The sequence below is a fragment of the Flavobacterium sp. genome, from assembly GCF_049318185.1.
Lineage (GTDB): Bacteria > Bacteroidota > Bacteroidia > Flavobacteriales > Flavobacteriaceae > Flavobacterium.
The window spans coordinates 1-43,782 of sequence record NZ_JBMOGV010000008.1 but is presented as its reverse complement, the minus strand read 5'-3'; the positions used below and the strand labels follow the sequence as shown (position 1 = coordinate 43,782).

Sequence of the window (43,782 nt, the reverse complement as noted above, 5' to 3'; positions counted from 1 at the left end):
CAAAAAAGACCTCACAGGTAAGTGAGGTCTTTCTATTATTTTGGTCCCACCTGGGAAGATTATGGCATTGAACTTTATAAAATTAAAAAAAATCTGCATTAAAATTTGATTTTGGATTTGCCTACTTCAAATTTTCATAAAACTACACAAATGCTTATATTTGCCAAATGAAAAAAAGCATTTGGTTTTTATTTTTATTAATAACTATAGGTTGTTCTCAAAAACCCAAAAGATTACCTTTTTTAGGCAATCCGATTATTAAGGGTAATGATACCTTATACTCTAAAATTAAAGACTTTTCATTCATAGATCAAGACAGCTCTGTTATAACCAATAATACTTTTGAAAATAAAATCTACGTTGCCGATTTTATTTTTCTTTCTTGCCCTACAATTTGTCCAAAAATGAATTTTGAACTTAATAAAGTTTATGAAATTTATAAAAATAATCCGAAAGTCAATTATTTATCACACACTATTGACCCTGAAAGAGACAGTATAAAAAAATTGAAACTGTATAAATCTTCATTAAAATTAAATGAAAACTGGTATTTTGTAACAGGCAACAAAGACAGTATTTTTAGTATTGCAACAAAAAGTTATTTTACAACAGCTTATCCAGATGTAAAAGAACCAGGTGGTTTAGTTCATGGTGGTGGACTTTTATTGGTTGACGAAAACAGATACATTCGAGGAGTTTATGATGGAACAAATCCTGACGAAACAAAACGTTTGATTAATGATATAAAATTATTATTAAAAGAATAGATGAAATGAAAAAAGTAATTGTCATTTTTTTTCTTTTTATTTTTACCGTCCAAACGACAAAAAGTTTATGGATAATAACTTCATTTCAAATAAACAGAGAATATATTGCATCCAATTTATGTATCAATAGATTTGATAAAATACCAACGTGTAAAGGGCAATGTTTCCTTACTAAAGAATTGAATAAAGAACAAAATGAGAATAAGAAAAATATAACTACAATAGAAAAAGACAGTATTTTCATTGCTCCACATTTTGTTGTAATCCAAACACCAAAATATTCTGAAAGCATTTTAAAAAATAAATTTAGTTATCATAAAACAACTAAATACACTTCCTTCCTTTTCAGTTTTGAAAATCCACCCGAGTTAGTTTAATAATTCAAAGTAATTATTAATTTAAAACTAACCAATTATGCAATCAAGTTTAATCTCGATTTGCAATTTGGGGGATTTTAGCAACAGTAATTATGATATTTTTTATGATTCCCTAAAAGGATTTAATACTAAATTTCCATTCGTTGAAGAATCACACAAACAAGATTTTTATTCAATTTTGTTTTTAGATTCTTGCCATGGTGAAATTGAAATTGATAATCATAAAATTTATTTTAATTGCCCTAAAGTTGTTATTATTCAACCTAATTGTATTTTCAAAATAAATTTACATCCCGATACATCAGGCAAAATTATTTCGTTTACCGAGACGTTTTTTTCATTGCGTTACAACAATAACTCTTTAAATGATTTTTCGTTTTTTGAGAATGGTTGTAAACCTTATATGTCTTTAAATTCGTTTCAAAAAGAACATTTACAAACATTTTTTGAATTATTTGAGTATGAATATAGTGCGATACTCAAAGACAAGACAAAAGTACTTCGTTCCTATCTGAACATTTTATTAGTTCAACTGGAACGCATTTACAATCCACAAATAATTACGAAAACACATAATAGCAAAAACGAAAAAGTAAAAGAATTTGAAAAATTAGTAGAACAACATTTTAGAGAAAATAAAATGCCTTCATTCTATGCCGAAAAGTTACACGTAACACCCAATTATCTTAACAAAATTTGCAAAAGCGAAGCAAGTAAAACAGCAGGTGATATTGTTAGAAAAAGAATAACGATAGAAGCACAACGACTTTTACATTACACCAATCTATCAATAAATGAAATAGCGCACGATTTAGGTTTCGAAAATGTATCCTATTTTATAACCTTCTTCAAAAAGCAAACATGTACAACACCAGAACAATTCAGAAAAAATGCAAGTCATTAAACAACAATTAACATTTAAAACAATGAAAAAAAATCAAATTTTATCCGTTCTCTTATTAATCTGTGTTTCAGTATCAGCGCAGTTTACACAAAAGCCATTGCCATATAATTACAATGCTTTAGAACCATTTATTGATGCACAAACAATGGAGATCCATTACAGCAAACATCATGCATCTTATGTGAAAAACTTAAATACTGCTGTCATTGGAACAGATGCTGAAAAAATGACCATTACAGAAGTTTTTGCCAATGTTTCTAAATTAAGTCCTACAATACGAAACAATGCTGGAGGGCATTTTAACCACGAATTCTTTTGGTCAATTCTTACCCCAGAAAAAAACACCAAGCCATCTGCCGATTTAGAAAAGGCAATTAATGAAACTTTTGGAAGTTTAGAAGCCTTAAAAGAAAAAGTGAATGCAGCTGCCACTTCTCGTTTTGGTTCAGGTTGGGTTTGGTTATACGTAGGTCAAGAAGGAAAACTTGCCATTTGCACAACGGCTAATCAAGATAACCCATTAATGGATGTAGCCGAAAATAAAGGAATGCCTATTTTAGGAATTGATGTTTGGGAACACGCCTATTATTTAAAATATCAAAACAAACGAGCAGATTATTTAACTGCAATTTGGAATGTGATTAATTGGAACGAGGTAAGTAACTACTACAAAACAGCTACTCCTAAAAAGAAAGGGAAATTTGATGATTGGCAAGCTTTAAAAGATTTTCATCAAGTAATGTCACAAACCTTTCATCCTAGTGAAGAAGGCAACTTGCAACCAATTAAAGAACGTAGCGGAGAAATGGTTCAAAAAGCCGAGTTATTAGCAAAATCGATTATTCCTGCAGAGTTTAATTCAAAAGAAGTTGTGGCTGCGGTTAAGAAACTAGAAATCGATAGCAAGAAACTAGACAAATTAGTGAAAAACAAAAAATCCGACAAAGAAATTACTGAAGCATTATCAAAATTACATGATGTTTTTCATGAGATCATCGGATTATGTAGTAACGAAGACCATCATTAATAAAAAAGTATAAAATGAAAAAACTTATCTATCTGTTGTTAATTGTAATAGCTTACAGTTGCAACAAAAAAGAAGCCAACGTAGTGAAAGAAACTACTAGCGTTATTGAACCAAAGAATCCACTAAACAAATTAAAATACGATAACAAAATCGATTTTTATTGTAAAATGGATATTACTAAATACGGAGTTAGCGATACCACACATTACAAAGGAAAACTTTATGGTTTCTGTGCTAAAATGTGTAAAGATGAGTTTTTGAAAAATCCTGAAATGTACTTGGCTAAAAAGTAAAACTTTAGAATTGAAAATCTAAATTAACAAGTGTAAATTTCAACAAACAAGGCACTTTTATCAAAGTAAGCAGTAACGTTTTTCGAAACTTCCTGCTTTTTTGTTTTTAGTTTTTAACGCACAACTAAATGAAATTTGTACCATTAAATTTTTTTTTGTTATGGATTTTCCAATGTTTCATTTAGACTGGCTCAATAATAGAATGCTTATCGCAATCATCGCCATTCTACACGTTATTATCAACCACGGTTTAGCTGTGGGTTTTATGCCTTTTGTTACTTGGTTAGAACAACGAGGTGTCTCTCGTAGTGGTCAAGACAAAATCACCGATTTAGAATGGGATAACATGGTATACAAAATAATGAAAGTAGCTTTTATTATCACAACTACTATCGGTGCCATGACTGGAGTTGGAATTTGGTTTTCGGTTGCATTAGTTAGTCCAGCTTCAATTGGAAGTTTAATTCGAGTTTTTTATTGGGCTTGGTTCATAGAATGGCTTGTTTTTGTTACCGAAGTAGTATTAATTATGATTTACTTTCTTACTTGGAAAAATAGTAATTCATCTTTAAAAGCAAAAATCAGGCATATTAATTTTGGTTGGTATTTGAGTATTTTCTCTTGGATAACCATGGCAATTATCGTTTCCATTCTCGGATTTATGATGGATCCTGGCAATTGGGAAACCAACAAAAGTTTACTAAACGGATTTACAAATCCAATTTATTTGCCACAATTACTTTTTAGAACACCAACTGCAATGCTTGTGGCAGGAATATTTGGTATGCTATTAATTACACTATTCACAAAAGCAGGAAGTAATTTGCGCTTGAATGCTGTAAAATATGCTTCAAAATGGTTATTACTTTGGGCACCAATATCATTAATTGGAGCTTATATCTACTATAATGCTATCCCCGAAGCTATGACTGCTAACATGAGTACTGCAGTGGGAACAATTGCATTTTCTCAATACTACGATTTACTAAAATATTTTGTGGCAGGCGGAGTTGGTTTTACTTTATTTGTTGGAATTATTGGAGTGTATAAAACGAAAGTATTAAAACCTTACATGGTTATTATTCCTGTAATTACAGCCATCGCCTACTTAGGTTTCTTTGAAAGAGTAAGAGAATTTATCAGAAAACCTTATGTAATCGGACAATATATGTATTCTAATTTATTATTAGAAGATGATTATGTAGTTTATAAACAAGATGGTATTTTAAAGCACGCTACGTACACTTCAGTAAACGAAGTAACAGAAGATAACAAAATTGAAGCTGGTAAAAATGTATTTACTATAGCTTGTAGTCGATGTCATACAGCACAAGGTGTAAATAGCATTCTTGATGTTTTTGATAGAATGTACGGCAGCACTGGTAAACCATTAGATGTGGCTTCAATGGCAGCTTACATGCCTAATATGCACACTGCAAGGAATTTCATGCCCGAATTTCCAGGTAATGAAAAAGAAGCAGAAGCATTAGCCACCTACATAAAATATTTACAACAAACAGGCGATGTTTTAGAAGGAGCACAAGAAGAAGGTATTTCTGTAAATCCAAATAATTCGGCATCAGCCCTAATCAATAAATCCAAATAGAATGTTTCATAGTTTATTTATAGCATTACAAAGCGTTACACCAGTACCTAAAGATTTACCGTTACCATTACCATTGCCAGAATGGTTGTTAGTTGTCATACTTGTAATTTCTTTTTTGGTACATATTTTATTTGTAAACTTAATGGTTGGTGGTTCATTGCTAACGCTTTGGTCACAAATAAAAGGATTAAAAAACAAAGAATACGATATTTTAGCGCATGAAATAGCCACTACAATTACAGTGAATAAAAGTATTGCTGTAGTAATGGGTATAGCCCCTTTGTTAAGTATTAATGTACTTTATACGGTTTATTTTTATTCGGCAAATGCATTGACAGGTTTAATGTGGATAGCGGTTATTCCTTTGGTAACCGTTGCATTTTTACTAACTTATTTACACAAATACACTTGGAAATTATTAGAAAATAATAAACCAGTACATATCTCAATTTTAGCTGTTGCAGTAATCATTTTTTTGTTTATTCCGTTCATATTTCTAACCAACATTAATTTGATGCTGTTTCCAGAAAAATGGGCATTAGTCAAAGGTTTTTTTAGTGCAATGACATTACCGAATGTTTTTCCAAGATACTTTCATTTCATTTTTGCCTCTTTATCAATTACAGGTTTATTTTTGCATTGGTATATGGGAAGAAAGAACTATCCGTTTGATACTATTTTTCCAACTTTTTCTCGCTACGAATTAAAGAAAAAAGGTTATTCATTAACATTAGTAGCTTCGGTTATTCAATTTTTAATTGGTCCATTAGTATTATTAACATTACCTTCTAAAGGATTAGGTTGGAATTTAGTTTTGGTAATTTTTACAGGTGCAGCAATTGCCATTCCTGCAATGTGGATGATGTGGAAAGGAATTCAGGGAGACGAAAGAACCATTGATAAAGATTTTAAAAAAGTATTGATTTTAATGACAATTACTGTTGTCTTTATGGGTTCTGGTCGTCAAATATACAGATCGAACGCTTTAGAAAAACACCGTGAATTAGTTCGTTTAAAAACAGATGAATTCCAACAAATTAAAAAAGACGCCATTGCAAAAAGTAAAGAAGCGAAAGCACAAGAAAGTACAGCAAATTTAACGGATGCACAAAAAGGAGAAAACGTATTCAAACAAAACTGTACGGCTTGTCACAAACCCGATGTAAAATTAGTAGGTCCGCCAGTTATTGAAATGGCTTCCATATACAAAGGAAATAAAGCAGGGTTACAAAGTTGGATCAAAAAACCAGGCAAAAAAAGAGCAGACGCACCACAAATGCCAGGTTTTCCACAATTAAAACAAGAAGAATTAGACCAAGTTTCAGAATATATTTTAACTATTAAATAAATTAGCATGTCAAAATTATTTTATGTCTTTCCAATAGCAGTAGCGATAGTATTCACATCAATAATAATATTCAATCAATATTAATTAATTAAAACTTATAGAAATGACACAAGTATTGGCACTCATGATTATCGTTTTTGTATTTCTTTCAATATATTTTATGATTAAAATAAAGAATGTTGCTGTAAGACTCACAAAAACAAAAGAATTAAACAACGAAGAAAATAAGTTTGAAAAGAAATACCAATTTATAAAAGGGTTGTTTTAGTTAAAAAGTAGCGTTCTCATTCCCTTTTGGTATTACTGATTTGTGAAATCAGGATTATGTCCCCAGAGTGATCGCTGGGGACTTTTTTATGTTCTTAATTTTGAAAAATAGAATAACTTGGATTAGATGAAGAAAGCAGATTTTTATTAGAAAACACTTCACATTATAGAAAACAACTAACTAAATTATAACATTATGAAAGTAGAAAATAATAGTTGAGCATTCGGTTTTGCTCAACTTTTTGCTCAACTTTTTAATAAGAAACCCTTGTAAATACTGATACTTACAAGGGTTTTGTTGTGGTCCCACCTGGGCTCGAACCAGGGACCACCTGATTATGAGTCAGGTGCTCTAACCAACTGAGCTATAGGACCTCTATTGGAGGTGCAATATTACCATTATTTTTTAATCGATGCAACTATTTTTATTGGATTTCTTGACAAAGCTCAATCAAAACACCGTTTGTTCCTTTAGGATGTAAAAAAGCTACTAACTTGTTATCGGCTCCTTTTTTTGGGATTTCATTTAAAACAATAAATCCTTCTTTTTGCAAACGAGCTATTTCAGCAATTATATCTTCTACCTCAAACGCAATATGATGAATGCCTTCTCCCTTTTTTTCAATAAATTTGGCAATAGGACTTTCCGCGTTGGTGGCTTCCAATAGTTCAATTTTGTTGGGGCCATTCCAAAAAAAAGAAGTTTTTACTCCCTCGCTCGTAACTTCTTCTTGTTTATAGGGTGGATTTCCGAATAGTTTTTCAAAAAGTAAATTGGAGGTTTCTAAATTGTTGACTGCAATACCAATATGTTCTATTTTGCGCATTTTTGATTTTGTTTTTGCATAACAAAGGTAACAAAAATTTAAAATTGTATTTTTGCCGCATGGAAACAAACAGACAGAAAAAAATTGGCAACGTATTACAAAAAGATTTGGTAGATATCCTTCAGGGAGAAATACGTAAAAACGGAATTACCAATTTAGTGATTTCTGTTTCTAAAGTAACCGTTACTACTGACTTATCCATTGCGAAAGTCTATTTAAGTGTGTTTCCTCAAGACAAGGCAAAAGATTTGCTAGAAGCAATCAAGACTAACGCGCCATTAATCAAACACGATTTGTCACAACGTGTAAAATTGCAACTCCGAAAAGTGCCCAATCTTGCTTTTTATATTGATGATTCTTTAGATTATATTGAAAAAATAGACAATGCTCTGGCAGGGAAAGAAAATCCAATTGAGAACCGTGAACTTTTAGAAAAACGCAAGAAATTCTAAGTGAACTTCCCACTTTACATAGCCAAAAGATATCTTTTTAGTAAAAGCAATAACAATGCTATTAATATAATTACGGGTATTGCTTCGCTAGGAATTATTGTGGGCGCCATGGCGTTATTCGTAGTGCTTTCTGTTTTCAGTGGGTTAAGGGATTTTAGCTTGTCGTTTTCCAATGATTTTGATCCTGATTTAAAAGTCAATACTATTCTTGGAAAAACGTTCTTCATTTCTCCAAATCAAGAAAATCAACTCAAGCAAATTGACGGTATAGCCTCCTATAGTAAAGTGGTCGAAGAGCGAGTGCTTTTCTTTTTTAATGGGAAAGAAGTAGTTACTTATTTGAAAGGGGTTGATGCTAATTTTACTAAAACAAACATACTTTCTCAAAAAAACATTTTCAATGGGCAATGGTTAAAACCCAATACCTTTCAAGTGGTGGTTGGCTACGGAATTTCACAAAAACTATCTCTTGGTCTTTTTGATTTTAATAATCCATTTGAAGTATATGTGCCACGAAAAGGCAAAGGCGTAATTGAAAGTGAGGAAGAAGCCTTTTATAAATCAAATTTGATTCCCGTAGGGATTTATGCTATTAGCGAAGATTTAGACAGTAAGTTTGTTTTTTGTGATTTGCCTTTAGCACAAGATTTATTAGAACTAAAACCCAATGAGGTTTCGGGAATAGAAATTAAGACTAAAAATAATGCTGACGAATCCGCAATTATAGAAAAACTAAATCTTATTTTTCAAAATAAAGTAGCCATTAAAAACAGAGCGCAACAAAATGCAACGCTCTATAAAATGCTAAACACCGAAAACATTGCGGTATATCTTATTTTTACTTTAGTCATTATTATTGCTTTGTTTAATCTTATTGGAGCATTAATCATGATGATATTAGATAAAAAAAGCAATTTAAAAACACTATTCAATTTAGGGTCAGAAATCAAAGATTTGAAAAAAATATTTCTACTTCAAGGTTCCTTGTTGAGTGTCTTGGGAGGAATTATAGGATTAGTCCTTGGAATAGGAATAGTATTACTACAGCAACAATTTAAATTAGTGATGATTACGGAATCGTTAGCTTATCCAGTGGTTTTTTCTTTTCAAAATGTGGTATTAGTTTTTGCAACGATTGTTGCTCTAGGGGTTGTTTCTAGTTGGATAGCAAGTAGTAGAGTTACTAAAAAATTAGTAGATTAAGCAAACTGATACTCCGAATATATTTCCTGAATTTCATCTATAGCTTTATACAAAGCTTCCGCAGTTTCTAAGGTAACTAATTTCAAACGGTGTTCTTTGAAGTTGGAAACACCTTTGAAATAATTCGTATAATGACGACGCATTTCAACAATTCCAACACGTTCACCTTTCCAATCCATAGACCAAGTTAAATGATTTCTTGCGGCTTCTACACGGTCTTGCATTGTGGGTTGTGCTAAATGTTCTCCAGTTTTAAAATAATGTTTGATTTCATTAAAAATCCATGGATAACCAATAGCAGCTCTACCAATCATCATTCCATCTAACCCAAATTTATTTTTATATTCCAATGCTTTTTCAGGAGAATCGATATCTCCATTACCAAAAATAGGCATCGTAATTCTCGAATTATTTTTTACTCGGGCAATGTGTGACCAATCGGAGTGACCTTTATACATTTGAGCTCGAGTTCTTGCGTGAACCGTTAATGCTTGCACACCAATATCCTGCAATCTTTCGGCCACTTCATCAATATTGATAGAGTTTTCATCCCAGCCTAAACGTGTTTTTACTGTTACAGGAAGATTGGTTCCTTTGATAACAGCTTTTGTTAAACGCACCATCAAATCTACATCTTTCAAAACTCCGGCGCCTGCCCCTTTGCAAACCACTTTTTTTACTGGGCAACCAAAATTGATATCGATTAAATCGGGCTGAACAGCATCAACAATTCTGGCCGACATAGCCATTGCTTCCTCATCACCACCAAAAATTTGAATACCCACAGGGCGTTCATAATCAAAAATGTCCAATTTCATTCGGCTTTTAATGGCATCACGAATTAGTCCTTCGGAAGAAATAAATTCAGAATACATCAAATCGGCACCATGCAGTTTGCAAAGTCTGCGAAATGGGGGATCGCTAACGTCTTCCATAGGCGCAAGAAGTAAAGGGAAATCAGGTAGTTCGATATTGCCTATTTTGGGCATTGGTATAATTTTTTTGTAAAAATACTAAAGATTGTTGAATGATGATTGTTGATTTTAGATTTAAGAATTCAATTCATCAATCAACATTCGTTACTCTTCAATCTTCAATCAAAAACTTTGCGTTATATTTGCCTATTAAATACGGAAGTATTTACCCAAAAAATAGACAGATTTACGAAGATGAAGCATATTAGAAATTTTTGCATTATTGCACATATTGACCACGGAAAAAGCACACTTGCTGACCGACTTCTTGGGGCAACCCAAACTGTTACAGCTCGCGAGGAAAAAGCGCAATTGCTAGACAACATGGACTTGGAACGGGAACGCGGAATTACCATTAAGAGTCATGCCATTCAAATGGAATATAAATACAAAGGCGAAGAGTATATCTTGAACCTTATTGACACTCCTGGACACGTTGATTTTTCTTATGAAGTTTCACGTTCAATAGCAGCTTGCGAAGGAGCACTTTTAATTGTGGATGCCGCGCAAAGTATTCAGGCACAAACTATTTCTAATTTGTATTTGGCTTTAGAAAACGACTTAGAGATTATTCCCGTTTTGAATAAAGTAGATTTACCAAGTGCCAATCCCGAGGAAGTTAGCGATGATATTATTGATTTATTAGGATGTAAATTAGAGGATATTATTCACGCTTCGGGAAAAACTGGCTTTGGGGTAGAAAATATTTTAGCCGCTATTATTGAAAAGATACCTGCTCCAAAAGGAAATAAAGACGAACCACTACAAGCATTGATTTTTGATTCACATTACAATCCGTTTCGTGGCATTGAAGTTATTTTCCGAGTGAAAAATGGGGAAATTCGTAAAGGGCAAAAGATTAAATTCATGGCTACGGGCAATGAATATTTTGCCGATGAAGTGGGAACTTTAAAATTAAATCAGGTTCCGAAAAATGTTATTTCTACAGGAGATGTCGGGTATTTGATTTCAGGAATCAAGGAAGCGAAAGAAGTAAAAGTTGGTGATACTTTAACAGACGCAAAAACGCCAACCACAAATATGATTACGGGTTTTGAGGATGTAAAGCCAATGGTTTTCGCTGGTATTTATCCTGTAGATACCGATGATTATGAAGATTTGCGTGCCTCGATGGAGAAGCTGCAGTTGAATGACGCATCGTTGGTATTCACGCCAGAAAGTTCGGCTGCTTTGGGATTTGGTTTTAGATGTGGATTCTTAGGCATGTTGCACTTGGAAATTATTCAAGAACGATTGGAACGCGAATACGACATGACGGTAATTACTACGGTTCCTAACGTTTCCTATTTGGCTTACACCAAAAAAGAACCGGATACTTCATTTGTAATTAACAACCCCTCTGATTTGCCAGATCCATCCAAGTTAGACCGTGTGGAAGAACCTTTTATTAAAGCAACTATTATTACCAAAGCCGATTATGTTGGCAATGTAATGAGCTTGTGTATTGAAAAGCGCGGTGTTATTACCAATCAAACGTATTTGACAACCGAAAGAGTAGAATTGAATTTTGATATGCCTCTGGCAGAAATTGTATTCGATTTTTATGATAGATTGAAAACTGTTTCCAAAGGATATGCTTCATTTGATTATTCGCCAATTGGAATGAGAACTTCCAAATTGGTAAAATTAGATGTTTTGTTAAACGCACAATCGGTAGATGCACTATCGGCATTGATACACGAAAGTAATGCCTATAACATTGGTAAAAAAATGTGTGAAAAATTACGTGAGTTAATTCCAAGACAACAGTTTGATATTCCTATCCAAGCGGCTATTGGAGCTAAAATTATCGCGCGTGAAACGATAAAAGCATTACGTAAAGACGTAACCGCCAAATGTTATGGTGGCGATATTTCGCGTAAAAGGAAACTACTCGAAAAACAGAAAAAAGGAAAGAAGAGAATGCGACTTGTTGGAAATGTAGAGATTCCGCAAGAAGCATTTATGGCAGTGTTGAAGTTGAATGATTAAGAAGAGAATAGAAAACGATACTTGAACAAAGACGAAACCTAATAGCGAAAGTTATTGGGTTTTTTTTAACGGAATTTTGTCCTGCTAATAAAGGAAACATCTCATGATTTTAATCATGTGATTTGATTTTTTTATTCATTATAATTATAAGCAGTATTTTAAGAAGATGAAAAAGGTGAAACGAAGTTTCACCTTTAGCTTTATATCTTTATTCTATTGTCGTCACTTTGAGTATCAATTAATTTGTTATACGGATCAACACCAACTTCAAGTGGTTTTTCTTTTACAATGAGTTTTATTTGATTTTCGATACCCGTTACCTTTACTTTCTTTAAAAACAGTTCTTTGTCACGCTTTTTATTTTTTACCGTTTTTTCTGCAAAAACGCCAACTTCGATATAATCATTCAACGGATAGGATTCGGTTGCGTATTTTTTTCCTTTTTTGGTTACTTTAAGCATTTTTCCTTGTTCGTTTTTAAACGTTCTTTTTCCTTCTTCATTGGCTTTATATTTGGTAACATCAAAATTGATGGTTACTTCATAATTGCCGTTTTTAAGTTTTTTGTAAGATGCCTCTGTTACTTTATTGTCATACAAAGTAATGGTTTCAAACATGTCATTAATTATATACTTTAAACTATCGGGTGTGGCTTGGTTTAAATACGATACAAACTCAATTGAATTGGTATATGGCGCTTCTTGATAGGCCGCTTTTTGAATGTATGCTTTTATGGCATTATTCATTTTTTGTTCTCCGATATAATCACTCAATGCATAAAGAACTAACGAACCTTTGTTGTAATGAATGTATTGCTGGTTTTCATTATACATTAAGGGTTGTTCTCTGTCGCTTTCAAAAGTTCGTCCTTGTAAATATTTATCTAAAGCATCTTTTAAGAAACGTCGCATTTGAGATTTCCCGTAAGTGTGTTCTAAAACTTTTAGTGAACTGTATTCGGATAAACTTTCAGAAAGCAAGGTGGCACCTTGAACATTGGCACCAATTACCTGATGAGCAAACCATTGATGTGCTACTTCGTGCGAAGTAACCGAGAAAGGATAATCTACTGCATCTTCATTTTCATCATCAACGGCAGCTATAAAACCTATCGCTTCCGAGAAAGGTATGGTGTTAGCAAAAGACTGTGCAAACATTCCCATTGTATTTGGAAATTCGATAACTCGAACTTGCTTATGCTGATAAGGACTGAAATTTTTTGTGTAATAATCCAAGGATTTTTTAATAGCCGAAATCATTCGGGCTACATTATAGTCATGTCCTTTATGGTAATAAATTTCAATATTGATGCCTTTCCATTTGTCGCGTTTTATTTCGTAACGTGCCGAATTATAGGCATAGAAATTGAGCATCGGACGATCCATTTTGTAATGAAAATAATTTCTTCCCTCTTTTTTCCATTGTTTTTGAAGATATCCGGGTGCAATGGCTATTTGGTCACCTGCCGTACTGACTGTGGTTTCAAACTTTATCCAATCAGCATCATTACTTATGTAGGTATTTTTTCTTGCAATTGAATCGGTTGGAAACGGCATTCTATCTTTAGGTTTTAATCCGTACTTTTTACGCAAATCGTCATCGGTTAATTCTATATCTGCATTATAACCAATACTTGGGAAATTTTGATTATTTATGAATGTTCCGTTTTTGAGAACCGGAGAATTATCCTCGAAAATTGTATTGGGATTATTTTTTATTTGAAAATTTAATGTAATCGTTTCACCGGGTTGCAAAGGTTTTTCCAATCGATAGATATTAAAATTATAGACGGTATCCTTAGAAACCAATTTTACTTTTGCATTGAAATCGAGTTTTGTTTCCTTCCTATAATCAACAAAAATGGTATCAATAACTACCGATGATTTATTTTTAAGAATATAGGTTCCTTTTGCTACATAATTACGTTCTTCTGGATACAAGTCCATAGCTACATTGATATCGATAATTCTTGGTTGAGGTTTGTTTTGGTATTTTTTATATTTTTTCTCCCAGTTCACCATTTCCAATTCTACTTCTTGGCCAGTTTTATTTTCGTTTTTGATGTTATCATAATAATAAATAGTACTTCCGATGGCAATAAATCCAACAAAAGCTAAAAGCATTGGGATAGCCAAAGGTTTTGTCAATCGTTTTTTTGCATCCGAAATTCGGCCGCGAACCGATTGCCCTATTCCACGAACATAAAACAACAAACTGATAATAAACAATACAATTCCAAGTAATAACCAATAGGTTTTATATACAAAATACACATTCAATTGATGGCCGTAACCATTCATATCAGAATAAGAATAACCGGTATCGCTATTAAAAACAAAAATTTGTTGTTCGATACCAAATATGGGAAGGAAACTCAAACCGATAGACAAAATCAAAAGAATGAAAAAGCCCAAAAGATAGTTTTTTAATAATGATTGTATAAAAATGGCTAACAACGCCCAAACGATACAATTGAATAAAATCAACACATACAATTCAAATAAATAATGGCCAACTTCAAAATCAAAAAACCCATTTGACGCCTGATAAATTACCCCGGAAACCAATACAATGGATAACAATATCATTTGCATTTTTACAATGGCAATAAATTTCGATAAAAGCATTGCCCAGTTTTTTGTTGGCGTTGCATCTATTAAAAAATTCATCCGAGTATTTCTACCTCGATGAATGATAATTCCCGTAAAAAGAAAGGTCATTATATTAATAAACGTGCTAAAAATTCCTCCAGCAAATTGAAGCATTTGCCAAGTAACAGGATAGGTTTCTGTACCAAAAATTGTCCCTGAAAAATTTAACGTTATAAATGCAAATAGCAGCCCCACGATAATAACTGCTATAAACACCCAGTTTTTGACCATAAACTTTAAATCTACATGGGATAAATTCCAAGCTGTTTTTAGTTGTTGTAGAAATGAAAAATCAAAGGAAACTTTAGGTAAATTAATTTTTGTAATGCTTCCAAAATTATTTTTAACAATACGTTCTTCGTTTTTGCTTTTGCTCAAAGAAGGCGCCGTTTGTGAAAAAGAAAAGGAACGATAAATTAAGATAAAAATCAGAACCGATATTCCAAACCAAATCAATCGATTGTAAATTAAAGCACCTTCAAAAGGTAAATCATTGGCGTTTTTTTCAAAAACCGTCCAATACTTGGTATAATAATTCAATGCGTCTGAACCAAATGGATCAAACAAAGAAATCAAATATTTATTTTCAGCTTCTTCGGTAAAATTGCCTAAAATACCTTGTATAAAAAACAAACCAATTACAGAAATAAATCCAACCACAACATTTCGTGTAATAGTAACTACCGAAAAAATAATAACGCCATAAAACAAAATATTAGGTATAATAAAAATTAGATAACTCTGCCAATACGCTGAAAACTTATGTGGCCCGAGTAAATCTGGATTTACACTGGGTAAAAAACAAGCGACAAATGATCCCAAACCGGCACAAAACGTAATTAAAATTACTATTGTTATTGAACTCAAAAATTTACCAAACATATAATCGCTTTTGGTAAACGGATAAGAGAACAATATGGTATGCATATTGTATTTAAAATCTCTATAAACGGATGCGCCTACGATGGTTGGTAACAAGAAATAAATAAATAGCGACAATGCGTTCAACATGTTGTTAATGGCAATAGGAGAATTTGAATAAGTATTAGATACAGTAGTCGTTTTAAAACTATCAAAAACACCCAATGAGCTTGCCATTAAAAACAAGGATAAGGCAAAGAATATTGCGCAGAAAATATAAAAAGTGGGATTTTTAAGCCATCTTTTTAGCTCGAAAGTAAATAATGTTCCAAACATCTTATTGATCCGATTTTAGTGCAACAAAATAAACATCTTCCAACTGGGGTTGGCCCATTACAAAGCTCTCGCTTGGCTTTTCATCGCTATATACTTTAATATTCAACGTATTATCATCATTATAATTTGAAGAAATTACATTAAATTGACTTTCATTTTGTTCTAATTCTTCTCTGGTAATAACTTTTGTCCATATTTTACCCTTTAAGCTATCAGATGCACCTTTTGGCGTATTTTGAGTTAAAATTTTCCCGCCGTTTAGTATTGCCATTTCGTTACACAATTCTTTTACGTCATCAACAATATGTGTAGAAAAGATAACGGTATTATTAGTTCCTATTTCTCTCAAAACATTTAAAAAACGATGTCTTTCTGCTGGATCCAAACCTGCAGTTGGTTCGTCTACAATTATCAACTTTGGGTTATTTAATAATAATTGAGCAATTCCAAAACGTTGTTTCATTCCGCCAGAATAGCCACTTACATATTTTTTTCTAACGTCATATAAATTGGTAACTTCCAAAACTTCTTTAACAATGGCGTCGCGTTCTTTCTGTAGCGATATGCCTTTTAAACGTGCAAAATAATCCAGTAAACTTTCTGCAGACATGCTCGGATAGACACCAAATTCTTGTGGTAAATAACCCAGTACTTTTCTCAAATCCATTTGATTATTGAGAATATCAATACCATCAAAAACTATAGAGCCAGAGTCAGGTTTTTGTAATGTAGCAATGGTTCGCATTAAGGAAGATTTTCCAGCACCATTTGGCCCAAGCAATCCAAACATTCCTGTTCCAATTTCTAGATTAAGATTATCTAGTGCTTTGACACCATTTGAATATGTTTTTGTTAAGTTGTTTATCTGCAATTTCATACTTATGTTATTTAATAATTTTTGACTCCTATTTGTATATAGAAAATAGGTTTGTTACATAATAAAGTTAATTTTTTAAAAATACTAAAACTGAAACTAATAAAACAAAAAATCTTGCATTAAAAACTTTGTACCTTTGGAATCTTAAAAATTTATAAATAAAATAGAGACTTTAGCGCTTACGCTTTTCCAAAAAAATCATGATAGAAGATAAAAATCCGCAACGCACATCACTTTCTCAATTAGGAGAATTTGGATTAATTGAGCATTTAACCAAAAATTTTGAGGTCAAACAACCTTCTACATTAAAAAGTATTGGTGATGATGCCGCTGTTTTAGATTTTAAGGACAAAAAAATACTTGTATCCACAGATTTGTTGATTGAAGGTGTTCATTTTGATTTGTCCTATATGCCGTTACGTCATTTGGGTTATAAGGCGGTTGTGGTCAATGTTTCTGATATTTGTGCCATGAATGCCAAAGCTACACAAATAACTGTATCAGTTGCCGTTTCTAATCGTTTTCCATTGGAAGCGTTAGAAGAACTTTTTGACGGAATTACATTGGCCGCTAAATTTTATAATGTTGATGTAATTGGAGGCGATACCACTTCGTCACAAAAAGGGTTAATTATTTCTATAACAGCTATTGGCGAAGCTAATGAAGACGAAATCATTTATAGAAATGGCGCAAAAGAGGGAGATTTATTGGTAGTTACCGGCGATTTAGGTTCTGCCTACATGGGATTGCAGGTTTTAGAACGCGAGAAACAAGTGTTTCAAGTAAATCCTAATAACCAACCCGATTTAGACGCCTACACTTACTTAATTGAGCGTCAATTAAAACCAGAAGCGCGTCATGATATTAAAATTTTATTAGAAAAACTAGACTTAAAACCAACTTCCATGATTGATATATCTGATGGATTATCCTCAGAAATTATTCATATTTGTAAGCAGTCAAAAGTGGGTTGTAATTTGTATGAAGAAAAAATACCCGTTGATCCTCAGTTTATCAATGTTTGCGAGGAATTTAATATTGATTCAACTACAGTGGCGATCAATGGCGGTGAAGATTATGAGCTGCTTTTCACTATTGCTTTAGAAGATTTTGACAAGATAAAAGCCAATCCAAACTTTACTGTTATTGGTCATTTAACACAAGAAAGTGAGGGTATTCATCTTATCACAAGGGCGAATACAAAAATCCCTTTAAAAGCCAGGGGCTGGGATGCCTTAAGCGAATAAAAAAATCCACTACGTTTAGTGGATTTTATGTGAATAGTTAATTTAATTAAACTATTTTTTGCAACCAGTTTCGCATGGAAACTTCATTTCCTATAATGGTTTTCAAATCCGCAATTTTTACTCGGTCTTGTTGCATTGTATCACGATGACGAATGGTTACAGTTTCGTCTTCCAAAGTTTGGTGGTCAACCGTAATACAATAAGGTGTTCCCAATGCATCTTGTCTGCGGTAACGTCTTCCCACGGCATCTTTTTCGTCATAGGCAACGTTGAAATCCCATTTTAGATCTTCAATGATTTTTTGAGCTACTTCTGGCAATCCATCTTTTTTTACTAATGGAAGTACAGCCGCTTTAGTAGGCGCTAATACACTTGGTAAACGCAAAACCGTTCTAGTAGAACCATCTTCCAACGTTTCTTCTTGTAAAGAGGTTGCAAAAACGGCCAAGAACATTCTATCCAGTCCAACTGACGTTTCTACTACATAAGGTACGTAGTTAGTATTGGTTTCGGTATCAAAATATTGTAATTTTTTACCAGAATATTGTTCGTGTGCTTTCAAATCGAAGTCGGTTCTAGAGTGAATGCCTTCTAATTCTTTAAAACCAAATGGGAAATTAAACTCAATATCAGCTGCTGCATTGGCATAATGGGCTAATTTTTCGTGGTCGTGAAAACGGTAATTTCCTTTTCCTAAACCTAATGATAAATGCCAATTTAAACGAGTTGTTTTCCAGTATTCATACCATTTCATTTCTTCGCCTGGTTTTACAAAGAATTGCATTTCCATTTGTTCAAATTCGCGCATACGGAAAATGAATTGCCGCGCTACGATTTCGTTACGGAACGCTTTTCCTGTTTGTGCAATTCCAAACGGAATTTTCATTCTACCAGTTTTTTGTACGTTAAGGAAGTTAACGAATATTCCTTGCGCCGTTTCAGGGCGAAGGTATAAATCCATGGCATTTTCAGCAGAAGCACCTAGTTTTGTCCCGAACATCAAATTAAATTGACGCACTTCAGTCCAGTTTCTTGAACCTGTTTCTGGGTCAGCAATTTCTAATTCTTCGATTAGGGCTTTTACATCTTCTAAATCGCCGTTACCCAGTGATTTTCCCATTCGTTCTAGAATTTCTCGCTCTTTAGCAAGATACTCCATTACCCGTGGATTGGTAGTTTTATATTGTTCCTCGTCAAAAGAGTCGCCAAAACGTTCTCTTGCTTTTTCGATTTCTTTTTTGGCTTTGAGGTTTAATTTTTCGGCATAATCCTCAATTAAAACATCGGCGCGGTATCTTTTTTTAGAGTCTTTGTTGTCAATCAATGGGTCGTTGAAAGCATCAACGTGACCTGAAGCTTTCCATGTGGTGGGGTGCATTAAGATTGCGGCATCAAGACCAACAATATTCTCATGCATTTGCACCATGGCTTTCCACCAATATTCTCTGATGTTCTTTTTTAATTCTACTCCGTTTTGAGCATAGTCATAAACTGCGCTTAACCCATCGTAAATTTCGCTTGACGGGAAAATGAATCCGTATTCTTTTGCATGCGAAACTACGTTCTTAAATAAATCTTCTTGTTTTGCCATAGTGTTGCAAAAATATAAAAAGGGAATGTAAAAAATGAAATTAAAAACAGTTAGAATGTAATTTTTTTATAATTTTATCTAAGAGAAAATCTTTTTTATGCTTCCCCAAATTGTAAATTTATTTTTTCCAAAGTCTTGTGTGGGCTGTCATTCTCTTTTGTTGCAGGATGAAAGCGTAATTTGTACGCTATGCCGACATGAAATTCCGTTGACAAACCATCATAAAATGGAAAATAATGAAGTGGTTCAAAAGTTTTATGGCAGAATTCCATTAGTCTTTGGCGCAGCGTTGTTTTACTTTCATAAAAAAGGTATTGTTCAGGAGATGATGCATCATCTGAAATATAAAGGACATCAAGATATTAGTGCCATGATAGGTCATTGGTATGCACATGAGTTGAAAGATTTAGCGCTAATAAAGGATATAGATTATATTATTCCAGTTCCGTTGCACAAGAAAAGATTGAGAGAACGCGGCTATAATCAGGTGGAAGGTTTTGGAAAAGCTTTAGCCGAAAATTTAAAAATTCCCTACAATGACATCTTGTTACAGCGCAAGATTTATACTAAAACACAAACTAAGAAAACACTTTTAGGAAGAACAGAAGTGGCAGATTCTATTTTTGATGTTTCTTTTTCGTACGCTTATCACGGCAAACATTTTTTACTCATTGATGATGTGATAACAACGGGATCCACTCTCGAAGCCTGTAGTAGAGCCATTTTAAAAATACCCAATGCCAAAATCAGCATTGTTTGTATGGCTATGTCGCATAGTTAATTTGTAAACTTTCACTTAAAACATTTCATTCACACTAAATATAATTGTTATTTTGTGCTTTGAAAAAATTGCAGTATGCCAAAATCTAGTTACCAGTTATTTTGTTTGCTTTTTGTCTTAGTATTGGCTAGTTGTGCCAAACGCGGTTCTATTACTGGTGGCGATAAAGACACGATTGCGCCAATTTTGAAAGCTAGTTTTCCTAAAAATTTGACCACGAATTTTAATGGCAAAGAAATTAAATTGGTTTTTGATGAATATGTAAAATTAAAAAATGTCAATAAGCAGTTGATTATATCTCCACCAATGAATAATCAGCCTGAGATTTTGCCTTATACAGCAAGTAAAGTGATTACCATCAAAATTAAGGATACACTTAAACCCAATGCCACCTATAGTTTCAATTTTGGACAGAGTATAGAAGATAATAATGAAGCCAATCCTTATTCACAGTTCAAATATGTATTTTCGACTGGCACTTATATTGACTCGTTGAAATTGAATGTCAAAGTTAAAGATGCTTTAGAAAAGAAAGCACCTAATTTTGTTTCGATAATGCTATATGAAGTGAATGAAAAGTTCAATGATTCAACAATATATAAAGAAACACCTCGATATATTACTAATACTTTGGATAGTTTAAAAGTAGTTCAAATTGAGAACATCAAAGCGGGAAAATATCTTTTAGTAGCTTTGAAAGACAATGGGAACAATAAATTCAATCCAAAAACAGATAAAATTGGGTTTCAAAAACACTATATTGCCATTCCTAACGATACTATTTTTGAGTTAGCATTATTCAAAGAAAAACTACCGTTCAAGGCCATTAAACCAACTCAGGAGTCAGCAAACAGACTGCTTATGGGTTATGAAGGCAATCCAAAAGGAGCGAAGGTTACTGTAAAAAATGGAGCAGAAATTATTCCATCAATCGTGACACAATTTCCCAAAAAAGACTCTCTTCAAGTATGGTTCAAGCCAATAAAAGCCGACTCTTTGCACGTTGCCGTTTCAAAGGATAAATTTGAAGAGGATTTTACGGTTAAATTAAAAAAACAAAAAGCGGATACACTTTCAATTAGTCCAGAATTTAGTGGCAATCTTCCACTTCGTGAAAAATTTACTTTGAATAGTAATATCCCTTTATTGAATTTTGACAAATCAAAAATCAGTATTAAGAATAAAGATTCTTTAGCGGTTGATTTTACGATTGAAAATGATGAATTTCATCAAAAACTGCTTTTAAATTTCAAAAAAGAACCTTTAGAAAAATACCAAATCTCTTTTTTGCCTGGTGCTTTGACCGATTTTTATGAAGAGCAGAATACTATATTAAAATATGCTATTGCTACTAAAAACAGTTCAGATTATGGTAATTTAAAAGTGATTTTGGAGCATGTTAAAAAATTCCCAGTCATTGTGGATCTCACCGATAAAGACGGAAAAGTACTAGCAACAGAATACACCGAAAAAAACAATATAGTCGAATTTTTAGCAGTAGAACCCGCTGTTTATACCCTAAGGATTATCTATGACGATAATAAAAATGGTATTTGGGATACAGGAAGTTATATGGAAAAACGCCAAACAGAAGAAGTGATTTATTTTCTAAAAGAAATTGATGTTCGCGCCAATTGGGATGTAGAACAACCGTTTGAGTTAAGTGCTAAATAATTTCAAACCCATCTCTATCATTCAAAAAACCTAATTGCTGTCTGGTTTCCATGAGTTGTTTTTTGTCTAATGCTATTATAAAAACACCCTCAGACTCTTGTGGTTCTACAATATAATTTCCAAGAAAATCTACCACTTGAGAGTGACCAATATAGTCTAAACTATTATTATCCTTTCCTATTCTGTTCACGCCTATTGCGTAACTCATGTTTTCAACCGCACGCGCTCTTAACAAAATATCCCATGCATTGGTACGAGGTTTTGGCCAATTAGCTACATAAAGTAATATATCATAGTCTTCAACATTTCTAGCAAAAACAGGGAATCGTAAATCATAACAAATCAGCGGGCATATTTTAAAGCCTTTGTATTCAATAAGTATTTTGTCTTTTCCAGCAGTATAAACCTTGTCTTCACCAGCTAGTGTAAACAAATGTCTTTTGTCATAGTGTTGGATTGCTCCATCAGGAAATACAAAAACTAATCGGTTGTAGTAATTTCCGTTTTCTTCTATCACTAAACTTCCAGTAATGGCGCAGTTTTTGGCTTTCGCCAAATGTTGTAACCAAGCAATCGTTTCACCTAGCATGGTTTCGGCCACTGCTTTTGGGTTCATAGTGAAACCAGAAGAAAACATTTCGGGAAGCACAATCAAATCAACGTCTTCTATAAAACCAGTAATTTTTTGAGATAAATGACTTCGGTTTTCTGTTGCGTTTTCCCAAGTTAGAGAAGTTTGTAGTAGTGCTATTTTCATAGCTCGAATTTACAAAAAAAACGCATCCAAATAATGAATGCGTTTTGTATTTATAAATTTATGAAACGTTATTTTATACTTGCTTTTAAATATTCTCTATTCATACGAGCAATATTTTCTAGAGAAATTCCTTTTGGACATTCTACTTCACAAGCTCCAGTATTGGTACAGTTTCCAAAACCTTCTTCATCCATTTGGCGCACCATGTTTAAAACACGTTCTGTAGCTTCTACTTTTCCTTGAGGTAATAAAGCATATTGTGAAACTTTGGCACCAACAAATAGCATTGCTGAACCATTTTTACAAGTAGCTACACAAGCACCACAACCTATACAGGCAGCGGCTTCAAATGCTCGGTCAGCATCATGTTTTGGTACAGGTGTTGCATTAGCGTCTATAGTTCTTCCAGAGGTATTTACTGAGACAAATCCTCCAGCTTGCTGAATTCTATCAAAAGCAGAACGATCAACAACTAAATCTTTTACCACTGGGAAAGCTTTACTTCTCCAAGGCTCTATAAAGATAGTATCACCATCTTTGAACTTACGCATGTGCAACTGACACGTTGTGGTTCCAGTATCTGGTCCGTGAGCTCTTCCGTTGATATACAAAGAACACATACCACAAATTCCTTCGCGACAATCGTGATCAAAAGCAACAGGTTCTTTTTTATCATTGATTAATTGCTCATTCAATTGGTCTAACATTTCCAAAAATGAACTTGCTGTAGAAACATTATCTAATGTATAAGTCTCTATGTTTCCTTTTGCCTTAGCGTTTTTTTGACGCCAAATTTTAAGGGTTATATTGATGTTTTTTGCTGCACTCATGTTTTTTATTTTTAGCCAATAGCCAATAGGCAAAAGGCATTAGTAACTATTGTTTACTTGATTCTAATTTGTTTATAAAAGAATTTATCATTTTGCTTTCTTCTGTAATTTGATTCATTAATTCTGAAAATAAAATTTCATTTTTAATGAATTGTAATCTTTTGGCAACTATCAGTTGAGTCTCTAATTCAAATAAAGAACCTCTTGAGATGCTTACAAAATGAATATAACTTTGTGTTGAATTTCTTCCATAACCTTCAGCTATATTTGAAGAAATTGAAATGGAAGCTCTTTTTGCTTGGCTTGTTAAAGCATACATTTCTTCTTTCGGAAAATCTTCAACCAATTCATATAAATTAATGGCAATGTCAATTCCTTTTTGCCAAATTAGTAAATCTTTATATGATTTTACTTCACTCATAAACTATTGCCTTTTGGCTAATGCCTAATTACTTATAATTACGGGCTGCAATTTTAATAAATTCGTATTTCAATTCTTCCTTATTTAGCTCTTCTTTAGTGATGTCGTCACCCTTATATTCCCAAGCACTAACAAACGAGAAATTTTTGTCATCACGAAGCGTTTCTCCTTCACTGTCTTGATATTCTTCACGGAAATGGCCCCCACAAGATTCATTTCGTTGCAAAGCATCCATTGCCATTAATTGCCCTAAATCAATTAAATCTGCCACTCGTAGTGCTTTTTCTAGCTGAGGATTGAATTCATCCGCACTTCCTGGAACGTTAACGTCTCTAAAGAATTCTTCTTTTAAAGCTCCAATTTCTGCAATGGCTTCTTTTAGACCAGCTTCATTTCTGCCCATTCCTACTTTATTCCACATAATTAATCCTAATCTTTTATGGAAATGATCCACCGATTTAGAACCTTTATTATTTAAGAATGTAGTGATGGTTTCTTTAACTCTATTTTCTGCATCAGCAAATTCTTGAGTATCGGTTGAAATTTTTCCGGTTCTAATTTCGTCTGCCAAATAATTAGAAACGGTATATGGCAAAACAAAATAGCCATCCGCTAGACCTTGCATTAATGCAGAAGCCCCGAGTCTGTTGGCTCCATGATCAGAGAAATTAGCTTCTCCAGCCACAAAACAACCTGGAATTGTAGATTGTAAATTATAATCAACCCAAACGCCACCCATAGTATAGTGAACCGCTGGGTAAATTTTCATTGGTGTTTCATACGGATTTTCATCGGTGATTTTTTGGTACATGGTGAACAAGTTGCCGTATTTTTCTTTCAACCATTGTTTTCCTAAAGCAGTAATTTCTTCTGTTGTTGGATGGTGATTTCCTTTGGCAAAAGCTGCTTGTTTACCTTTATTTTGAATTTCAGTTGAAAAATCTAAATAAACACCTTCATTGGTGTCATTGGCTTCAATTCCTCTACCTTCATCACAAACTTCTTTTGCTGCTCTTGATGAAATATCTCTTGGAGCCAAGTTTCCGTATGAAGGATATTTACGTTCTAAAAAGTAATCTCTATCTTCTTCAGATATTTGCAATGGGTTTAATTTACCGGTTCGAATTGCTTCAGCATCCTCCTTTTTTTTAGGAACCCAAATACGACCCGAATTACGCAAAGATTCTGACATTAATGTCAGTTTAGCCTGGTTGGTGCCATGAACAGGAATACAGGTTGGATGAATTTGAACAAAACAAGGATTAGCAAATAAAGCCCCTTGTTTGTGTATTTTCCAAGCAGCAGTAACGTTACTTCCCATAGCGTTGGTAGAAAGAAAATAAACATTACCATAACCGCCAGAAGCAATTACAACCGCATGAGCCGAATGTCTTTCTAATTCTCCAGTTACTAAATTACGAGCAATAATTCCACGTGCTTTTCCGTCAACTTTTACCAAATCTAGCATTTCATGACGGCTGAACATTTCAACTCTTCCTAGTCCTATTTGTCTTGATAAAGCAGAATAAGCTCCTAATAATAACTGTTGTCCTGTTTGTCCAGCAGCATAAAAAGTACGCTGTACTTGTGTTCCACCAAATGAACGGTTGTCTAATAATCCACCATAATCTCTTGCAAAAGGAACGCCTTGTGCGACACATTGGTCAATAATATTTGACGAAACTTCTGCTAAACGATGAACGTTTGCTTCTCTTGCTCTATAATCACCGCCTTTAATGGTGTCATAAAACAATCTAAAAGTACTGTCGCCATCATTTTGATAATTTTTAGCGGCATTAATTCCTCCTTGAGCTGCGATAGAATGTGCTCTACGAGGAGAATCTTGAAAGCAAAACGCTTTTACATTGTAACCCATTTCTCCCAGAGAAGCTGCAGCAGATGCACCAGCTAAACCAGTACCTACAACAATAATATCAATTTTTGGTCTGTTGTTTGGAGCTACTAATTTTAAATGATCTTTATAATCGGTCCATTTTTTTGAAATATGACCTTCTGGTATTTTAGAATCTAACTTCATAATAATATGGTGTTGTACTGAAACAAGTTCAATATAAAATTATTTTAAGAAAAAGTGAATATAAACTGGAATAATTGCAAATAAAAGTGGAACTATAATTGCAAATGCTTTTCCAAAACCTTTTATAGCAGGTGTATATTTCGGATGGTTTAAGCCTATAGATTGGAAGGCACTATTGAATCCATGTAATAAGTGGAATGACAAAACAAACATTGCCAAAACATATAGTAATGTAGCAATCAAGCCAGTTTTAGTATCTTTGAAGAAAGCCACGGTGATTTTATGTAAATCTTTATACCCTTCACCCATTTTAACATTGGCCACTTTATTATAAAACTCTGTTCTATTTCTGATTTCTAGTCCCATCTGTTCCAATTGACTGGCATTAGCAGGAAAAAATTTACCTGTTTCAGTAGTAATATAATATTCTGCTTTCTGCCCCATTTGTTCAACAGTAATAGTTTGTAATGGCATATTCTTATCAAAATGCATTACCGCCCAAAAGTTAACCATATGCGTCACTATGAAAACTAAAATTAAAGTTCCCAATACCGCCATGTTTCTTGAGGAGAAACTGCTGTTTTTTGAAGGATCGTTTTTAGCATATCCGATAGGTCTTGCTTTTACGTTTTGATAGGTAAGCAAAAAGCCATCAACAGCATGGAATAAAATGGAAATGTAAGTGAGGTAAGAAAGGATTTTTACAGCTGGATTTGAGGTCATGAACAATGCATATTGATTGAAATGAGAAGCATCGCTAAAAATTAATTGAAGATTTCCCGCTAAGTGACCCGCTAAAAACAAGCATAAAAATAAACCTGTAAGAGCCATCCAATATTTTTTTGCAAGAGATGACTTTAGAATTGCAGATTTTGCCATAATTATATATAATTTGTTAAAAAAATCAAACAAAAGTACAGTTAAATAGTTTTAACTACAACCTTTTCGATGTAATTTATAATGAATTTAAAATGAGTTTAACAATTGTTGATATTCAATTGCTTAATTCTGTTTTTTTGACAAAAAAAGCTAAACAAAACTACTAATCACAGGTTGAAATTAATTCTCACAAAACCATCTGGAAATATTTTCTGCCCCTTAGGGTTCAAATTTACCATTTGTAGCAACTTCATTTCTAGAAGTTAATATATACTACAGTAAAAATTAATTGTTTCATAGCTGCCCATTTTAATTCCAATGTTTTAACTTTGGGACCTATAATAGTAATCATTTAAGAATGAAATATCATCAAATAGACTGTCAACTGTTTATTAAAAACAGAGTAAAATTCACCTCGAAAATGAAACCAAACAGCGTTGCTGTTTTTAACTCAAATGATATATATCCTGTTTCTGCAGATAGTACATTGCCTTTTGCACAACATCGTGATATTTTTTATTTAAGCGGTGTTGACCAAGAAGAAAGCATTTTATTGCTTTTTCCAGATGCACCCTATGAACATTTGAAAGAAATTTTATTCTTAAAAGAAACCAATGAGCATATCGCTATTTGGGAAGGAGAAAAGCTAACCAAAGACCTTGCTTTTGAAGTGTCTGGAATAAAATCGGTGATTTGGTTGCAGGATTTTCACAAAACGTTGAAAGAAGTAATGGCGTATTCCGATACAATTTACATCAATACTAACGAGCATTATCGTGCCACAATAGAAACTGAAACTCGTGAAGCCCGTTTTGTAAAATGGTGGAAGGAAAACTATCCAGGGCACAAGGTGGAAAAATCCAATCCTATTTTACAAAGACTGCGTTCTGTTAAAGAAATCGAAGAATTAGACTTGATTCAAGAAGCGTGTAACATAACCGAAAAAGGATATCGCAGAGTTTTGAATTTTGTAAAACCAAACGTAATGGAATACGAAATCGAAGCGGAATTTGCGCATGAATTTCTACGCAATCGCTCCAAAGGTTTTGCTTATACTCCTATTATTGCATCAGGAAATAATGCTAATGTATTGCACTATATAGAGAATAACCAACAATGCAAAGCGGGCGATTTGATTTTACTAGACGTTGGAGCAGAATATGCAAATTATTCTAGTGATATGACGCGTATGGTTCCTGTTTCTGGACGATTTACAGAGAGACAAAAAGAGGTTTATAATGCGGTCTTGCGAGTAAAAAATGAAGCTACAAAAATGCTAACCGTTGGCAATCTTTGGAAACAATATCACGTTGAGGTAGGCAAAGTTATGACTTCGGAGTTGCTTGGCCTAGGTTTACTAGACAAAGCCGATGTGCAAAATGAAAATCCGGATTGGCCTGCCTATAAAAAATACTTCATGCACGGCACGTCGCATCACTTGGGATTGGACACACACGATTACGGATTGCTGCACGAACCTATGCAAGCCAATATGGTCTTCACGGTAGAGCCAGGCATCTATGTTCCAGCCGAAGGTTTTGGTATTCGTATAGAAGATGATGTGGTAATACAAGCCAAAGGCGAACCATTTAATTTGATGCGCAACATTCCTATTGAAGTAGAGGAGATAGAGTCAATAATGAATACCTAATTAAGTGATTAGTAAAAAGGGATAAGCTGCTCTCAAAAGGAGCCGCTTTTTATTTTTCAAAAATTAATTCCTGCTTTCGAAGCTAAATACTATTTTTGAATGCAAATGGTAAATCAACTTATTTATAAAAACACTAAGATTTCCTATACCGACGAAGGTAAAGGAACTGCTGTGCTTTTGCTACATGGTTTCCTAGAAAACAAAACCATGTGGAAAGCTTTTGTGCCAGAATTGGCAAAAAAACATCGTGTTATTACTTTAGATTTGCTAGGTCATGGTGAAACTGAATGTATAGGATATGTTCACGTAATGGAAGATCAAGCGGATATGATTTATACTTTAATGTTGTATCTAAAAATCAGAAAAGTGGTATTGGTAGGTCATTCTATGGGAGGTTATGTGGCGCTGGCTTTTGCAGAGTTATATCCAGAACATGTTAAAGGATTGTTGCTGCTTAACTCTACTTCAAAAGCAGACAGCGAGGAGCGCAAAATCAATAGAGCTAGAGCTATTGTTGCGGTAAAACAGAATTATGGTGCTTTTGTCAGTATGAGTATTGCCAATCTTTTTAGTGAAGACAACCGCGAAAGACTTTCTAAAGAAATAGAAAAAGTAAAGAAAGAAGCCTTGAAAACCCCTTTGCAGGGAATTGTTGCCGCTATAGAAGGTATGAAAATTAGAAAAGACAGACAGGCATTGTTGCATTTTGCAACTTATCCAATAGAGTTGGTGTTAGGAAAAAAAGATGGTGTTCTAAATTATGACGAGAACATTGAACAGATAGAAGGCACCAAAGTGCAACTCACTACTTTCCCCGATGGACACATGTCACACATTGAAAATGAGAAGGAATTGAAGCAAGTTTTAGAGAATTTTTTAAAGAAAGTTTAGTTTATTTTCTCCTCAAAAGGAATAACTACATTCAAAATCTCTTGAAGTAAAACAACAATTTGCGCCAAATAATTTTCTATTATTGCCTCTGTAATAGCTGTTGTTTTTACTTTATTTTCCTCAAAGGTAAAAGGTAAAAATCCGGATTTTAAATTCTTAAACGAGATAATTCCGGCTTCAATTTCTTTTCCTTTAGCTTCGTGTTGATACATGAAAGCATAGGCAAGCACCTGAATGATTTTCTCGTTTTTGATATCTTCCGTTAGTCCAGTCCAATCTTTGAGCGTTACGTTTTTCTGTTCTACCTTCCCAGATTTATAATCTACAATTCGGATTTTTCCGTTGCGAAGTTCAATTCTATCCACTTTTCCAGCAATCTTTACAGGAAATGGTAATGTAGCATGTTGCAAAGTTTGACTTAAATCGGCTTCCAATGCTAAAATTTGAACCTGATCACCTTTTTCTAGCCCTTCTTTCTCGTGTTTCAAAAAGTTAGACACGTTTCTTTTGGCTACTTCAAAAGCCAATAAGTTTCGTCCTTTATTGATTTCGCCTTCTTTATACTCTAACTTGAATTGGTTTAGGACTTCGCTTTCAATTTTAGGAAAACAAGCATCAATGTCTTCTGTTGTCAAGAGTCTTCCCATAAATGGTTTGTATAATTCTTCCAAAGCACTATGAATAATGATTCCCAAAGTATTTACGGCTATGTTTTCTTCGACTTCATCAGTTTCTTTAATGCGTAATATGCGCTGAAAATAAAACTGTATTGGGTTACGGATATAGGATGTTAAAGAAGAGGGTGAAAATCCTTTTTCGGCTATTTCTTTTAATCGAATCATTACACTTTCTGTCTTTGGGACTAGTATAGGTTGATAGGCAATATTGGGCACATCAGGATTATAATACTGAAAAGACAAGTTGTGGTTGGGTTGTTTTTCTACTTCCAATTGGGTGATAAATCGGCTCTTTTCTCCGGCATCAAAACCTTCACTATCTGAGTTGTAAATGAGATAAATATTTTTAGCACGTTGCAATAAATGATAAAAGTGATAGGTATAAATTGCGTCTTTCTCTTTAAAAGTGGGCAAGCCATATTCTTTTTTGACATCATAAGGAATAAAAGAATTATTACTTTTTCCTGCTGGAAATTTTCCTTCGTTGACCGATGTAATGATAACCGTTTCAAAATCGAGGACACGACTTTCCAAAACCCCCATAATTTGTAATCCGTTCAAAGGTTCTCCTTCAAAGGAAACTTCTGCCAAGTCAATCACTTGTTTATAAATGGCTTGTAACGTTTTGATGTCATCAATATTTTGATGGGAGGAAAAATAAGAAATCATTTTGTTTATGATTTTATATATTGAATATACAAAAGCATTGGTGATTTTTTCTTCTTCGTTATCAAAACTCAAATGGGCTTTGATTTGCAATAAAATTGTCGATAGATTTTCTAAGACAGCAACACAGCTTCTGTCCCATTTTTGAAATAATAATTGAAATAATTCATTACTTTCAGGGTGAAGTTCCACCAGTTTTTTATGGGTGATGAAAGTATAATTGTTTTTATTAATAATGGAAACCAATCCATCAGCATTCACATAATTTTCAATAAAAGGATGGGTTAGAATATCGAGTACATCTTTATAATACATTACATAATTCGAAGCATTTCTAGTCAATGCATTAGTATGTAATTTAAAAAGTTTTGAAATTAATAATTGCGCAGGATTGTTTTTGCTAGTAAACCCCATAGTAATATTCAAAGCATCAATATTAGCTGGTAAGGAATGTAAAACAGGCAACAACAAATTTTCTTCTCCAAGCACTAAAGCCACATTTTGTATGCTAGAACTATTTTCTTGAATTTGATTTTCAATTATATGACCGGCAATTTTTGCTTGTCCAATTGATTTAGAAGTGGCAATAACTTGAATATTCTTTGCTTCTGAAAAATCATTAACTATCCATTCGTAAGGATGTGTTTTATAATAAATCCATTCTGATTTGAAACGACGTTGGAACATACCAGCATCATGAAAAGTATCGTGTAATAATGTTTCATCAATATCCCAATAGATTTTGGCAACATCAAGTGCTAATAAGTGTTGAATTATTTTTTCTTCTGCTTGATTGAGTGCATTAAAGCCAGCAAAGACAAAATGATTATTGTTGTTTTCTGAAAAATGGTTAAGATTTTCAACAGCTTCGCGATAAATTAAACCTTGATAGCCAATTCCTTTATTAGACAAATAAGTATAAAGTGAGTGATAATAGTGTGGTAGTTTTTTCCAAAAAATTAAATAGTTTTCGATTAGTTCTGTTCTTTTATTACTATCAACAGACCAATGCTCAATTTCTTTTATGTTTTCCAGATAATTTAAAATTTTATCGGGTTCTAATAGATACCTATCGATTTCATTAAAATCTTGAACTAAGGTTTTAGCCCAATTGGCAAATGTTTCAAACGGTTCTGCTTTATCTTTTTCAGTTATTGAAAGATATACTTCATAAAATTCAAATATTAGTTCAACGCTATCAATAGAGCGTATTCCTGCAATATCTTGAATAAAATCTTCTATACTGATTATTTCTGGAGCAAAGATATTATGGGTAACTAGATTTTTTAGTTCATCGAGTAAGAAAACTTTAGCTCTTTTATTAGGTAAAATAATAACTAATTCCGAAAGATTTTCAGAATAATTTTTTAAAATTTCTTTGGCTAGTTGGTGAAGAAATGTTTGTTTTGACATTGTATAAAAATAAAAAAACGTCCCGAATTTGGGACGTTTTTTCGAAATATTTTTTAAAAATTATTTTACTAATTTCACTTCAACTCTTCTGTTGTTAGCTTTACCAGCTTTAGTCTTATTAGAGTCTATTGGTTTAGTTTCACCAAAACCAGCTGAAGATAATCTAGAAGGTGCAATTCCGTTTTCAACTAAATAGTTTTTAACAGAAGCAGCTCTATTTTCAGAAAGTTTTTGGTTAGTTGCATCTACACCATCGGTATCTGTATGGCCTTCAATACTAAATTTAGCATCAGGATACTCTTTTAAAATAGCGGTAATAGCTTGTAGTACTGGGAAAGTTTGTTTTTGGAATGAAGTTTTACCACTATCAAACAAGATAGTTTTAGCATAATCATTTAATTTTTTGATAGCTTCTTGAGGAACTTCTGGACAACCATTATTAGCAACCGTTCCTACTACGTCTGGACATTTGTCATCTTTGTCTAAAACTTTATCACCATCTCTATCTGGCCATGGACAACCACCGTTTTGTTTAGGACCTTTAACGTCTTTACATTTATCATCTTTATCTTGAACGCCATCACCATCAGTATCAGGACAACCTTTGAATTGTTTTAAACCAGCAACATCAACACAAGCGTCAACATCATCAGAAATACCATCGCCATCTGTGTCAGGACAACCGTTGAATTCAGCAGGTCCAGCAACATCTGGACAAGTATCTTTGCTATCTTCTATACCATCGCTATCTGAATCAGGACATCCGTTGAATTGTTTTAAACCAGCAACTTCTGGACAAGCATCAACATTATCATAGATACCATCACCATCTTTATCTGAACCTCCGAATTTGAATGTTATACCAGCAAAGTGTTGCATGTGAGAAGGCATATTCTCACGAACATCTTCAAATGAATGCTTGTAAGTAGAACGAAGAGAAAAACCAACAGTTTCAGTGAACCAATAAGTTAAACCTAATCCTGCGTTTAGAGTTCCAGCTTTTTTATCATCACCAATCCAAGTATAACCACCACCAATATGTAAAGATGGGTCAACAGTTTTTGATTTGATTAAGCTCATTAAACTATAGTTGATAACTCCATCAACTGCATAGTAGTTTAAATCACCAGGGTTTTCTACTGTGTAAGATCCATTATTAATTCCTGGATTTACCCATTTGGTAATCTTGTTAATAGACCCAGTAACTCCGAAAGAGAAATTATTTCCAACGGATTTAGATAGGTTTATAAAAGATACAGAAGGCAAGATGTTCCAATTTTCTTTTACGTTTAGATACTGTGAAAATTGATCCTCTATTTTTGATGCAGCACTTACTCTGGTGTCTACTGCGTTTACCCCAAACGAAATAGCCCATGGGTTTTTGTCGTCTTGTGCTTGTGAGCTTAAACCTGCTAACATAACCATAGCAACGAATAATTTGTTAAGATGTTTCATACTTTAATTTGATTAGATTATAAATTTTATAATGGCACAAAAGTAATGCGTAATACTATAATAACAAAATATTTCGTTAAAATATAGCTAATTATATGATATTTAGCTCTTTTGCTACTTCAGAAAATGCAATAATAGCTTCGTCAAGATGTTCTTTTGTGTGGGCTGCTGATAATTGAACTCTAATTCTAGCTTTATTTTTTGGCACTACTGGGAAAAAGAAACCTATTACATATATGTTTTTTTTAAGTAATTCCTCTGCCATAATCTGAGATAATTTTGCATCATAAAGCATTACTGGAACAATTGCAGAATCTCCATCTATAAAATTCAAACCTGCTTTGCGCAAACCATCTTTAAAGTAATTGGTATTCCATTCTAGTTTGTCTCTTAGTGTGGTGTCATTTTCTAAAAGTTCAAACACTTTGATAGACGCGCCAACAATAGCTGGAGCTAAAGAATTAGAAAACAAATAGGGTCTTGATCGTTGGCGCAAAATTTCAATAATTTCTTTTTTGGCAGTGGTATAGCCGCCCATAGCACCGCCGAGTGCTTTTCCTAAAGTTCCTGTTATGATGTCAACTCTTCCCATTACACCTTTGGCTTCAAGTGTGCCTTTGCCCGTGGCGCCAATAAAACCAGCGGCATGACATTCATCTACCATGACTAATGCATCATACATATCTGCTAAATCACATATTTTATCCAATGGTGCTACTATTCCATCCATAGAGAAAACACCATCGGTTACAATCAACTTGAAACGATGTCCAGCCTCTACTGCTATTTTTAATTGGTTTTCCAAATCCTCCATATTGGAATTTTCATAACGATAGCGCGCCGCTTTACATAATCTAACACCATCAATAATAGAAGCATGGTTTAAACTATCGGAAATAATACAATCTTCTTCGCCTAATAAAGGTTCAAAAACACCACCATTGGCATCAAAAGCTGCTGCATATAAAATGGTATCTTCAGTTCCATAAAAATCAGCTATCTTTTTTTCTAATGTTTTGTGAATATCTTGAGTGCCACAAATAAAACGAACTGAAGACATTCCAAAACCATGCGAATCTAAAGCATCTTTAGCGGCTTGAATAACTTCAGGGTGTGATGATAGCCCTAAATAATTATTACCACAAAAATTCAGCACTGTTTTACCATTTACAACTATTTCTGCTCCTTGTGGCGAAGTGATAATGCGTTCTTTTTTATACAAACCATTTTCCTCAATGGTGTTTAATTCGTTTTGCAGGTGTTGATGAAGTTTTCCGTACATCTTTAATTTAAAGTTTGTTTTGCTTACAAATTTACCACTTCCAAAGTTTCCCCAATGTAAACTAAAGCTTTTTTAGTCACTTTGAAACCCATTTTTTCTATAGCGTTTTGATAATTTTCTAGTTGTACTTGATATTTAGCTTGATGCGAACCAGTTTTATAATCCAAAAGATAGATTTCTTTATTTTTTATTACAACCATTCTATCAGGTTTTACCAAATTGCCTTCTTTTTGGATAATGGTTTTCTCGTTTAAGATTACGCTTCCCTCTTCAAAAAAATCGGTTAAATCTTTGTGATTGATTATTTCTTTGATAGTTTTTTGAACAATTTCTTTTTCAGACGAAGTGATTAATCCATTTTCTAAAGCTTTGATCAGAGCCAAATCAATGTCATTTTCAGTTTTAACAAACGACAAAATTTCGTGAATAATATTCCCGTATTCAATAGCTTTTTGTTGTTTGGTATTCCACATTAAGCTTTCTCGCTGCGCTATTTTGATGTGCTTTGGGTTTAAAGTTTCTTTTAGTTGCGGAATTAATTTTGTATCATCAACTATCAATTTATGGTAAGATAATTTTTCATCCGAGCCAAATGCATACACAAGTTTGTTTTCCTCGTATAAGTTCCTATTAATCAAAAATTTGATAAAAAGCGATGCCATGTTATTAGGAAAAATTCCTTTGTCATTTTGCTTTTGCATTCTAGAAATAATATACAATTGTTCTTCGGCTCTAGTTAATGCTACATATAAAACATTACTATTATCTAGTAAATCTTCTTGAATTTTTTGTTGAAGAATTGCAGATGCTGTTTCACCATAATTTTCTACTTCTTTATTTTTTGACACCAATGCTTTAGGTAAACCCAAAAGCTCTTCATCGGCATTTACCCAGATTTTATCTCCTTTATTTCTGGAATAATCTTCTTCGGCAAAAGGGAAAATTACCACTGGGAATTCCAATCCTTTGGATTTATGAATGGTCATAATCCTTATGGCATCATTGCCTTCGGGCGAGGGAATACTTAGTTTTTCTTTTTGCATTTCCCAATAGTTTAAAAAATCTGAAACACCTGCCTGAGTTTTTAAATCGCGTTCCAAAATAATATCTAGAAAATATTGCAAATAGGCGTTTCTTTTTTCAATAGCAATAGCTTTAGAAATAATTAATTCTACTGCTTCATAAAGCGATTTTTTGCGAATAGTAGTAAACGAAATTTCAATATCAAATTGCAACAACCATTGTTGAAAATCGGATTCTGTTTTTTGTTCCATTCCTTGCAAAATGAAATCGTGAATTTCTATTTTCCCAATTTGATTTTGTGCCAAATAATATAAAAAATTTGCCTTAGCTTCTAGATCATTTTTATTTTTCAAGTAGTGTAAAAAATGAACGATAAACTTTACTTCGGATGAAGAACCAAGTAATAAGCTTTCGGAAGATAAAATTGGAATTCCTTTTTCTGTCAAAAAATTGGCAATGGCAGTTCCTGGTTTTTTATTCCGCGTTAGAATGACAATATCTTTATTAGAAAAACCATTTGATTTTACCTTTTCAATAGTTTGAAGAGTTGCTTCTAAATATTGTTCGATTTTATCTAAATTTTCTTCTTCATAACTTTCGTCTTTACTTTCGCTTTTATCAATTTTTGGCAAAAAAGTAATGTTTACATAGCCCCCTTTTTTATCATTAGTTTCTTGTTTGCTATGATTTTGGTATAAATCTTTATAATCTTCATTCAAAAATTCGTGGGATAAAAACCCAAATAATTGATTGTTAAAATCAATAATTTCAGTATAACTTCTATAATTTCTTTCTAATGAAAATTGTTGGAAGTCTGGATTAACAAATGGGTTTTCACCTTTGCTCAAAGCTATAAATTGCTCTGCTTTTCCGCCACGCCATCGATAAATGGATTGCTTTGGGTCGCCAACAATCATTAACGAACCTCTATCTCCATTCAAGTCTTCGCTAGAAAGGGCATTGTCAATTAAAGGGATGAGGTTTTGCCATTGCATTTCGGAGGTATCTTGAAATTCATCAATGAAAAAATTTCGGTATTTTTCCCCTAAACGTTCATAAATAAAAGGCGCTGGTTGGTTTTGTATTTGCTCGTTTATTAATTTATTAAATTGTGTAATGGATAAAATTCCTTGTTCTTCTTGAATTTTTTTTAATTCAATATTCAATGTATTTAATAATGAAAGCGGGGTAATGTTTTTTAGGAAAGCATTATAAAATAAGTGTTTTTCAGCAATTTCGTTGATTTGAATTAATATATCTAAAAGTTCATGGGCAATTTCATCTATACTTTCTTTTTGGTTTTGAGGTGTTTTTGCGGAATATCTTTTCCCTTCGCTTTCCTCAAGATATTTATAATGCCCTACATGTTTTACAACTTCTCCTTTTGATAATTTTAAAAAATGTTTTGGAATGTAACTTGAATAAAAAGAATCAAACTCAATGCCTTTGTTTTCTATTAATTTCAATGCCAAATTTGCCAATTCAACACTGTTTGATTTCAATTCTAAAGTATGTGCTACTATTTTATTTTTGATTTCAACAAAATCTGCAATGGTTTTATTGTTGAAATGGGTTATTTCTTCGCGATTATTTTCATTTAATATCAATTTACCGGTTTCCATAATTTCTCTAGAAATGTCCCAAGATTTATCATCATCGGTTTTTTCCATAGTGAAATCTATCAGCAATTTGGTTAAGGTTTCATCATTTCCTGCTTCTGAAATGATAGCATCAACGGCTTCTGCTAAAAGGTTTTCTGAGTCGAGGGAAACATCAAAAGTTATTGGCAATCCTAAATCAAGAGCAAAAGCTCGAATGACTTTGTGGGTAAACTTATCTATAGTAGAAATATCAAAAGAGGCATAATTATGGATTAAGTTTTTGATAATACTTTTTGCTTTTTCAGTAATGCTTTGCAAACTCAATCCCGTTTCTGCCTGAATCTTCTGCATCATTTGTAAAGCTTTTTCAGAGGGGTTTTCTTTCGCGAATTCTGATAGATTTCCTACTACGCGACTTTTCATTTCATGTACCGCTTTGTTGGTAAATGTAATAGCAAGGATGTTTCGGTAAGCATCTGGTTTTTTGGATAATAGAATAATCTTTAAATATTCTTTTACCAAAGTATAGGTTTTCCCAGAACCGGCGGAAGCATCATATATAGAAAAAGCGGGTTTTTGCATTAGTTTTTAATTATTAGATAAACAAAATTCATTTTGCTGGCTTCGCCATAATATTCAACTTCAACTTCAGCTACTTTCACAGCGCCTATTTTTTCAATGGCTTTTTGCGAACGAATATTTAATGCGCCAACGTGAAAATATACTTTGTCTACAAATTGAAAGGCATAATCGAGCATTAGTTTTTTTATAGCGGGGTTATACCCTTTGCCCCAAAATTTTCTTCCGATAAAAGTATAGCCAATCAAAATAGAGTTTTCTTTTTCATTAAAATCATAATAACGGCTACTGCCTATAACTTCATTAGTCTTGTTTTCACGAATTATAAAGGCACCTTTTGATAGCAATGCGCCTTCAAAATAATTATGAAAAACATTTTTTTGATAGCGTAATTTGTTTGGATGTTGTTCCCAAACCAAAGGGTCTGAGGCCACTTTATATAATTCTTCAAAATCAATTTTTTGAAGAGGAATTAACTGAATTGTTTCGTTTTTTAAATCAATTGGTTGAATATTGAAACTCATTTAGTTTAGCAATGTTTTTTTTATGAAATTTTATAAAAATAGTATTTCTTTTTACAAAGTTAAATGTATAAATTTGAATTCAATTTAATAGTAACTAAAATAAAAATATCATGGCTTTTGAATTACCACAATTACCCTATGCATATGATGCATTAGAACCGCATATTGATTCCAAAACAATGGAAATTCACCATTCAAAACATCATAATGCTTATACAACCAATCTTAATGCTGCTATAGCAGGAACAGATATGGAGGGAAAAACAATTGAAAACATTTTAATTAATTTAGATATGAAAAACATGGCTGTTAGAAATAATGGCGGTGGTTTTTACAATCACAACTTGTTTTGGAAAGTAATGTCTCCTAATGGTGGTGGAAAACCAACTGGTGAATTAGCAGACGCAATTGAAGCTGCTTTTGGAACATTTGAAGAGTTCAAAGCACAATTTGCTAAAGCTGGAGCTACTCGTTTTGGTTCAGGGTGGGCTTGGTTATGTGTTCACAAAGACGGAAAAGTAGCAGTGTGCTCAACACCAAATCAAGACAATCCATTAATGCCAGATGCAGGATGCGATGGCTTTCCAATTTTAGGCATGGATGTTTGGGAACATGCTTATTATTTGCATTATCAAAATCGTCGTCCAGATTATATTGAAGCTTTTTTTAATGTTATTAATTGGACAGAAGTAGCCAGACTTTATGCTCTAGAAAAATAATCTCAAATTATTTTATCATTGTAAGACCGATTGTGAGAGCAATCGGTTTTTTATTTTTGATAAGTTGAAATTAACTGTCGGAATTTATTTTTGATTTAATGTACTAAATGCACTGTAATTATAACTATTCACATCAATTGAATAGGCCTTAATTTACATACAAAATAGATTGGAATGATCAGGAAATGTTGGGGGAAAGTACTTTTTACAGATTTTTTTAATTACTATAAATAAAAAAGGCGAAAATTTCTTTTCACCTTTTTTGCCCCAAATCTACCATAAACTTAACCTACTAATGCTATGGTGATGCAAATGTAATAAGTTTACTATTTCGAAGACAAACTTTTCGGATGAACGGCATTAAAAATCGATTAAATGCATTAAAAAAGTTAATAGGCACGAGCATCTTTTCCTTCGTAAAAGTTCATGAAAGCTTTATTTACAACTCTATTTCCACCAGGCGTTGGATAATCACCAGTGAAGTACCAATCTCCAAGGTTTTTTGGACAAGCTATATGAAGATTTTCTACGGTTTGGAAAATAATTTTTACTTCAGCTTTAATGTCTTCTGGATGCAATAGGTCAGCAATTTTATTAGAAATTTCGGTATCCGAAAAAGGAGCGTAAATTTCGGTTACAAAGTTTAATACTTCTGCATCTTTTAGGTTTTCCTGAGATTTACATTTTTTATACACATCATCAACAATATGATATTGGTTTCTTTCTTTTAACAATTCAATTGCTGCTTGAAAAGCGATTAAACCTTCCAATTTTGCCATGTCGATTCCATAACAATCAGGATAACGAATTTGTGGCGCCGATGAAACTACAACAATGCGTTTAGGATTTAATCTACCCATCATTTTAAGAATACTTTTCTTTAAAGTAGTTCCTCTAACAATACTGTCATCAATGATTACTAAGTTATCGGTTGGTTTAATTACACCATAGGTCACATCATAAACGTGTGCCACTAAATCATCCCGACTACTATCTTCGGTTATGAAAGTTCTAAGTTTGGCGTCTTTAATGGCTATTTTTTCGGTTCTGATTTTTACCGAAAGTATTTCTTCTAACTTTTCTTTGGTTAATACTTTTCTATTGTTGAGTATAAATTGATTTTTTCTTTGATTAAGAAAATCATTTGCCGCTTCAACCATTCCATAAAAAGAAGTTTCAGCAGTATTGGGAATAAAAGAGAAAACAGTATTATCTGTATCATTTTCAATGGCTTCAAGAACGGCTGGTAAAATTAATTTTCCCAATTCTTTTCTTTCTTGATAAATTTCGGCATCACTACCGCGAGAAAAGTAGATACGCTCAAAGGAACAGGCTTTTTTCACCGTTGGTGTGATGATTTCTTGTTGAGAAACGCTGCCGTTTTTCTTAATAATCAATGCATTTCCAGGGAGTAATTCTTCTACTTTTTCAAAAGGAACATTGAAAACCGTTTGTATTACAGGTCTTTCTGAAGCCACTACTACAATTTCATCATCCTCATAAAAATAAGCAGGACGAATTCCAGCTGGATCACGAAACACAAACGCATCACCATGACCCAATAATCCTGCCATAGCATAGCCACCATCCCAACCTTTTGAAGCGCGTTTTAATATTTTTGCAATAGCAAGTTTTTCGGCAATAATTGGAGAAGCCTCTCTTTTTGTCAACCCGTTGTTTTTACATTCTAAGTACAAATCAGTAACTTCATCATCTAGAAAATGGCCTATTTTTTCCATTACAGTTACGGTATCTGCCATTTCTTTTGGATGCTGACCTAATTCGATTAAACTGTTAAAAAGCTCCGTTACATTAGTCATGTTAAAATTCCCCGCTAATATCAGATTTCGATGCATCCAATTGTTTTGACGCAGAAAAGGATGCACACTTTCGATACTGTTTTTCCCAAAAGTTCCGTATCGAACATGGCCTAAAAACAATTCGCCTATATAGGGAATGTTTGCTTTTTGTAAGCTCACATTGTCTTGATATTCTGGATGAGAAGTTAATTCAGCATTGATTCGTTCATTGATTTGAGCAAAAACATCTTGAATAGGTTGCGCATTATTGGAACGAACTCTGCTAATGTATCTTTCGCCAGGGTCAACATCTAGTTTTATAGAGGCAAATCCTGCTCCATCTTGGCCACGGTTGTGCTGCTTTTCCATTAAGAGATACATTTTTTGTATCCCATAAAAAGCCGAACCATATTTTTCTTTATAAAATTCTAATGGTTTTTTTAATCGTAAAAGGGCAATTCCACATTCGTGTTTAATGGCGTCACTCATGATAGTAGTTATATTGCTTGAGCTGAATTAGTTTCAGCTTTTGTTTCTATTATTTTATTTTAAATAAAAAATGCCCCGAAAATTTCGAGGCATAAATTTATTGTAATTCTATTTCAAATTGTGTTAAAGCTTTGAATTGTTTCAAGCGATTTTTAACTTCGGCTTCAGTTACTGTTAACATGCGTTCTGTCCCGAATTTTTCTACACAGAAAGAGGCCAAGTTGGACCCTTGAATTATAGCGGTTTTCATCGTTTCAAAGGAGATGTCTCCTTGTTGAGTGATGAATCCTGCAAATCCTCCTGCAAAAGTATCACCTGCTCCTGTTGGGTCAAACACATCGGCCAACGGTAATGCTGGCGCGAAGAAAATATGTTCGTTATAGAAAATTAAGGCTCCGTGTTCTCCTTTTTTAATCACTACATATTTTGGTCCCATCGTGTGGATTTTAGCTGCCGCTTTCACCAAAGAATATTCTCCAGACAATTGGCGCGCTTCTTCGTCGTTAATGGTGATTACATCTACGCGTTTGATAACGTCTAATAACTCTGGTAAGGCACAATCCATCCAAAAGTTCATAGTGTCTAAAACTACTAGTTTAGGTTTCTGAGTCATTTGATTTAAAACACCGGTTTGCACAATAGGGTGTAAGTTGCCTAACATCACTACATCGGCATTTTTATAATTTTCTGGTACGATTGGATTGAAATCGGCTAAAACATTTAACTCTGTAGCCAACGTATCTCTTGAGTTCATATCATTGTGGTAACGACCACTCCAAAAGAAGGTTTTTCCGCCTTTTACGATTTCTAACCCTGAAATATCAATATTTCTTGCGGTTAATAAATCCAAATACTCTTGTGGAAAATCATCACCCACTACCGAAACAATAGCCGATTGCAATTTAAAATGAGAAGCCGAAAGACCAATAAATGTTCCCGCACCGCCAAGGATTTTATCTGTTTTTCCAAAAGGCGTTTCGATAGCATCAAAAGCGACGGTTCCTACTATTAATAGTTTGTTCATTACGAGTGTTTCAAATTAAAGGGGCAAAGATAAACTTTAGTTTAGAAGTTTAAAAGTTTACCCTTAAATAAATTCAGGGTTTACGGTTTAAAAGTTAACTAGTATTTCCCTATTCCTAAACTTAGCTTTTTAGTTGTAGTCCCTAACTTCTTGAACAGCGCTATTTGATATTTTTTGGGTGTTAATTTTCTTCGTAATAATAAGAATAATCAATCCCTTTCATATACATTTCGCGACTACTGATTTCATTTGTTAAAGCTTTTTCGAGTAAATTTATTATTTCATTGCTATCTACAACACTTTTTATCATTGCTTGATGATATTCATTTTTGGTGATTTTGCTCCAATCTACACATTGGTTTAGTTGCTTTTTGAGAATTAAATCTAGCCATATTCTTGTACTTCTTCCATTACCTTCCATAAAAGGATGCGCAATGTTCATCTCTACATAGGCGTTGGCAATTTCTTCAAATGTGTTTTTTGGCAGCTCTTCAATTTGCTTTAAAGATGCTGGAAGAAACTGTGCCATTGCAAATTGAAAACCCCCTTTTGAAATGTTTTTATTGCGAATTTGCCCTGCAAAATCATAAAGACCACCAAATAAATAACCATGAATTTGTTGCAAGCTTTTTGTAGTTCCTATTTCTATATTTTCTATAAATGAACTTTCAAATAAGGCATACGCTTTTGATTTGCTTTTGCCATCAATAGTTTCATCGCTGTAGGTAAACCATTCTATAAAACGATTTGCCTTAGTGCCCGGAAACGTTTTGCCTAGAGCTATAATGCCGTTATAATCTAAGACATCAGTGTTGTATTTTTTACCATCTGCAGCGAAAAGTTTCAGTTGGGTAGTAGCACTAACCACCTGATTGTTTTCTTTTTTTAATTTGGCTTTTAGGTATTTCCAATAGTTTCTTGTTTTGTTGTAATCGTCTTGATTAGTGAGCACTGCAACAATATCTAGGACCGAAAACCTCCATTTACTGTTGTCTTCGTCCCAAATGGC

The 43,782-nt window shown here is 33.3% G+C and carries 33 protein-coding genes, 1 tRNA gene and 1 pseudogene; 16 read left to right on the top strand and 19 right to left on the bottom strand.

What is annotated here, in order from left to right; translation table 11 throughout:
• Positions 1-167: 167 nt before the first annotated feature.
• The 7 genes and pseudogenes from ACOYLT_RS01825 (at position 168) to ACOYLT_RS01795 (ending at position 6,322) form a co-directional block, all read left to right on the top strand.
• On the top strand, positions 168-767 hold the full coding sequence (locus ACOYLT_RS01825; protein WP_422852132.1) for an SCO family protein: 600 nt from the start codon (positions 168-170) through the stop codon (positions 765-767).
• 5 nt (positions 768-772) lie between these two features.
• A complete protein-coding gene (locus ACOYLT_RS01820; RefSeq protein WP_422852131.1) occupies positions 773-1,144 on the top strand; it encodes a hypothetical protein in 372 nt (123 codons plus the stop codon).
• 37 nt (positions 1,145-1,181) lie between these two features.
• Positions 1,182-2,048: a helix-turn-helix domain-containing protein gene (locus ACOYLT_RS01815; protein ID WP_422852130.1), complete on the top strand. Its 867-nt coding sequence runs from the start codon at positions 1,182-1,184 to the stop codon at positions 2,046-2,048.
• A gap of 22 nt (positions 2,049-2,070) precedes the next feature.
• Positions 2,071-2,739 (top strand): annotated as a pseudogene (locus tag ACOYLT_RS01810) (superoxide dismutase); the annotation flags it as partial.
• A 350-nt stretch (positions 2,740-3,089) separates the two neighbouring features.
• Positions 3,090-3,368: a YHS domain-containing protein gene (locus ACOYLT_RS01805; RefSeq protein WP_422852129.1), complete on the top strand. Its 279-nt coding sequence runs from the start codon at positions 3,090-3,092 to the stop codon at positions 3,366-3,368.
• Positions 3,369-3,528: 160 nt separating this feature from the next.
• Complete coding sequence (locus ACOYLT_RS01800) at positions 3,529-4,974, top strand: c-type cytochrome (RefSeq protein ID WP_422852128.1); 1,446 nt, start codon at positions 3,529-3,531, stop codon at positions 4,972-4,974.
• 1 nt (position 4,975) lies between these two features.
• Positions 4,976-6,322, top strand: a complete 1,347-nt coding sequence (locus tag ACOYLT_RS01795; protein WP_422852127.1) for a c-type cytochrome — start codon at positions 4,976-4,978, stop codon at positions 6,320-6,322.
• A gap of 568 nt (positions 6,323-6,890) precedes the next feature.
• Here the strand turns inward: ACOYLT_RS01795 and ACOYLT_RS01790 are convergent.
• Both ACOYLT_RS01790 and mce read right to left on the bottom strand, forming a co-directional pair.
• Positions 6,891-6,964: transfer RNA gene (locus ACOYLT_RS01790), tRNA-Ile, on the bottom strand.
• 50 nt (positions 6,965-7,014) lie between these two features.
• The gene (gene mce / locus ACOYLT_RS01785; protein WP_422852126.1) at positions 7,015-7,416 is read right to left on the bottom strand and encodes a methylmalonyl-CoA epimerase; all 402 of its coding nucleotides are present in this window, start codon (positions 7,414-7,416) and stop codon (positions 7,015-7,017) included.
• Between the two features lie 59 nt (positions 7,417-7,475).
• Here mce and rbfA point away from each other — a divergent pair, with 59 nt between their 5' ends.
• On the top strand, positions 7,476-7,868 hold the full coding sequence (gene rbfA / locus ACOYLT_RS01780; RefSeq protein WP_422852125.1) for a 30S ribosome-binding factor RbfA: 393 nt from the start codon (positions 7,476-7,478) through the stop codon (positions 7,866-7,868).
• Entirely contained in the window at positions 7,869-9,071 is a 1,203-nt protein-coding gene (locus ACOYLT_RS01775) for an ABC transporter permease (RefSeq protein WP_422852124.1), read from the top strand. It abuts the gene before it with no gap.
• Here ACOYLT_RS01775 and dusB read toward each other — a convergent pair.
• A complete protein-coding gene (gene dusB / locus ACOYLT_RS01770) occupies positions 9,068-10,060 on the bottom strand; it encodes a tRNA dihydrouridine synthase DusB (RefSeq protein WP_422852123.1) in 993 nt (330 codons plus the stop codon). The genes ACOYLT_RS01775 and dusB overlap by 4 nt on opposite strands.
• 180 nt (positions 10,061-10,240) lie before the next feature.
• Here dusB and lepA point away from each other — a divergent pair, with 180 nt between their 5' ends.
• Positions 10,241-12,037, top strand: a complete 1,797-nt coding sequence (lepA, locus tag ACOYLT_RS01765) for a translation elongation factor 4 (RefSeq protein ID WP_422852122.1) — start codon at positions 10,241-10,243, stop codon at positions 12,035-12,037.
• Positions 12,038-12,237: 200 nt separating this feature from the next.
• Here lepA and ACOYLT_RS01760 read toward each other — a convergent pair whose 3' ends face one another.
• Complete coding sequence (locus tag ACOYLT_RS01760; RefSeq protein ID WP_422852121.1) at positions 12,238-15,885, bottom strand: ABC transporter permease/M1 family aminopeptidase; 3,648 nt, start codon at positions 15,883-15,885, stop codon at positions 12,238-12,240.
• Position 15,886: 1 nt separating this feature from the next.
• The gene (locus ACOYLT_RS01755; RefSeq protein WP_422852120.1) at positions 15,887-16,762 is read right to left on the bottom strand and encodes an ABC transporter ATP-binding protein; all 876 of its coding nucleotides are present in this window, start codon (positions 16,760-16,762) and stop codon (positions 15,887-15,889) included.
• Positions 16,763-16,962: 200 nt separating this feature from the next.
• Between ACOYLT_RS01755 and thiL the strand changes: the two genes are divergently transcribed.
• On the top strand, positions 16,963-18,009 hold the full coding sequence (gene thiL / locus ACOYLT_RS01750) for a thiamine-phosphate kinase (protein ID WP_422852119.1): 1,047 nt from the start codon (positions 16,963-16,965) through the stop codon (positions 18,007-18,009).
• Positions 18,010-18,055: 46 nt separating this feature from the next.
• On the opposite strand, the gene ACOYLT_RS01745 is transcribed toward thiL, so the two are convergent.
• On the bottom strand, positions 18,056-19,600 hold the full coding sequence (locus ACOYLT_RS01745) for a glycine--tRNA ligase (protein ID WP_422852118.1): 1,545 nt from the start codon (positions 19,598-19,600) through the stop codon (positions 18,056-18,058).
• A gap of 97 nt (positions 19,601-19,697) precedes the next feature.
• Here ACOYLT_RS01745 and ACOYLT_RS01740 point away from each other — a divergent pair, with 97 nt between their 5' ends.
• Together ACOYLT_RS01740 and ACOYLT_RS01735 are read left to right on the top strand one after the other, a co-directional pair.
• The gene (locus ACOYLT_RS01740; RefSeq protein WP_422852117.1) at positions 19,698-20,381 is read left to right on the top strand and encodes a ComF family protein; all 684 of its coding nucleotides are present in this window, start codon (positions 19,698-19,700) and stop codon (positions 20,379-20,381) included.
• Between the two features lie 75 nt (positions 20,382-20,456).
• Positions 20,457-22,055 carry an Ig-like domain-containing protein gene (locus ACOYLT_RS01735; RefSeq protein ID WP_422852116.1) on the top strand — a complete coding sequence of 533 codons (1,599 nt, stop codon included), beginning with the start codon at positions 20,457-20,459 and terminating at the stop codon, positions 22,053-22,055.
• Here the strand turns inward: ACOYLT_RS01735 and ACOYLT_RS01730 are convergent.
• The 5 genes from ACOYLT_RS01730 to ACOYLT_RS01710 all read right to left on the bottom strand — a co-directional run bounded on the left by ACOYLT_RS01730 (position 22,048) and on the right by ACOYLT_RS01710 (position 26,980).
• Positions 22,048-22,812: a nitrilase family protein gene (locus tag ACOYLT_RS01730; RefSeq protein WP_422852115.1), complete on the bottom strand. Its 765-nt coding sequence runs from the start codon at positions 22,810-22,812 to the stop codon at positions 22,048-22,050. The genes ACOYLT_RS01735 and ACOYLT_RS01730 overlap by 8 nt on opposite strands.
• Before the next feature lie 68 nt (positions 22,813-22,880).
• Complete coding sequence (locus ACOYLT_RS01725; protein ID WP_422852114.1) at positions 22,881-23,642, bottom strand: succinate dehydrogenase/fumarate reductase iron-sulfur subunit; 762 nt, start codon at positions 23,640-23,642, stop codon at positions 22,881-22,883.
• A 46-nt stretch (positions 23,643-23,688) separates the two neighbouring features.
• Positions 23,689-24,063, bottom strand: coding sequence for a four helix bundle protein (locus tag ACOYLT_RS01720; protein WP_422852113.1), 375 nt, complete (start codon positions 24,061-24,063; stop codon positions 23,689-23,691).
• 28 nt (positions 24,064-24,091) lie between these two features.
• Complete coding sequence (locus ACOYLT_RS01715) at positions 24,092-26,101, bottom strand: fumarate reductase/succinate dehydrogenase flavoprotein subunit (protein WP_422852112.1); 2,010 nt, start codon at positions 26,099-26,101, stop codon at positions 24,092-24,094.
• A 39-nt stretch (positions 26,102-26,140) separates the two neighbouring features.
• Positions 26,141-26,980, bottom strand: coding sequence for a succinate dehydrogenase cytochrome b subunit (locus ACOYLT_RS01710; protein ID WP_422852111.1), 840 nt, complete (start codon positions 26,978-26,980; stop codon positions 26,141-26,143).
• A gap of 358 nt (positions 26,981-27,338) precedes the next feature.
• On the opposite strand from ACOYLT_RS01710, the gene ACOYLT_RS01705 reads away from it, so the two are divergent.
• A complete protein-coding gene (locus tag ACOYLT_RS01705) occupies positions 27,339-28,631 on the top strand; it encodes an aminopeptidase P family protein (RefSeq protein WP_422852110.1) in 1,293 nt (430 codons plus the stop codon).
• 105 nt (positions 28,632-28,736) lie between these two features.
• On the top strand, positions 28,737-29,522 hold the full coding sequence (locus tag ACOYLT_RS01700) for an alpha/beta fold hydrolase (RefSeq protein ID WP_422852109.1): 786 nt from the start codon (positions 28,737-28,739) through the stop codon (positions 29,520-29,522).
• On the opposite strand, the gene ACOYLT_RS01695 is transcribed toward ACOYLT_RS01700, so the two are convergent.
• From ACOYLT_RS01695 to ACOYLT_RS01675, 5 genes are all read right to left on the bottom strand, one after another.
• Complete coding sequence (locus ACOYLT_RS01695) at positions 29,519-32,278, bottom strand: PD-(D/E)XK nuclease family protein (RefSeq protein WP_422852108.1); 2,760 nt, start codon at positions 32,276-32,278, stop codon at positions 29,519-29,521. The genes ACOYLT_RS01700 and ACOYLT_RS01695 overlap by 4 nt on opposite strands.
• Positions 32,279-32,338: 60 nt before the next feature.
• A complete protein-coding gene (locus ACOYLT_RS01690) occupies positions 32,339-33,733 on the bottom strand; it encodes an OmpA family protein (RefSeq protein WP_422852107.1) in 1,395 nt (464 codons plus the stop codon).
• Between the two features lie 91 nt (positions 33,734-33,824).
• Positions 33,825-35,015: a glycine C-acetyltransferase gene (gene kbl, locus ACOYLT_RS01685; protein WP_422852106.1), complete on the bottom strand. Its 1,191-nt coding sequence runs from the start codon at positions 35,013-35,015 to the stop codon at positions 33,825-33,827.
• Between the two features lie 23 nt (positions 35,016-35,038).
• Complete coding sequence (locus tag ACOYLT_RS01680; protein WP_422852105.1) at positions 35,039-38,221, bottom strand: UvrD-helicase domain-containing protein; 3,183 nt, start codon at positions 38,219-38,221, stop codon at positions 35,039-35,041.
• On the bottom strand, positions 38,221-38,742 hold the full coding sequence (locus tag ACOYLT_RS01675; protein ID WP_422852104.1) for a GNAT family N-acetyltransferase: 522 nt from the start codon (positions 38,740-38,742) through the stop codon (positions 38,221-38,223). Before ACOYLT_RS01675 ends, ACOYLT_RS01680 begins: the two co-directional genes overlap by 1 nt.
• 110 nt (positions 38,743-38,852) lie before the next feature.
• Here ACOYLT_RS01675 and ACOYLT_RS01670 point away from each other — a divergent pair, with 110 nt between their 5' ends.
• A complete protein-coding gene (locus tag ACOYLT_RS01670; protein WP_422852103.1) occupies positions 38,853-39,461 on the top strand; it encodes a superoxide dismutase in 609 nt (202 codons plus the stop codon).
• Positions 39,462-39,850: 389 nt separating this feature from the next.
• Here the strand turns inward: ACOYLT_RS01670 and ACOYLT_RS01665 are convergent, their stop codons facing one another.
• From ACOYLT_RS01665 to fic, 3 genes are all read right to left on the bottom strand, one after another.
• Positions 39,851-41,749, bottom strand: a complete 1,899-nt coding sequence (locus ACOYLT_RS01665) for an amidophosphoribosyltransferase (protein WP_422852102.1) — start codon at positions 41,747-41,749, stop codon at positions 39,851-39,853.
• Between the two features lie 97 nt (positions 41,750-41,846).
• Positions 41,847-42,773, bottom strand: coding sequence for a PfkB family carbohydrate kinase (locus tag ACOYLT_RS01660; RefSeq protein WP_422852101.1), 927 nt, complete (start codon positions 42,771-42,773; stop codon positions 41,847-41,849).
• Between the two features lie 181 nt (positions 42,774-42,954).
• Positions 42,955-43,782: protein adenylyltransferase Fic (gene fic / locus ACOYLT_RS01655; RefSeq protein ID WP_422852099.1), on the bottom strand; the 828-nt coding region annotated here is incomplete at its 5' end.

Coding starts and splice junctions, on each gene's coding strand:
- ACOYLT_RS01805 (WP_422852129.1), top strand. CDS start 3,090: ATGAAAAAACTTATCTATCTGTTGTTAATTGTAATAGCTTACAGTTGC.
- lepA (WP_422852122.1), top strand. CDS start 10,241: ATGAAGCATATTAGAAATTTTTGCATTATTGCACATATTGACCACGGA.
- ACOYLT_RS01705 (WP_422852110.1), top strand. CDS start 27,339: ATGAAATATCATCAAATAGACTGTCAACTGTTTATTAAAAACAGAGTA.
- ACOYLT_RS01800 (WP_422852128.1), top strand. CDS start 3,529: ATGGATTTTCCAATGTTTCATTTAGACTGGCTCAATAATAGAATGCTT.
- ACOYLT_RS01815 (WP_422852130.1), top strand. CDS start 1,182: ATGCAATCAAGTTTAATCTCGATTTGCAATTTGGGGGATTTTAGCAAC.
- ACOYLT_RS01760 (WP_422852121.1), bottom strand. CDS start 15,885: ATGTTTGGAACATTATTTACTTTCGAGCTAAAAAGATGGCTTAAAAAT.
- ACOYLT_RS01690 (WP_422852107.1), bottom strand. CDS start 33,733: ATGAAACATCTTAACAAATTATTCGTTGCTATGGTTATGTTAGCAGGT.
- thiL (WP_422852119.1), top strand. CDS start 16,963: ATGATAGAAGATAAAAATCCGCAACGCACATCACTTTCTCAATTAGGA.
- ACOYLT_RS01755 (WP_422852120.1), bottom strand. CDS start 16,762: ATGAAATTGCAGATAAACAACTTAACAAAAACATATTCAAATGGTGTC.
- ACOYLT_RS01660 (WP_422852101.1), bottom strand. CDS start 42,773: ATGAACAAACTATTAATAGTAGGAACCGTCGCTTTTGATGCTATCGAA.
- ACOYLT_RS01730 (WP_422852115.1), bottom strand. CDS start 22,812: ATGAAAATAGCACTACTACAAACTTCTCTAACTTGGGAAAACGCAACA.
- ACOYLT_RS01725 (WP_422852114.1), bottom strand. CDS start 23,642: ATGAGTGCAGCAAAAAACATCAATATAACCCTTAAAATTTGGCGTCAA.
- dusB (WP_422852123.1), bottom strand. CDS start 10,060: ATGCCCAAAATAGGCAATATCGAACTACCTGATTTCCCTTTACTTCTT.
- ACOYLT_RS01740 (WP_422852117.1), top strand. CDS start 19,698: ATGCTTCCCCAAATTGTAAATTTATTTTTTCCAAAGTCTTGTGTGGGC.
- ACOYLT_RS01720 (WP_422852113.1), bottom strand. CDS start 24,063: ATGAGTGAAGTAAAATCATATAAAGATTTACTAATTTGGCAAAAAGGA.
- ACOYLT_RS01820 (WP_422852131.1), top strand. CDS start 773: ATGAAAAAAGTAATTGTCATTTTTTTTCTTTTTATTTTTACCGTCCAA.
- ACOYLT_RS01745 (WP_422852118.1), bottom strand. CDS start 19,600: ATGGCAAAACAAGAAGATTTATTTAAGAACGTAGTTTCGCATGCAAAA.
- ACOYLT_RS01715 (WP_422852112.1), bottom strand. CDS start 26,101: ATGAAGTTAGATTCTAAAATACCAGAAGGTCATATTTCAAAAAAATGG.
- ACOYLT_RS01700 (WP_422852109.1), top strand. CDS start 28,737: ATGGTAAATCAACTTATTTATAAAAACACTAAGATTTCCTATACCGAC.
- kbl (WP_422852106.1), bottom strand. CDS start 35,015: ATGTACGGAAAACTTCATCAACACCTGCAAAACGAATTAAACACCATT.
- mce (WP_422852126.1), bottom strand. CDS start 7,416: ATGCGCAAAATAGAACATATTGGTATTGCAGTCAACAATTTAGAAACC.
- rbfA (WP_422852125.1), top strand. CDS start 7,476: ATGGAAACAAACAGACAGAAAAAAATTGGCAACGTATTACAAAAAGAT.
- ACOYLT_RS01825 (WP_422852132.1), top strand. CDS start 168: ATGAAAAAAAGCATTTGGTTTTTATTTTTATTAATAACTATAGGTTGT.
- ACOYLT_RS01735 (WP_422852116.1), top strand. CDS start 20,457: ATGCCAAAATCTAGTTACCAGTTATTTTGTTTGCTTTTTGTCTTAGTA.
- ACOYLT_RS01675 (WP_422852104.1), bottom strand. CDS start 38,742: ATGAGTTTCAATATTCAACCAATTGATTTAAAAAACGAAACAATTCAG.
- ACOYLT_RS01680 (WP_422852105.1), bottom strand. CDS start 38,221: ATGCAAAAACCCGCTTTTTCTATATATGATGCTTCCGCCGGTTCTGGG.
- ACOYLT_RS01710 (WP_422852111.1), bottom strand. CDS start 26,980: ATGGCAAAATCTGCAATTCTAAAGTCATCTCTTGCAAAAAAATATTGG.
- ACOYLT_RS01665 (WP_422852102.1), bottom strand. CDS start 41,749: ATGAGTGACGCCATTAAACACGAATGTGGAATTGCCCTTTTACGATTA.
- ACOYLT_RS01795 (WP_422852127.1), top strand. CDS start 4,976: ATGTTTCATAGTTTATTTATAGCATTACAAAGCGTTACACCAGTACCT.
- ACOYLT_RS01695 (WP_422852108.1), bottom strand. CDS start 32,278: ATGTCAAAACAAACATTTCTTCACCAACTAGCCAAAGAAATTTTAAAA.
- ACOYLT_RS01670 (WP_422852103.1), top strand. CDS start 38,853: ATGGCTTTTGAATTACCACAATTACCCTATGCATATGATGCATTAGAA.